This is a genomic window from Pseudarthrobacter sp. NCCP-2145, assembly GCF_023708005.1.
Lineage (GTDB): Bacteria > Actinomycetota > Actinomycetes > Actinomycetales > Micrococcaceae > Arthrobacter > Arthrobacter oxydans.
Window position 1 is genome coordinate 1 of sequence record NZ_BRCG01000021.1, and the last position, 55,695, is coordinate 55,695.

General features: G+C 66.8%; 54 protein-coding genes (1 of these 54 only partly in view). 12 read left to right on the forward strand and 42 right to left on the reverse strand.

The features are described 5' to 3' along the window. Positions 1 to 537: 537 nt before the first annotated feature. Genes tyrS through NFU08_RS16500 form a run of 3 tightly spaced genes read right to left on the reverse strand, consistent with a single transcriptional unit; the run spans position 538 to position 4,842 of the window. Positions 538 to 1,851 carry a tyrosine--tRNA ligase gene (gene tyrS / locus NFU08_RS16490; protein WP_251424709.1) on the reverse strand — a complete coding sequence of 438 codons (1,314 nt, stop codon included), beginning with the start codon at positions 1,849 to 1,851 and terminating at the stop codon, positions 538 to 540. 33 nt (positions 1,852 to 1,884) lie between these two features. Beyond that, positions 1,885 to 4,113, reverse strand: a complete 2,229-nt coding sequence (locus NFU08_RS16495; protein WP_174180313.1) for an AAA family ATPase — start codon at positions 4,111 to 4,113, stop codon at positions 1,885 to 1,887. A 51-nt stretch (positions 4,114 to 4,164) separates the two neighbouring features. Beyond that, complete coding sequence (locus NFU08_RS16500) at positions 4,165 to 4,842, reverse strand: DNA-3-methyladenine glycosylase (protein ID WP_251424711.1); 678 nt, start codon at positions 4,840 to 4,842, stop codon at positions 4,165 to 4,167. Between the two features lie 114 nt (positions 4,843 to 4,956). Between NFU08_RS16500 and NFU08_RS16505 the strand changes: the two genes are divergently transcribed. Together NFU08_RS16505 and NFU08_RS16510 are read left to right on the forward strand one after the other, a co-directional pair. Beyond that, complete coding sequence (locus NFU08_RS16505) at positions 4,957 to 6,471, forward strand: DNA-3-methyladenine glycosylase 2 family protein (RefSeq protein ID WP_174180315.1); 1,515 nt, start codon at positions 4,957 to 4,959, stop codon at positions 6,469 to 6,471. Then, complete coding sequence (locus NFU08_RS16510; protein WP_251424712.1) at positions 6,468 to 6,962, forward strand: methylated-DNA--[protein]-cysteine S-methyltransferase; 495 nt, start codon at positions 6,468 to 6,470, stop codon at positions 6,960 to 6,962. The genes NFU08_RS16505 and NFU08_RS16510 overlap by 4 nt, the downstream gene beginning before the upstream one ends. 8 nt (positions 6,963 to 6,970) lie before the next feature. On the opposite strand, the gene NFU08_RS16515 is transcribed toward NFU08_RS16510, so the two are convergent. From NFU08_RS16515 to argC, 10 genes are all read right to left on the reverse strand, one after another. Next, complete coding sequence (locus NFU08_RS16515) at positions 6,971 to 7,738, reverse strand: maleylpyruvate isomerase family mycothiol-dependent enzyme (protein WP_251424714.1); 768 nt, start codon at positions 7,736 to 7,738, stop codon at positions 6,971 to 6,973. A gap of 9 nt (positions 7,739 to 7,747) precedes the next feature. Continuing rightward, positions 7,748 to 8,284 (reverse strand): pyridoxal 5'-phosphate synthase, encoded by a 537-nt coding sequence (locus NFU08_RS16520; RefSeq protein ID WP_251424716.1) that lies wholly within the window; start codon positions 8,282 to 8,284, stop codon positions 7,748 to 7,750. A 148-nt stretch (positions 8,285 to 8,432) separates the two neighbouring features. After that, positions 8,433 to 9,848: an argininosuccinate lyase gene (gene argH, locus NFU08_RS16525; protein WP_251424718.1), complete on the reverse strand. Its 1,416-nt coding sequence runs from the start codon at positions 9,846 to 9,848 to the stop codon at positions 8,433 to 8,435. After that, positions 9,848 to 11,053, reverse strand: coding sequence for an argininosuccinate synthase (locus tag NFU08_RS16530; RefSeq protein WP_174180325.1), 1,206 nt, complete (start codon positions 11,051 to 11,053; stop codon positions 9,848 to 9,850). The genes argH and NFU08_RS16530 overlap by 1 nt, the downstream gene beginning before the upstream one ends. 46 nt (positions 11,054 to 11,099) lie before the next feature. Next, positions 11,100 to 11,630 carry an arginine repressor gene (locus tag NFU08_RS16535; protein WP_174180327.1) on the reverse strand — a complete coding sequence of 177 codons (531 nt, stop codon included), beginning with the start codon at positions 11,628 to 11,630 and terminating at the stop codon, positions 11,100 to 11,102. Further along, positions 11,630 to 12,640, reverse strand: coding sequence for an ornithine carbamoyltransferase (gene argF, locus NFU08_RS16540; protein ID WP_251424720.1), 1,011 nt, complete (start codon positions 12,638 to 12,640; stop codon positions 11,630 to 11,632). The genes NFU08_RS16535 and argF overlap by 1 nt, the downstream gene beginning before the upstream one ends. Next, positions 12,637 to 13,851, reverse strand: coding sequence for an acetylornithine transaminase (locus NFU08_RS16545; protein WP_251424779.1), 1,215 nt, complete (start codon positions 13,849 to 13,851; stop codon positions 12,637 to 12,639). Before NFU08_RS16545 ends, argF begins: the two co-directional genes overlap by 4 nt. Positions 13,852 to 13,904: 53 nt before the next feature. Continuing rightward, the gene (argB, locus tag NFU08_RS16550) at positions 13,905 to 14,858 is read right to left on the reverse strand and encodes an acetylglutamate kinase (RefSeq protein ID WP_174180333.1); all 954 of its coding nucleotides are present in this window, start codon (positions 14,856 to 14,858) and stop codon (positions 13,905 to 13,907) included. Positions 14,859 to 14,913: 55 nt separating this feature from the next. Then, a complete protein-coding gene (gene argJ / locus NFU08_RS16555) occupies positions 14,914 to 16,080 on the reverse strand; it encodes a bifunctional glutamate N-acetyltransferase/amino-acid acetyltransferase ArgJ (RefSeq protein ID WP_188732043.1) in 1,167 nt (388 codons plus the stop codon). Further along, positions 16,077 to 17,108 carry an N-acetyl-gamma-glutamyl-phosphate reductase gene (argC, locus tag NFU08_RS16560; protein WP_174180337.1) on the reverse strand — a complete coding sequence of 344 codons (1,032 nt, stop codon included), beginning with the start codon at positions 17,106 to 17,108 and terminating at the stop codon, positions 16,077 to 16,079. Before argC ends, argJ begins: the two co-directional genes overlap by 4 nt. 145 nt (positions 17,109 to 17,253) lie before the next feature. On the opposite strand from argC, the gene NFU08_RS16565 reads away from it, so the two are divergent. Continuing rightward, positions 17,254 to 18,219, forward strand: coding sequence for a quinone oxidoreductase (locus NFU08_RS16565; RefSeq protein WP_251424723.1), 966 nt, complete (start codon positions 17,254 to 17,256; stop codon positions 18,217 to 18,219). An 80-nt stretch (positions 18,220 to 18,299) separates the two neighbouring features. Here the strand turns inward: NFU08_RS16565 and pheT are convergent, their stop codons facing one another. Then, positions 18,300 to 20,843, reverse strand: a complete 2,544-nt coding sequence (pheT, locus tag NFU08_RS16570) for a phenylalanine--tRNA ligase subunit beta (RefSeq protein ID WP_251424725.1) — start codon at positions 20,841 to 20,843, stop codon at positions 18,300 to 18,302. Positions 20,844 to 20,845: 2 nt separating this feature from the next. Then, on the reverse strand, positions 20,846 to 21,907 hold the full coding sequence (pheS, locus tag NFU08_RS16575; RefSeq protein ID WP_174180341.1) for a phenylalanine--tRNA ligase subunit alpha: 1,062 nt from the start codon (positions 21,905 to 21,907) through the stop codon (positions 20,846 to 20,848). 212 nt (positions 21,908 to 22,119) lie between these two features. Here pheS and NFU08_RS16580 point away from each other — a divergent pair, with 212 nt between their 5' ends. The 3 genes from NFU08_RS16580 (at position 22,120) to NFU08_RS16590 (ending at position 24,479) form a co-directional block, all read left to right on the forward strand. Continuing rightward, a complete protein-coding gene (locus NFU08_RS16580) occupies positions 22,120 to 22,605 on the forward strand; it encodes a hypothetical protein (protein ID WP_251424727.1) in 486 nt (161 codons plus the stop codon). Between the two features lie 3 nt (positions 22,606 to 22,608). Then, positions 22,609 to 23,301: an SIMPL domain-containing protein gene (locus tag NFU08_RS16585; RefSeq protein ID WP_251424729.1), complete on the forward strand. Its 693-nt coding sequence runs from the start codon at positions 22,609 to 22,611 to the stop codon at positions 23,299 to 23,301. A 65-nt stretch (positions 23,302 to 23,366) separates the two neighbouring features. Then, positions 23,367 to 24,479: an Rv2578c family radical SAM protein gene (locus NFU08_RS16590; protein WP_251424781.1), complete on the forward strand. Its 1,113-nt coding sequence runs from the start codon at positions 23,367 to 23,369 to the stop codon at positions 24,477 to 24,479. Here the strand turns inward: NFU08_RS16590 and NFU08_RS16595 are convergent. Then, the gene (locus NFU08_RS16595) at positions 24,476 to 24,925 is read right to left on the reverse strand and encodes a (deoxy)nucleoside triphosphate pyrophosphohydrolase (RefSeq protein WP_251424730.1); all 450 of its coding nucleotides are present in this window, start codon (positions 24,923 to 24,925) and stop codon (positions 24,476 to 24,478) included. The two genes, NFU08_RS16590 and NFU08_RS16595, sit on opposite strands and share 4 nt — an antisense overlap. Positions 24,926 to 25,087: 162 nt before the next feature. Here NFU08_RS16595 and NFU08_RS16600 point away from each other — a divergent pair, with 162 nt between their 5' ends. Both NFU08_RS16600 and NFU08_RS16605 read left to right on the forward strand, forming a co-directional pair. Then, positions 25,088 to 26,296, forward strand: a complete 1,209-nt coding sequence (locus NFU08_RS16600) for an MFS transporter (RefSeq protein WP_251424732.1) — start codon at positions 25,088 to 25,090, stop codon at positions 26,294 to 26,296. A gap of 156 nt (positions 26,297 to 26,452) precedes the next feature. Continuing rightward, a complete protein-coding gene (locus NFU08_RS16605) occupies positions 26,453 to 26,728 on the forward strand; it encodes a GlsB/YeaQ/YmgE family stress response membrane protein (RefSeq protein WP_009358633.1) in 276 nt (91 codons plus the stop codon). Positions 26,729 to 26,852: 124 nt separating this feature from the next. On the opposite strand, the gene NFU08_RS16610 is transcribed toward NFU08_RS16605, so the two are convergent. The 4 genes from NFU08_RS16610 to infC form a co-directional block, all read right to left on the reverse strand. Continuing rightward, the gene (locus tag NFU08_RS16610) at positions 26,853 to 27,764 is read right to left on the reverse strand and encodes an RNA methyltransferase (protein ID WP_251424734.1); all 912 of its coding nucleotides are present in this window, start codon (positions 27,762 to 27,764) and stop codon (positions 26,853 to 26,855) included. Positions 27,765 to 27,828: 64 nt separating this feature from the next. Beyond that, the gene (rplT, locus tag NFU08_RS16615) at positions 27,829 to 28,215 is read right to left on the reverse strand and encodes a 50S ribosomal protein L20 (protein ID WP_013600575.1); all 387 of its coding nucleotides are present in this window, start codon (positions 28,213 to 28,215) and stop codon (positions 27,829 to 27,831) included. A gap of 119 nt (positions 28,216 to 28,334) precedes the next feature. Beyond that, positions 28,335 to 28,529, reverse strand: coding sequence for a 50S ribosomal protein L35 (rpmI, locus tag NFU08_RS16620; protein WP_009358635.1), 195 nt, complete (start codon positions 28,527 to 28,529; stop codon positions 28,335 to 28,337). Between the two features lie 115 nt (positions 28,530 to 28,644). After that, positions 28,645 to 29,646 (reverse strand): translation initiation factor IF-3, encoded by a 1,002-nt coding sequence (gene infC, locus NFU08_RS16625; RefSeq protein WP_251424736.1) that lies wholly within the window; start codon positions 29,644 to 29,646, stop codon positions 28,645 to 28,647. Between the two features lie 386 nt (positions 29,647 to 30,032). On the opposite strand from infC, the gene NFU08_RS16630 reads away from it, so the two are divergent. After that, positions 30,033 to 30,431, forward strand: a complete 399-nt coding sequence (locus NFU08_RS16630) for a DUF1844 domain-containing protein (RefSeq protein ID WP_174180349.1) — start codon at positions 30,033 to 30,035, stop codon at positions 30,429 to 30,431. Between the two features lie 139 nt (positions 30,432 to 30,570). Here NFU08_RS16630 and NFU08_RS16635 read toward each other — a convergent pair whose 3' ends face one another. From NFU08_RS16635 to NFU08_RS16670, 8 genes are all read right to left on the reverse strand, one after another. Then, positions 30,571 to 31,869, reverse strand: a complete 1,299-nt coding sequence (locus NFU08_RS16635; protein ID WP_174180350.1) for an MFS transporter — start codon at positions 31,867 to 31,869, stop codon at positions 30,571 to 30,573. A gap of 55 nt (positions 31,870 to 31,924) precedes the next feature. Next, positions 31,925 to 32,806 (reverse strand): SseB family protein, encoded by an 882-nt coding sequence (locus NFU08_RS16640; protein WP_251424738.1) that lies wholly within the window; start codon positions 32,804 to 32,806, stop codon positions 31,925 to 31,927. A 13-nt stretch (positions 32,807 to 32,819) separates the two neighbouring features. Then, positions 32,820 to 33,566, reverse strand: a complete 747-nt coding sequence (gene priA / locus NFU08_RS16645) for a bifunctional 1-(5-phosphoribosyl)-5-((5-phosphoribosylamino)methylideneamino)imidazole-4-carboxamide isomerase/phosphoribosylanthranilate isomerase PriA (RefSeq protein WP_251424740.1) — start codon at positions 33,564 to 33,566, stop codon at positions 32,820 to 32,822. A gap of 39 nt (positions 33,567 to 33,605) precedes the next feature. Beyond that, complete coding sequence (locus NFU08_RS16650) at positions 33,606 to 33,746, reverse strand: hypothetical protein (protein ID WP_174180311.1); 141 nt, start codon at positions 33,744 to 33,746, stop codon at positions 33,606 to 33,608. 18 nt (positions 33,747 to 33,764) lie between these two features. Then, a complete protein-coding gene (hisH, locus tag NFU08_RS16655) occupies positions 33,765 to 34,595 on the reverse strand; it encodes an imidazole glycerol phosphate synthase subunit HisH (RefSeq protein ID WP_251424742.1) in 831 nt (276 codons plus the stop codon). Next, a complete protein-coding gene (hisB, locus tag NFU08_RS16660) occupies positions 34,592 to 35,218 on the reverse strand; it encodes an imidazoleglycerol-phosphate dehydratase HisB (protein WP_066274905.1) in 627 nt (208 codons plus the stop codon). The genes hisH and hisB overlap by 4 nt, the downstream gene beginning before the upstream one ends. A 60-nt stretch (positions 35,219 to 35,278) precedes the next feature. Further along, on the reverse strand, positions 35,279 to 36,397 hold the full coding sequence (locus tag NFU08_RS16665; RefSeq protein WP_174180353.1) for a histidinol-phosphate transaminase: 1,119 nt from the start codon (positions 36,395 to 36,397) through the stop codon (positions 35,279 to 35,281). A gap of 73 nt (positions 36,398 to 36,470) precedes the next feature. After that, on the reverse strand, positions 36,471 to 36,887 hold the full coding sequence (locus tag NFU08_RS16670; RefSeq protein WP_174180354.1) for a LysM peptidoglycan-binding domain-containing protein: 417 nt from the start codon (positions 36,885 to 36,887) through the stop codon (positions 36,471 to 36,473). A gap of 323 nt (positions 36,888 to 37,210) precedes the next feature. On the opposite strand from NFU08_RS16670, the gene lexA reads away from it, so the two are divergent. Continuing rightward, positions 37,211 to 37,945, forward strand: a complete 735-nt coding sequence (gene lexA, locus NFU08_RS16675) for a transcriptional repressor LexA (protein WP_174180356.1) — start codon at positions 37,211 to 37,213, stop codon at positions 37,943 to 37,945. A gap of 149 nt (positions 37,946 to 38,094) precedes the next feature. On the opposite strand, the gene NFU08_RS16680 is transcribed toward lexA, so the two are convergent. After that, positions 38,095 to 40,152: an ATP-dependent DNA helicase gene (locus tag NFU08_RS16680; protein ID WP_251424744.1), complete on the reverse strand. Its 2,058-nt coding sequence runs from the start codon at positions 40,150 to 40,152 to the stop codon at positions 38,095 to 38,097. After that, positions 40,145 to 41,728, reverse strand: coding sequence for a GTPase HflX (gene hflX, locus NFU08_RS16685; protein WP_251424746.1), 1,584 nt, complete (start codon positions 41,726 to 41,728; stop codon positions 40,145 to 40,147). The genes NFU08_RS16680 and hflX overlap by 8 nt, the downstream gene beginning before the upstream one ends. Positions 41,729 to 42,173: 445 nt before the next feature. On the opposite strand from hflX, the gene NFU08_RS16690 reads away from it, so the two are divergent. Next, complete coding sequence (locus NFU08_RS16690; protein ID WP_251424748.1) at positions 42,174 to 42,797, forward strand: class I SAM-dependent methyltransferase; 624 nt, start codon at positions 42,174 to 42,176, stop codon at positions 42,795 to 42,797. Here the strand turns inward: NFU08_RS16690 and dapF are convergent. The 6 genes from dapF to NFU08_RS16720 all read right to left on the reverse strand — a co-directional run bounded on the left by dapF (position 42,769) and on the right by NFU08_RS16720 (position 48,324). Continuing rightward, entirely contained in the window at positions 42,769 to 43,713 is a 945-nt protein-coding gene (gene dapF, locus NFU08_RS16695) for a diaminopimelate epimerase (RefSeq protein ID WP_174180364.1), read from the reverse strand. The genes NFU08_RS16690 and dapF overlap by 29 nt on opposite strands. A gap of 32 nt (positions 43,714 to 43,745) precedes the next feature. After that, positions 43,746 to 44,645, reverse strand: a complete 900-nt coding sequence (gene miaA / locus NFU08_RS16700) for a tRNA (adenosine(37)-N6)-dimethylallyltransferase MiaA (protein WP_251424750.1) — start codon at positions 44,643 to 44,645, stop codon at positions 43,746 to 43,748. A gap of 3 nt (positions 44,646 to 44,648) precedes the next feature. Further along, a complete protein-coding gene (gene miaB, locus NFU08_RS16705) occupies positions 44,649 to 46,208 on the reverse strand; it encodes a tRNA (N6-isopentenyl adenosine(37)-C2)-methylthiotransferase MiaB (protein WP_251424752.1) in 1,560 nt (519 codons plus the stop codon). 18 nt (positions 46,209 to 46,226) lie between these two features. Next, a complete protein-coding gene (locus NFU08_RS16710) occupies positions 46,227 to 46,841 on the reverse strand; it encodes a regulatory protein RecX (RefSeq protein ID WP_397426055.1) in 615 nt (204 codons plus the stop codon). A gap of 12 nt (positions 46,842 to 46,853) precedes the next feature. Further along, positions 46,854 to 47,909 (reverse strand): recombinase RecA, encoded by a 1,056-nt coding sequence (recA, locus tag NFU08_RS16715; protein ID WP_066274884.1) that lies wholly within the window; start codon positions 47,907 to 47,909, stop codon positions 46,854 to 46,856. A gap of 190 nt (positions 47,910 to 48,099) precedes the next feature. Further along, positions 48,100 to 48,324, reverse strand: coding sequence for a DUF3046 domain-containing protein (locus tag NFU08_RS16720; protein ID WP_066274882.1), 225 nt, complete (start codon positions 48,322 to 48,324; stop codon positions 48,100 to 48,102). 41 nt (positions 48,325 to 48,365) lie between these two features. On the opposite strand from NFU08_RS16720, the gene NFU08_RS16725 reads away from it, so the two are divergent. Continuing rightward, complete coding sequence (locus NFU08_RS16725; RefSeq protein WP_251424755.1) at positions 48,366 to 48,896, forward strand: MarR family winged helix-turn-helix transcriptional regulator; 531 nt, start codon at positions 48,366 to 48,368, stop codon at positions 48,894 to 48,896. An 80-nt stretch (positions 48,897 to 48,976) separates the two neighbouring features. On the opposite strand, the gene NFU08_RS16730 is transcribed toward NFU08_RS16725, so the two are convergent. From NFU08_RS16730 to dapA, 6 genes are all read right to left on the reverse strand, one after another. After that, positions 48,977 to 49,429 (reverse strand): helix-turn-helix domain-containing protein, encoded by a 453-nt coding sequence (locus NFU08_RS16730; RefSeq protein WP_041652016.1) that lies wholly within the window; start codon positions 49,427 to 49,429, stop codon positions 48,977 to 48,979. 166 nt (positions 49,430 to 49,595) lie between these two features. Next, a complete protein-coding gene (locus tag NFU08_RS16735) occupies positions 49,596 to 50,075 on the reverse strand; it encodes a CinA family protein (RefSeq protein ID WP_251424757.1) in 480 nt (159 codons plus the stop codon). Continuing rightward, positions 50,072 to 50,716, reverse strand: coding sequence for a CDP-diacylglycerol--glycerol-3-phosphate 3-phosphatidyltransferase (gene pgsA, locus NFU08_RS16740; RefSeq protein ID WP_174180375.1), 645 nt, complete (start codon positions 50,714 to 50,716; stop codon positions 50,072 to 50,074). Before pgsA ends, NFU08_RS16735 begins: the two co-directional genes overlap by 4 nt. Before the next feature lie 23 nt (positions 50,717 to 50,739). After that, positions 50,740 to 53,646 carry a DNA translocase FtsK gene (locus NFU08_RS16745; protein WP_251424759.1) on the reverse strand — a complete coding sequence of 969 codons (2,907 nt, stop codon included), beginning with the start codon at positions 53,644 to 53,646 and terminating at the stop codon, positions 50,740 to 50,742. 136 nt (positions 53,647 to 53,782) lie between these two features. Beyond that, positions 53,783 to 55,474, reverse strand: coding sequence for a ribonuclease J (locus NFU08_RS16750; protein ID WP_174180380.1), 1,692 nt, complete (start codon positions 55,472 to 55,474; stop codon positions 53,783 to 53,785). A 41-nt stretch (positions 55,475 to 55,515) separates the two neighbouring features. Then, positions 55,516 to 55,695 carry the end of a 4-hydroxy-tetrahydrodipicolinate synthase gene (gene dapA, locus NFU08_RS16755; RefSeq protein WP_174180382.1) on the reverse strand. It continues 729 nt past the right edge of the window, so the window shows 180 of its 909 coding nt (coding positions 730-909); its start codon lies beyond the right edge, outside the window — the gene reads right to left on this strand; its stop codon occupies positions 55,516 to 55,518.

Here is a 55,695-nt window from a genome sequence, read left to right on the forward strand (position 1 = left end):
CAGGATCAAACTCTCCGTTGAAGTAAAACAGACACAACCCCCAGCCCCGGGAAAACGGGACAAAAAGGCTGCACAAAATTTGAAACCAGCTGTAAAAACCAGACCACCCACAGGGGCGGACGACCCGGTCAATTCAACCAATCACTAAAACAATTGGTATCAACAAACTTGGCACACTATTGAGTTCTCAAACAACAGACACATTCGAATATTTCCGAAACAATTCATTTTCATGAATTCTTATTTTCGTATTTCTTCGCTGCGATGTTTCAATCTTATTTCATTCATTTTCACTTTGCAAATCCGGTTGTTTTCCCGGAATTCACTCGGTGGAATGAATCCGCCCATCATAAAGTGAAGCATTTCTTCGTTCTGCGCTTCCGCACATGGAGAAGTTGCTTCACTTTTTTGGTGGGGGTTTGCCGCTATTTTTCCGCTTCAGCGGCGGCGACTCAGAAAACATTACACGCTCCCCCGCGGCCGTGCAAATCGGCTGCGGAGGAGCGTGCAGGGGGCTCTATGAAGCGGCGGAAGAGCCTAGGGAACCAGGACCTCCACGGTGGCCAGGTTCTTTTTTCCGCGGCGCAGGAGCAGGTACTGCCCATGCAGCAGTTCGGACTCCGGAATGACTGCCTCGGGGTCCGACACCTTCTCGTTGTTGACGTAGGCCCCGCCTTCGCCAACGGTGCGCCTGGCCGCCGACTTGCTGTCGGACAGCCCGGAGGCAACGAGCAGGTCCACAATGCCCATCTCGTCCACCTGCACAGTGGCGAAGGGAAGCTCGGAAGTTGCCGCCTGGAGCGTGGGCTTGTCCAGTGCGGTAAGGTCGCCGTTCCCGAAAAGTGCGGCTGATGCCGCAATGACCTTCTCCGTGGCTTCCACGCCGTGAACGAGGGACGTCACTTCATAGGCAAGCTTCCGCTGTCCTTCACGGGCGAACGGCCGTTCAGCCACAGCAACGGAAAGCTCCTCGATCTCCGCCTTGGTAAGGAAGGTGAAGACCTTGAGCCGGTCCACAACGTCGGCATCCGCCGTGTTGACCCAGAACTGGTAGAAGGCGTAGGGGCTGCACATGCCGGCATCCAGCCAGATGGCGTTGCCCTCGCTCTTCCCAAACTTGGTGCCGTCGGCGTTGGTGATCAACGGGGTCCCGAGGGCGTGGACGCTCTTGCCCTCCACCTTGCGGATCAGTTCCGTACCGCTGGTGAGGTTGCCCCACTGGTCCGAGCCGCCGGTCTGCAGCACGCAGCCATAATCACGGTAGAGCTGGAGGTAATCCATCCCCTGCAGAATCTGGTAGCTGAACTCGGTGTAGCTGATGCCCTCATCCGAGCTCAGCCGTGAAGCCACGGCGTCCTTGCGCAGCATGGTGCCCACACGGAAGTGCTTCCCAACGTCGCGCAGGAAATCGATGGCGCTCAGCGGCGCCGTCCAGTCAAGGTTGTTGACCATCTGCGCTGCGTTGTCGCCCTCGAAGCTGAGGAAACGGCGGACCTGCGCCTGGAGGTAGCCCACCCACTCGGCCACGGTGTCCTTGGTGTTCAGCGTGCGCTCGGCCGTGGGACGGGGGTCCCCGATCATACCGGTTGACCCACCCACCAGTCCGAGGGGCTTGTGGCCCGCCAGCTGCAGCCGCCGCATGACGAGCAGCTGGACCAGGTTACCCAGGTGCAGGCTCGGCGCGGTGGGATCGAACCCGCAATAGTACGTCACCGGTCCGCCGGCGAGGAGTTTTTCAAGCTCCGCCTCGTCGGTGGAGACGTGGACCAGGCCACGCCACTTCAGTTCCTGCCAAATGTTGGCAAAAGTGGGGTCGTTCTGCTGCGATTCGAGGCTGATGAGTTCTGGCACGCCTTCTAAGTTAGCAGTATGCGGCGCGCCTGATCAGCGCTTGATCCCTGCCGGCACCGGTTCCGAAGCAATCAGGCGGAGCCGCTGGGTGGCCCGGGTCATCGCGACGTACAGGTCCCCGACTTTGCCGTGCTCATGGTTGAGCATCATGGACGGCTCAAGCACCACGACGCCGTCGAACTCCAGCCCCTTGGCTTCGCGGGGGCTGATCACCACGATGTCCTGCTCGTAGCTGCCGGCACCCGTGCCCACCCGGCGTCCGTGGGCGGCGCGCAGGGCGGCGGTGGCTTCCGGCAGGAAGTGTCCGTCGGCAATGACGGCGAGCAGGCCGCCGTCGAGCGCGTCCAGTTCCTCCGGCAGGACCTCAACCAGGCGGCTGACCACCTGGCCTGGATCCACCTCGTCGATGACAGGCGACCAGCGTCCTTCACGGACGGCCTTGGGCGCAGACACCACCAGCCCGGCGGCGTTGGCCATCCGGACGGCGGCTTCGGCGATCTGGGACGGCGTGCGGTAGTTCACCGTCAGCTCCTCCAGCTGCCAGCGGTCCCCGAACATGGGTGCGAGTGCGCCCTGCCAGGAGTTGGCCCCGGCCACCGAGCTGGTCTGCGCGATGTCCCCCACGATGGTGAAGGACTTCAGGGGGCAGCGGCGGACCAGCAGGCGCCACTGCATGGGTGAAAGCTCCTGCGCCTCATCCACCACGATGTGGCCGAAGGCCCATGTGCGGTCGCTGGTGGCGCGCTCTGCGGCGGTTTGCCGCGTTTCCTGTTCCTGGTTCTGCTCGGCCAGTTCCTCTGCGGACATCAAGGGATCCACCCCTGCCGCCTGCATGTTCACGAGGGTCTGCTTGGCGTTGGCAAGGTCGCGGGCACGGTCGTGCTCCTGCTGGGCGAGCCCGCGTCCGGCGGCCGGGTCCAGTTCGCCGAGCAGTTCGGCGGCCTCGTCCAGCAGCGGCACATCGGACTCAGTCCAGGGGGCGTCGGCCGGGCGCTGCAGCAGCGCCCGTTCGGCCGGGGACATGGCGGGGGTACAGAATTCCAGTATGGCCGGCTTGCTGAAGAGCTCCGAGATCAGCTTCTCCGGCGTCATGGGCATCCAGCAGAGGTTGAGGGCAATCCGTACATCGCGTGCGGAACGGACGTCCTCCGCCAGGTAGGAACGGTCAGCGTTATTACCGATGTTCCCGGCTTCCACCAGTTCGGTCATCTGTTCAGTGAGTTCGCGCAGCAGGATCTTGACGAACGTCACGCGCGCCTCGTTGTGCGGCTTGCCGGTGGAGCGGGCACGCTCGCGGGCACGGCGCACCTGGCGCGGCGTCAGCACCAGCTTGCGGCCGTCCACCTCCAGGATCCGGTTTTCAGCGGGAATCCGTTGGCGGTTGGCCACGGCGTTGGCCACAACGGTGGCCATGTCCAGGCGGCCTTTGATGGCAGCGACGTCGGCGTCCGGTTCCGGCACGGCGTGGATGCCGGGCATCAGGCGGCCCACACTGGCCATCACCACGCCGGTCTCGCCCAGGGAGGGCAGCACCCTTTCGATGTACTTCATGAACGACGACGACGGGCCCACCAGCAGCACGCCTGCGGTCTTGAGGCGGTCACGGTGGGTATAGAGCAGGTAGGCAGCCCGGTGGAGGGCCACGGCGGTCTTGCCGGTGCCGGGTCCGCCCTGCACCACCAGCGCCCCGGAGATGGATGACCGGATGATGCGGTCCTGTTCGGACTGGATGGTGCTGACGATGTCGGACATCCGGCCGGTGCGCTTGGAGTTCAGGGCGGCGAGCAGGGCTCCTTCGCCCTGCAGCGATTCGTTGTCCGCCAGCATCCCGGCGTCAAGGACGTCATCCTCGATGGCCTTGACCTCACGGCCCTGCAGGATCAGGTGCCGGCGCCGGCGGACGCCCTGCCGGTCGAAGGCCGTGGCCTGGTAGAAGTGGCCGGCCTCGGGCGCGCGCCAGTCCACCATGAGCCGCTGCAGGTCCTCGGTGGTGAGGCCGATGCGTCCAATGTACTGGGCTTCGCCGGAGTCCAGGTCCAGCCGGCCGAAGACCAGCCGGTCGTCCACCGCGTCCAGCTGGGCCAGCCGGTCCTCGTAGAGGGCAGCGAACGCGTCCCGCTCGGAGACGTTCTGCATGGTGCCCACAGCCCCGGCCCGGCGGACCTGCGCCAGCTGGCGGCGCTTTTCCTCGCGCAGCTCTTCCAGCCGTGCGTACAGGCCGGCTACATAGTCGCGTTCGTGGGCCAAATCGGCGTCAAGCATTAACGTTCCCCTATCGCAAAAGACAGACCTACCATTCTACAACCATTTCCGTTAACGCCCGTGAAACGTTGCAGGATCCGGTTTGGCCCCCCTGGGCTTCGCCGCCTTGTACTGGGAGACCGTGGGGTCGCCGGTGATCCAAAAGCGCCATGAGTAGCGGTCCGTTCCACCTGCGCCGGAGACTCCAACCCTTGGCCCGGAGCTCACCGGCCCTGCCGGCCCGGACGGAAGGACCAGCCTGAACGGCGGAGCGAGCGCATCACGGCCGCTGTCCGCCGTCGTCAGGCCCAACGCCTTGGCCAGCCGGGCGGGCCCCCTTGCCAGGTCGGCGGGGCTTTTGGAGGTGGTCCGCCGGTGCCGGGCAAGTTCCACCCCGTCCACGATTTCCCCTGCCCTCAGCAGCAGGGCCGACGCCGTTCCTTCCGGCCCGCACACGATGTTCGTGCAGTGGTGCATCCCGTAGGTGAAGTAGACGTACAGGTGGCCGGCCGGGCCGAACATGGGTGCATTGCGGGGGGTGGGACCGCGGTAGGTGTGTGATCCGGGATCCGGGTGCAGGGAATCCTCGGGCCCCAGGTAGGCCTCCACCTCGGTGAGCCGCACCGACACCGCACCGTCCCTGGAGTCATGGGTCAGGACGGCGCCCAGCAGCAGGGGCGCCAGCTGGCGGGCGTCTCCGGAGAGGAACTCCCGCAGCGGCTGGCCGGCCGTCAGCGGATTTTTGCTCATGGCCAGACTCTATCCAACGCCGGCGCCGCCGCCCCTCCATTGACATGCTGGAGGAGCCACGGCCGTGTCCGATTTCCGCTAGCCGGGGCGTGGGAGGGCTGACAGGATGGAGGAATGGACTTCTGGCAGCGCTACCGGGCGATCGACGCCCGGGACACCCGGTTCGACGGGCAGTTCTACACTGCCGTCCGGACCACGGGCATCTACTGCCGCCCGTCCTGCCCCGCCAGGACCCCGAAGGCCTCCAACGTCACCTTTTATGAAACCTCCGCAGCAGCGCACGACGCCGGCTACCGGGCCTGCAAGCGCTGCCTTCCCGAGGCGGTTCCCGGCACACCCGCCTGGAACCTTCGCCAGGATATTGCCGGGCGCGCCATGCGGCTGATCAGTGACGGCGTGGTCACCAGGGACGGCGTCGATGGCCTTGCCGCCCGCCTGGGCTATTCCTCCCGCCAGCTCAACCGCATCCTCAGCCAGGAGCTCGGGGCGGGCCCCCTCTCGCTTGCACGGGCCGGCCGCGCGCAGACTGCCCGTACCCTGCTGGTCTCCACCTCCATGAAGCTCGCCGACGTCGCCTTTGCGGCCGGGTTCAGCAGCGTCCGCCAGTTCAACGAAACCATGGCGGAAGTTTTTGGCATGACCCCCACGGCGCTTCGCACCGCAAGGCATCCCAAGGCCCCCGCCGGCTCCACCGCCCTCACCCTCAACCTCCCCTACCGGGAACCTTTCGACCCCGGCGTCTTCACCTTCCTGGCTGTCCGCGCCATCCCCGGGATCGAAGCGGGAACGCCCGTGTCCTACGCCCGAACGCTGCGGCTGCCCCAGGGTGATGCGAGGTTCCGGGTGGATTACGACGCCGGCGCTCCGGGCCGGCCGCTGACCCTCACCATCGGCGCGGTGGACCTTAGGGACCTGCCGGCCCTGTTGAGCAGGGTACGGCGCCTCTTTGACCTCGATGCGGATCCAGTGGCGATCGACAGTGCGCTGGCAGGGGAAGCCAGGCTCGCTGCCGCGGTGGCGGGCACTCCGGGGATCAGGATGCCCGGTGCCCTGGATCCGGCGGAAATGCTGGTCCGGGCCATGGCCGGGCAGCAGATCACCGTTGCAGCTGCGCGGACCGCCCTCACCCGGCTGGCCGCCGTCGGACGGGCAAGCCAAAGCCCCGGCGAGGGCCTGGACCGGATGTTTCCCACCCCGGCCGAAATCGCCGGCGGCGGCTCCGCGGTCCTGCGTGGACCGCAGCGGCGGACCGCCGCCCTCCTTGCGGCAGCTGCCGCCATGGCGGACGGCGGACTCGATTTTGGCTATGGCGACAGCCCGGAAAGCCTGGCCGCCAAACTGCTGCCGCTGCCCGGCGTGGGACCATGGACCACGGGATACCTTGCCATGCGCATCCTCGGCGCCCCGGATATTTTCCTCGCCAACGACGCAGCCGTACGGAACGGGATCCGTGTCCTCGGGGAGGGAACCGCGGCCTCCACTCCGGACTTCAGGGAAGCCAGCCCCTGGCGCTCATACGCCACCATGCACCTGTGGCGGGCAGCAGCCCGGCCTGCGACCGGTACCCCCAGGCGCACAGCAGCACACTCAGACCACGGCACCAGACCAGCAGAGGAAGCGAACCGATGAAGGCCCAGCTGCTTCAGATGACCACCCCGGACGGTCCGTTCACCATCCTGGCCCAGGACGGCGTCGTGCTCTCCAGCGGATGGACAGACAACCCTGGTGAGCTGACCGGGCAGATCCATCCGTCCCTCCGGCCCGGCGTGCTCGAACCGGTCACCGGGCTGGGGGACATCTCGTCCGCCGTCGAAGCCTTCTATGCCGGTGACCCGGTGCCGGCGATGAACGTTCCCGTGCGGCAGGTGTCGGGACCTTTCCGGGTCCACGCCTGGGACGTCCTGCGGCTGGTGCAGCCGGGTCAGCCCGTCACGTACGCCCGGTACGCGGAGCTCGCCGGCAACCCCAGGGCCGTGCGGGCAGCCGCCAGCGCCTGCGCCTTCAACGCTGCCGCGCTGTTCGTGCCCTGCCACCGGGTGATCCGCACGGACGGCACGCTGGGCGGTTTCCGCTGGGGGCTTCCCGTCAAGCGGAGCCTGCTGGCGCGCGAAGCCGGTTAGCCCTTCGGTCAGCCCTGTGTGGCGGCGGGGGTTCCGGACGGCCACGGCAGCAGCCCGGGCAAATCCACGCCGTCGGCCGCGGCGGACGCCCTGAGGCTGCCAAGCGTCGGCTCGCGGCCGGCAAGCCAGGCTGCGATGTCGGTGATCATGCCGCTGATGACGGTGGACCGGGCGCCGCTGCCGATGGCCAGCGGCTGGAGCCCCAGTGGCTGCAGCACGAGCCTGTCGTCTGGCTGGACCCTGGCCGCCAGGAAATCGAAAAGGTGCTCGCAGAACGGCCGGCTCCAGGTTTCCGGGCCCCTTCCCGCCAGCAGGTCCGACGTGTGGATGACCAGTTCCCGCCACAGCGCCAGTCCGCCGTCCAGGACCACGCCCCCGCGATACGTGATGGGCGCGTACCAGCCGGTCCGGTTCGCGGCTGAATCCTTGACGCCGGGCAGGGCGTCGAAGGCCCTAAGTGCCCGGTCCAGCGCGGCGGTGAGGTCCGCGCGGTGGGTGGCGGCGTCGTGGCCCGCTGCCATGTCGATTGCTTTGTTCCGGCCTTCCATGCCGCCGTCGTAAAGCTCCACGGCCTCTCCGCGCGCAGCGTACTCAAGCTGCCGGGCCATGGCGTTGGAGATGCCTGTGAGGTGGGCCAGCACGTGCCCCCTCGTCCAGCCGGGCAGGGCGGAGGGCGCCTGCACCTCGGAGTCGCTGAACTTTGCAGCGTCGGCTGCCACGTCGGCTGCGGCCTTGTGGAGCGCCGGAAGCAGTTCGTCGGGTGCGGGAGCTGTCATGGCGACAGCCTAACCCAGGGGCGATCCGTCGGGGGCCACACGGTGCCGAACATGGTTGCCGTCGTGGCTGGCCTGCCAGAACTCGATCTCGGCGGGCCGGAGGGCGTAGAGCTGCCAGTGCGGGTTGGTGCTGCCGTCGGCACGGGGCCGCTCCGCCCAGTCCCGCGCGGATGCCTCGGCGGACAGTTCGACGACGGCACCGGCCACGCGGACCTGCCGGCCCTGGGACGGCCAGTAGAAGGTCATGGCGGCATGCGGGTTGGCGTTCAGTTCCCTGCCCTTGCGTGAGGTGCGGGACGTGGCGAAGTGCCAGCCGTCGTCGTCGATGTTCTTCAGGATCAGCATCCTGGACGACGGTTTGCCGTCTCCACCCGCAGTGGCCAGGCTGCACGCATGCGGCTGCCGCTCCCCCGCTGCCAGCGCCTCCCCCAGCCAGTGCCTGAACAGCTCGGCAGGATCCGTGGGGGCGCTCTCCGGGTCAAAGCCCGGCAGCGTGTCCGGGAAATCGGGAAGCGCGCGGAGTTGCCTGCGGAACGGTTCGCTCATGGCACCATGCTAGCGGGCAGCGTCCGGCGCCTAAGGCCCAACGCTCTCTCACTTGATGCGTGAAAATCGGTAACGCTCTCTCACTTTCTTGAAGAAAGTGAGAGAGCGTCGGCCAAAAACCGACATTAAGTGAGAGAGCGTCTGACGGTTAGTGCGCGTACTCCCGGACGCCGGCGAGTTCGGCTTCCAGCGCAACCAGCTGGCGTTCGACGGCGGCGGGCGCAGTTCCGCCCTGGGAGTTGCGGCTGTTCAGCGAGCCCTCCGTGGACAGGACCGTGCGGACCTCCGGCGTCAGGTGCTCCGAGATGGCCGCGTATTCCCCGTCCGTCAGATCCCACAGCTCCACGCCGCGGGATTCGGCCTGCTTCACGGCCGCGCCGGACAGCTCGTGCGCTTCCCGGAACGGAACACCCTGGCGGACGAGCCACTCAGCAATGTCAGTGGCCAGCGCGAAGCCCTGCGGTGCCAGCGACTCCATCCGTTCCGTGTTGAACTTCAGGGTGGCGATCATGCCGGAGACCGCCGGAAGCAGGAGCTCCAGGGTGTCTGCAGCGTCGAACACCGGCTCCTTGTCCTCCTGCAGGTCGCGGTTGTACGCCAAGGGAAGGCCCTTGAGCGTGGCCAGCAGCCCGGTCAGGTTGCCGATGAGCCGGCCTGCCTTGCCACGGGCCAGTTCCGCCACATCCGGGTTCTTCTTCTGCGGCATGATGGACGAACCCGTGGAGTAGGAGTCGTGCAGCGTGACGAAGGAGAACTCCTTGGTGGCCCAGAGGATGACTTCCTCCGACACCCGCGAGAGGTCCACGCCGATCATGGAACACACCCAGGCGAACTCGGCGAAGACGTCGCGCGAGGCCGTGCCGTCGATCGAGTTGTGCGAGGCGGAGAAGAAGCCCAGGTCCGCGGCCACCGCCTCCGGGTCCAGCCCCAGCGAGGAGCCGGCCAGGGCGCCCGAACCGTAGGGCGAGACGCCGGCGCGCTTGTCCCAGTCCTGGAGCCGCTGCACGTCGCGCAGCAGCGCCCAGGCGTGGGCCAGCAGGTGGTGGCTGAGCAGCACCGGCTGGGCGTGCTGCAGGTGGGTGCGGCCGGGCATGGCAACACCGTGGTGCGCCTTGGCCTGCTCCACCAGCGCATCCACCGTGGCCAGCACGCCGCGGGCGATGATCCGGGCGTGGTCCCGCAGGAACATGCGGCCCAGCGTGGCCACCTGGTCGTTGCGGGACCGGCCGGCGCGGAGCTTGCCGCCCAGCTGGGTTCCGGCGCGCTCGATCAGGCCCCGTTCCAGCGAGCCGTGCACGTCCTCGTCGGACTCCGCCGGCACATAGGCGCCGGAGGCCACGTCCTCATCCAGTTGCGTGAGGGCGGCCAGCATGCCTTCCAGTTCGGCGTCATCCAGCAGGCCGGCCTTGTGCAGCACGCGGGCGTGCGCCTTGGATCCGGCAATGTCGTAGCGGGCGAGCCGCCAGTCAAAGTGGGTGGACTTGCTCAGCGCCGCCAGTGCATCCGCGGGGCCGCCGGCAAACCGGCCGCCCCACAGTGCACCTTCGTTTGTTGCCGAGGCCATTACTGTCCTGCGACGCGGATGTCGCGGCCGGACGCAACCTTGGCGGACATGCCCCACAGCTCGATGAAGCCGCGCGCCATGGACTGGTCGAAGGTGTCACCGGTGTCGTAGGTGGCGAGGTTGAAGTCGTAGAGCGAGGTGTCGGACCGGCGGCCGTTGACGATGGCCTGGCCACCATGCAGGGTCATGCGGATATCGCCCGAGACGTACTTCTGGGTGTCCTCGATGAACGCGTCCAGGGAGCGCTTCAGCGGGGAGAACCACTGGCCGTCGTACACCAGCTCGGACCAGCGCTGGCCAACCGTGGCCTTGAAGCGGGCCTGCTCGCGCTCCACGGTGATGTCCTCAAGGTGCTTGTGGGCCGTGATGAGGGCCATGGCGCCGGGGGCCTCGTAGATCTCGCGGGACTTGATGCCCACCAGGCGGTCCTCGACGACGTCGATGCGGCCCACGCCCTGGGCGCCGGCACGGCGGTTGAGTTCCTTGATGGCCTGCAGGGGGGTGACCTTGACGCCGTCGATCGCCACCGGGATGCCGGCTTCGAAGGAAATGACGACCTCGTCCGGTGCCGGGGGGAACTCCGGGGTGGCGGTGTAGTCGTAGATGTCCTTGGTGGGGGCGTTCCAGATGTCCTCGAGGTAGCCGGTTTCCACGGCGCGGCCCCAGACATTCTGGTCAATGGAGTACGGGTTCTTCTTGGTGGTCTCGATCGGCAGGCCCTTCTCCTCGGCAAAGGCAATGGCCTTGTCGCGGGTGAGCGCCAGGTCGCGGACCGGGGCGATGCACTTCAGGTCCGGGCCGAGGGTCTGGATGCCCACTTCGAAGCGGACCTGGTCGTTGCCCTTGCCGGTGCAGCCGTGGGCCACGGTGGTGGCGCCGAATTCGCGGGCAGCCTTGACCAGGTGCTTGACGATGACCGGGCGGGAGATGGCGGACACCAGCGGGTAGTGGCCCTGGTAGAGGCCGTTGGCCTTCAGCGTGGGCATGCAGTATTCGTTGGCGAACTCGTCAGAGGCGTCGGCCACGTAGGCTTCGACGGCGCCGCAGCCGAGGGCACGCTGGCGGATGGTTTCCAGGGACTCGCCGCCCTGCCCGACGTCAACCGCCACGGCGATGACCTCGGCGCCGGTGGCTTCACCGATCCAGCCGATGGCTACTGAGGTGTCCAGGCCGCCCGAGTAGGCGAGCACAATGCGTTCAGTCACTTCGAATGCTCCTTGTGATTGGGGTTTGTTGATGTTGTCTTCAAGCTTATTGCCCGGCTTCTTCAGCCAGCTGCAGGAACCTGGCGGCGAGGTCCTGGCCGCCCTGCGGGTCCCGGGCCACCAGCAGCACGGTGTCGTCCCCGGCAATGGTGCCCAGGATGGACGGCATCACCGAGTGGTCGATGGCCAGTGCCAGGAAGTTCGCGGCCCCCGGCGGGGTGCGGAGCACGGCGATATTGGCCGAGGCCTCCGCGGTGACCAGCAGTTCGCTGCACAGCCGGGCCAGCCGGGCGTCCAGGATCTCCTGGCTCACGCCGCTCCGGGCAGCCCGTTCGCCGCCTTCGCCGGGTACGGCGTACACCAGCACGCCCTCCTTGCCGCGGACCCGGACCGCACCGAGTTCCACGAGGTCCCGCGACAGCGTTGCCTGGGTGACCTGCACGCCGTCGTCCGCCAGCAGTGCTGCCAGCTCCGCCTGGGAACGCACGGACTCCCCCGTCAGGATGGCGGTGATGCGCGCCTGGCGGGCTGTCTTGGTCGCAGGGCTGGAGCCCGGCGACGCCGGTTGGGCGGACACTAGAACGTGCTCTCCCCTGTGCCTTCAACGGGTGCGAGTCCGTCGACGAAGGCCAGGCCCGACCGGTGCATCAGCCAGGCCATCAGGGCCTTCTGTGCGTGCAGCCGGTTTTCGGCCTCGTCCCAGACGATGGACTGCGGTCCGTCGATGACGCCGGCAGAGATTTCGTAGCCGCGGTAGGCGGGCAGGCAGTGAAGTACGACGGCGTCTTCCGCAGCCTGTGCCATGGCGGCCTCGTCCACGGCGTACTCCCGGAACAGCTGCATCCGGGCTTCCTTTTCCGCTTCCTGCCCCATGGACACCCACGTGTCCGTGGCAACGACGTCGGCGCCTTTCAAGGCCTCCGCCGCGTCAGTGGTGATGAGCACCGAGCCGCCCGTCTCCGCAGCGCGTTCCTCTGCTGCGGCCACGATGTCTGCTGCCGGCAGGTAGCCCTCCGGCCCGGCGATCCGCACGTGCATCCCGGCCGTGACTCCGGCCAGCAGGTAGGAGTTGGCCATGTTGTTGGCGGCGTCCCCCAGGTAGCTCATGGTGAGGCCCTTGAGTTCGCCCTTGTGCTCTTTCACGGCCAGCAGGTCCGCCAGCAGCTGGCAGGGGTGGTAATCGTCGCACAGGGCGTTGATCACCGGAACCCTTGAGTTCTCCGCCATGGCCACCAAACCGGCGTGGGCGCCGGTCCGCCAGACGATGGTGGACACCATCCGCTCCAGGACCCTGGCGGTGTCCTCCACGGATTCCTTGTGCCCGATCTGTGCCTCTCCAGGGTTGATGATCAGGGCGTTGCCGCCCAGGTCCGCGATCCCTGTGGCGAACGAGACCCTGGTCCGGGTGGAGGTTTTGTCGAAGATCACGGCCACCGTCTTGCGGCCGCTGCCCTCGGCGGCGTACGGCTGGACGCTGTAGGGCGCCGCCTTCATCCGGGCTGCGAGGCCGAGGACCTCGGCCTGTTCGGCGGGGCTGAGGTCCGTGTCCTTGAGGAAGTGCCGGGTAGCGCTGGCTGCTGGTGTCACTGGGCGTCCTTAGCTGCTTGGAGGATTGCCGGGAAGGCGGCGAGGAAGGTGTCTGCCTGCGCCGTGGTCAGGACAAGCGGCGGCGCAAGGCGAATGGTGCGGGGGCCGGGACTGTTGACGATGAACCCGGCGTCAAGGCCGGCCTGCACCACGGCCGGGGCGACGTCCGCGTCCAGGTCGAAGCCGATGAGGAGGCCTTCGCCGCGGACTTCGGTGACGCCCGGCAGGCGTGACAGCCCGGCCCGCAGGTGCCCACCCACGGCTGCGGCGTTGGCCAGCACGTGCTGGCTTTCGATGGCGTGGAGGGTGGCGAGGGCGGCCGCCGTCGCCACCGGGTTCCCGCCGAACGTGGTGCCGTGCTGGCCCGCAGCCAACAACGACGACGTCTCCGGACCGTAGGTGATCAGGGCACCGATCGGGAAGCCGCCGCCCAGGCCCTTGGCCAGGGTAACGGCGTCCGGCATGATCCCTGCATCCTCGCTGGCAAGCCACTTCCCGGTACGGCCGATGCCGGTCTGCACCTCGTCGAGGATCAGCAGTGCTCCCACCCTGGCAGTCAGTTCGCGGGCGGCCCGAAGGTATCCGGACGGCAGGGGGCGCACGCCCGCCTCGCCCTGGATGGGCTCCAGGAAGACGGCGGCCACGGTCTCGTCAACGGCGTCCTTCAGCGCCTCCACGTCACCGAACGGGATGTGCACGACGCCGGCTGGCAGCGGCTCGAACGGCTCGCGGTAGGCCTCTTTGGCGGTCAGCGCAAGGGCGCCCATGGTCCGGCCGTGGAAGGCCCCTTCCAAGGCGATGATCTTGGTCCGCTTGGCACCGCTGCCGCCCGTATTGCGGCGGGCCAACTTGAAGGCGGCCTCGTTGGCCTCGGTGCCGGAGTTGGTGAAAAACACCTTGGAACCGGCAGGGGCGTCGGTGAGGGCCAGGAGCTTTTCGGCCAGCGCGATCTGCGTGGGGCTGGTGAAGAAGTTGGAGACATGGCCGAGGGTGGCCAGCTGGCTGGAGATCACCGACGTGACGAACGGGTTGGCATGGCCCAGCGCGTTGACGGCGATGCCTCCGAGCAGGTCCAGGTATTCCTTGCCGTCGGCGTCCCACACCAGGCAGCCGGCGCCGCGGACCAGGACGCGCTGCGGGGTGCCGAAGACGCCCATGAGGGAGCTGGAGTAGCGGGCAAGCCACTCTGAGCCGCTGCCGCTGCCGGTCATCACGGAGGCTTTGGCGTCCCGGTCGCTGACCGGACTCACGTCAACAGTTTCGTTCATGCGTTCGTCTCCTCGTCGGGGACCACCTGCGTGCCGATGCCCGCGGTGGTGAAGGTTTCCAGCAGCATGGAGTGGGCCAGGCGTCCGTCCACGATGTGCGCACGCTCCACGCCGCCGTCGATCGCCTTGAGGCAAGCCTCCATCTTGGGGATCATGCCGGATTCCAGCGAGGGCAGGAGCTCCCGCAGGTCCGATGCTTTCAGGGAGGAGATCAGCGAGCTCTTGTCCGGCCAGTTGGCATACAGGCCTTCGACGTCGGTGAGGATCACCAGTTTGGAGGCACCGAGGGCTTCGGCCAGGGCTGCCGCTGCGGTGTCCGCATTGACGTTGAGCACCTGTCCCGTGGTCTGGACGCTGCCGTCTGCTGCGAACCCCTCGACGTCGATCTCCGGGGCCACCGTGGAGATCACGGGGATGCGGCCGGCGGCGAGGATGTCCAGGATGCCTTCCGGGTTTACGCCCACCACTTCACCCACGAGCCCCAGGTCCACTTCCTCGCCGTCGATGACGGTGCCAGTGCGCACGGCGCGCAGCAGTCCGCCGTCTTCACCGGACATGCCCACGGCGTAGGGGCCGTGGGAGTTGATCAGGCCCACGAGTTCGCGGCCCACCTGGCCGGTGAGGACCATGCGGACCACGTCCATGGCTTCCGGAGTGGTGACCCGCAGGCCGCCCTTGAACTCGGACTCGATGCCCAGCCGGGCCAGCATGGAGTTGATCTGGGGCCCGCCCCCGTGCACCACCACAGGGTGGATGCCCACGTGGTGCAGGAACACGACGTCTTCGGCGAAGGCACGGCGCAGCTCGTCGTTGACCATGGCGTTGCCGCCATACTTGATCACCATGGTGGTGCCGGCAAAGCGCTGGATCCAGGGCAGCGCCTCGATCAGGGTGCCGGCCTTGCTTTGGGCGTCGAGCGTGGACGTGGTTTCGCGGGTGCGGGTGTTCATCAGGCAGTTTCTCCAAGGTTGCCGGGCGCCGGAAGGGGCCGGCTCAGGTGGTGCGTCAGCTTGAGTAGGCGCTGTTCTCGTGCACGTAGTCGTGGGTCAGGTCGTTCGTCCAGATGGTAGCCTCGGCGTCGCCGGCCTGGAGGTCGATTTCCACGAGGACCTCGCGCGGTTCCAGGTCCACCAGGCCGCGGTCGTCGCCAATGCTGCCGTTGCGGCAGATCTGGACACCGTTCATGGCCACGTTGAGCTGGTCGGGTTCGAAGACGGCGTCAGTGGTGCCGACGGCCGACAGTACCCGTCCCCAGTTGGGGTCCTTGCCGAAAATGGCGGCCTTGAAGAGGTTGGAGCGGGCCACGGAACGGCTGACGGTTTCGGCGTCCGCTTCGCTGGCAGCGTTGAAGGTGCGGATGGCGATGTCGTGGCTGGCACCCTCGGCGTCGGCGATGAGCTTCCGCGCGAGTTCGGCGCAGACCTGGGTCAGGCCGGCACCGAAGGCCTCTGCCGACGGCACGGCGCCGGAGGCACCTGAGGACAGCAGGACCACGGTGTCGTTGGTGGACATGCAGCCGTCCGAGTCTGCCCGGTCGAACGTGACCCGGGTGGCGTCGCGGAGGACGACGTCGAGCAGTTCCGCGTCCACGGCCGCATCAGTGGTGAGGACCACCAGCATGGTGGCCAGGCCCGGAGCCAGCATGCCCGCACCCTTGGCGATCCCGCCGATGGCGAATTCCTCGCCGTCCGCATCGGTGCCGATAAACAGCGCCGCCTTGGGAACGGAGTCGGTGGTCATGATGGCGGTCGCTGCCTCGGGGCCGCCATCGGCGCTCAGCGCGGCAGCAGCAGCCTCCACGCCGGGAAGGATTTTGTCCATGGGCAGCTGCTCGCCGATCAGGCCGGTGGAACACACGAACACGTCCGTGGCGGAAATGTCCAGGACCTTGGCCACCTTTTCGGCGGTGCTGTGCGTGTTCTGGAAGCCGGCCGGCCCGGTGCAGGCGTTCGCTCCGCCGGAGTTGAGAACCACCGCGTCCACGCGGCCGTCCGAGACCACCTGGCGGGACCAGTGCACGGGCGCTGCGGCGACGCGGTTGCTGGTGAAGACGGCAGCGGCGGCCTTGGACGGGCCGTCATTCACCACCAGGGCAAGGTCCGGTTTGCCGGAGGCCTTGAGTCCGGCGGTGACGCCGGCGGCCCGGAATCCACGGGGGGCGGTAACGGTCACGGGGCAACTCCCTGCAGGTCAAGGCCGGCGGTTTCCGCGAGGCCGAGGGCAATGTTCATGGACTGGACGGCGCCGCCGGCGGTCCCTTTGGTGAGGTTGTCGATGGCGCAGGTGACGATCACCCGGCCGGTGTGGGAATCGAATGCCAGTTGCATGGCGGCATGGTTCGACCCCTGCACGGACTTCGTGGCGGGCCACTGGCCTTCCGGGAGGACGTGCACGAACGGTTCGTCGTCATAGGCATCGGTCCAGGCCTGGCGGAGCTGCTCCCCCGTGGTGCCGGCTTTGACCTTCGCCGTCGCCGTCGTGAGGATGCCCCGGCTCATGGGCGCCAGGGTGGGCGTGAAGGACACGGTGACCTGTTCGCCCGCGGCGTTGGACAGGCCCTGTTCGATCTCGGGGGTGTGGCGGTGTCCGCCGCCAACGCCATAAGGGCTCATGGAACCCATGACCTCTGAACCGATGAGGTTCACTTTGGCGGCCTTGCCTGCACCCGAGGTGCCGGAGGCAGAAACGATAACGACGTCGTCGGGCTGGAGAAGCCCGGCGGCGAAGCCGGGCGCAAGGGCCAGCAGGGCCGACGTCGGGTAGCAGCCGGGCACGGCGATGCGGTTGGCGCCCTTGAGCGCTTCGCGCTGGCCCGGGAGCTCCGGCAGGCCATAGGGCCAGGTGCCGGCGTGGGCGGAACCGTAGAACTTTTCCCACGCCGCCGGGTCCTCCAGCCGGTGGTCTGCACCGGCGTCGATGACGACGGTCCCCGCCGGCAGCTGGGCTGCTATCTCCGCGGAGGCGCCGTGCGGCAGGGCCAGGAAGACGACGTCGTGGCCGGACAGGTTCTCCACCGAGGTGTCCTCGAGGATGCGGCTTGCGAGCCCGTGCAGGTGGGGCTGCAGTTCGCCGAGCCGGGATCCGGCATTGCTGTGGGCTGTGATGGCTCCAATGGTGACGCCAGGATGCCCGGCCAAGAGGCGCAGGACCTCTCCCCCGGCGTATCCGCTGGCGCCGGACACTGCAACAGAAATAGTCATGACCACCACCATACAGCAAAAGTATTCACTGATACCGATATTTATGCATGCAGCGGAAGGTGCCCGCTATGGGGCTTCCGCGGACTGTCCCTAGGATGGTGGCAGCAGCCGGAGCCGGAAACGCCGGGACCGGGAAAGGTGAGCAATGACCCACGCAATCGTCGCACGTCAGGCAGGCGGACCGGAAGTCCTTACCTACGAGGACGTCAAGCGCCCTGTCCCTGGGCCCGGCCAGCTTCTGGTGAAGGTGGGGGCTGCGGGCGTCAACTTCATTGACACGTACAAGCGCAGCGGCACCTACAAGGTCCCTTTCCCGTTCACCCCCGGGTCCGAAGCCGCCGGCACCGTTGAAGCGGTGGGCGATGGCGTCACGGGGTTCGTCCCCGGCGACCGGGTGGCCACGGCGGAGGGCATCAACTGCTACGCGGACTATGCGCTCGTTGATGAGGCCGCCGCCCTGCCGGTCCCGCGCGGCCTGGACGACCTGACGGCAGCTGCGCTTCCCCTGCAGGGCATCACCGCCCATTATTTGATGAACTCCACCTTCAAGGTGGAACCGGGCCACACCGTCCTGCTGCATGCGGGCGCGGGCGGCGTGGGCCTGCTGCTGATCCAGCTGCTCAAGGCCCGCGGTGCGGAAGTCATCACCACCGTATCCACGGACGCAAAGGAGCAGCTCGCACGCGGGGCCGGCGCCGACCACGTGCTGCGGTACGAAGGCTTCGCCGAGCGGGTCAGGGAGATCACCAGCGGCACCGGCGCCGACGTGGTGTACGACGGCGTTGGGAAGGACACGTTCGACGGCTCACTGGCCGCTTTGCGCGTCCGGGGCATGCTGGTGCTTTTCGGCGCCGCCTCCGGACCCGTTCCGCCCGTGGATCCCCAGCGCCTGAATGCCGGCGGCTCGCTGTTCCTGACCAGGCCCACTTTGGGGCATTACCTGAGGGACGCTGCGGAGCGGCGCTGGCGCTCCGGCGAAGTGTTCGCGGCGGCGGCGAACGGCAGCCTGAAGGTCCGGATCGGCGCCCGCTACCCACTGGTGCAGGCTGCCCAGGCACACCGCGACCTTGAGGGGCGGAAGACCACCGGAAAGGTCATCCTGGTTCCGTAGGACAGACAGCAACGGGAGACAGGGAAGGTCCCCGAGCCGTGCGGCTGCGGGGACCTTCCCTGTTGATGCGTGTTTTGCGGTCAGCGCTGGACGGCGCCGAAGCGCTCGGCCGCCAGGGCCACCGCGCCTTCCCGTGCGGCTGATGCCTCGTCCGCCGTGAGGGTCCGGTCGTTGGCACGGAACCGAAGCCCGAACGCGAGGGACTTCTTGCCTTCCTCGATGCCCTTGCCTGCGTAGACGTCGAAGAGCGCCACGTCCTCCAGCAGTTCACCGGCACCTTCGCGCAGGGCCGCCAGGACGTCGTCGGCGGGGACTTCGGCAGGAACCACCAGCGCCACATCCTGGGTGGCCACGGGGAACGTGGAGATGTGGCGCGCCACGATGACGTCCGGCGCGGCGTCGAACAGCGCGTCAGCATTGAGCTCCAGGGCCACCGAGCGTGCAGGCATATCCGATGCCGCCAGCAGCTTGGGGTGCAGCTCACCGGCGTAGCCCACCACATTCCCGTTGCGGAGCGACAGCCGGGCCGCACGGCCGGGGTGGAAAGCCTGGTGGCTGCCCTGGCTGGCCAGGACCTCCACGCCCAGGACGTCCCCGGCAATGCGGGCAAGATCCAGCGCGTCAGCCCAGTCCCAGGGCCGCGGCGTATGGCCGGCCGCTGCCGGGGAGTCGTGTCCCGTGAGCACTGCGGCGAGGTGGAATGGCTGGTCCGGGACGCCGTCGTACAGTCCGTCCAGCACCTCATCGGAAGGCTTGGCCCCCAGCGGCGGGATGGAGGCGGTGCCTACCGTGCCGCCGGGCAGGAACACCAGGCCTGACTCGAAGAGTGCCAGGTCACGGAAACCGCGCGAGTGGTTCCGCTTGGCCACCTCGATAAGCCCCGGCAGGATGGATGTGCGCAGGAAGCCCTGCTCTTCGCTGATCGGGTTCGCCAGCTTGACCGCGGTCCGGTTTGCGCCCTGTTCGGCCACGCCGAACGTGTCATTGGCCGCCTTGGACACGAAGGGGTAGGACAGGACCTCGGTGAGCCCTGCATCCGCCAGGGCCTGGATCAGGCGGCGGCGCTGCTGCTGCACCCGCGTCAGGCCGCGCCCGGGAGGCGCCACAGGAAGCGTGGCGGGAATCTTGTCGTAGCCCACCAGCCGGGCAATCTCTTCGGAGAGGTCCTCTTTGGTTTCCAGATCGTTCCGCCAGCTGGGGGCCGTAACGGTCCAGCCACCGTCGTTCCTTTCCACCGCGGCGCCGAGGTCCTCGAGGGACGTGACGATCTGCTCTTCGGTGAAGTCGATGCCAATGCGGGCGGCAGCGAAGGCCTCCGGAAGTTCGATGCTGACGGAGTCAGGGGCGGTCCCCACATCGGTTCCGGCCTGGTCCGCCGTTCCGCCGGCCAGCTCGACGAGCAGGTCAACCACGCGCTGGGCGGCGATGCCGGCCACGTGCCAGTCCACGCCGCGCTCAAACCGCTTGGACGCTTCAGACGGCAGCCTGTGGCGGCGCCGGGAACGGGCAATGGACACCTCGTCGAAGTGCGCGGCTTCCACCAGGACGGTCGACGTCGAATCGCCCACCTCTGTGGCGGCGCCGCCCATCACTCCGGCGATGCCGATCGGTCCGGAGGCGTCCGTGATCAGGAGGTCCTCGGCGTCGAGCGCGCGTTCCTTGCCATCGAGGGTGGTGATCTTCTCGCCGGCCAGGGCCCGGCGCACCACGATGTCCCCGGACAGCGTGTCCTGGTCGTAGCAGTGCGTGGGCTGGCCGAGTTCCAGCATCACGTAGTTGGAAATATCCACCGGCAGTGAGATGGAACGGATGCCGGCAAGGCGCAGCCGCGAAACCATCCACGGCGGGGTGGGCTTAGTGGCGTCCACGCCGCGGACAGTGCGGGCCACGAACCTGTCGCATCCGGGCTTGCCGTAGATGGGGGCATCGTCATTGATCTTGACGCCGTACCCGCCGGCCAGCTCCGCAGGAGCGGTGACGCGGGAAGCAGGGTCCGTGAAGGTAGTGCCGGTGGCGTGGGCATACTCGCGGGCAACCCCGCGGATGGAGAAGGCGTAGCCGCGGTCCGGCGTCACGTTGATTTCGGCAGCCTGGTCGTAGAGGCCCAGCAGCTCCATGGCGTCAGTGCCGATTTCGGGGTCCAGCCCGATCCGGGACAGCACCAGGATGCCGTCGTGGTCCTCGCCAATGCCGAGTTCGCGCACGGAGGCGATCATGCCCGCGGACAGGTGCCCGTAGGTCTTCCGGGCAGAGATGTGGAAGTTGCCCGGCAGCACGGCGCCCGGCAGGGTGACCACCACTTTGTCGCCCTCAACGAAGTTGTGCGCGCCGCAGATGATGCCCTGCACGCCGGAGGGGTCGATGCCGTCGCCGGTGAGGGTCTGTTCCTGGCCCTCAGGAACCACCCGAACCTGGCACCAGTTGATGGTCTTGCCGTTGGTTTGGGGTTCCTTGACCAGGCTCAGGACCTGGCCCACCACGATGGGCCCCTGCAGGGTGTCCGTGGGGCGGTGGACGTCCTCTTCTTCGAAACCGACCTTGACCAGTTCGGTCATGACGTCTTCTGCCGTTGCTCCGGCCGGTACCTCTGCGAATTCACGCAGCCAGGAAAGTGGGATACGCACTGTTAGATCTCCATCCCGAAGTGCTCGCTGAAACGTACATCGCCTTCGATCATGTCGCGCATGTCCCCCACTTCGTTGCGGAACATAAGGGTGCGCTCGATGCCCATGCCGAAGGCAAAACCTGAATAGACGTCCGGATCGATGCCGGCGGCGCGGAGCACGTTGGGGTTGACCATGCCACAGCCGCCCCACTCGATCCAGCGCGGACCGCCCTTGGCGCCGGGGTGCCAAATGTCCAGCTCCGCTGACGGCTCGGTGAACGGGAAGTAGTTGGGACGCAGCCGGATCTGGGCTTCGTCGCCGAACATCTGCCGCGCGAAGTGCTCCAGCGTGCCGCGGAGGTCCGCCATGCTCAAGTGCTTGTCGATGGCAAGGCCCTCGAACTGGTGGAACACCGGAGTGTGGGTGGCGTCCAGTTCATCGGTGCGGAACACCTTGCCCGGGCACAGCACATAGATGGGCAGCTCGCGTTCGAGCATGGAGCGGACCTGCACCGGCGAGGTGTGCGTGCGCATCAGCAGGTGCGCCTCGGGCGGTTCCACGAAGAAGGTGTCCTGCATTTCACGGGCAGGGTGGTCCGGCTTGAAGTTCAGGGCGTCGAAGTTGAACCATTCCGATTCGACTTCCGGCCCCTCGGCGATTTCCCAGCCCATGCCCACAAAAATGTCCGCCACGCGGTCCTGGAGCGTGGAGAGCGGGTGCCGTGCACCTGCACGACGGCGGCGGGGCGCGGCGGTGACGTCAACGGTCTCTTCCAGGAGGATGCGGGCGTCGTTTTCCGCTTCCAGCTCTGCCGTGCGGTCGGCGAGCGCCTTGTTGACCCGTCCGCGCGATGCGCCCATCAGCTTTCCGGCGAGGGCCTTCTGGTCCTTGGGCAGCTTGCCTATCTCACGGTTGGCGAGGCTGAGCGGGGACTTCTCGCCGGTATGGGCGAGCCGCACCGCCTTCAGCTCATCAAGGGTGCCCGCACCGGCAATGGCGGCGATGGCCTGGTCTACAGCGGCAGTGATGGCGGCTTCATCCGTGGGGTTCGGGATGGCGGCGCCCGGCAAAGTTTCAGTCATCTACTGTTCTTAGCTACGAGTCGTGGCTGCCGGTGAACGGGGCAGCCCTGCACGGTTTCCCGGGGGCGCGTCCGTCACTGGCAGGTCATGGATGAATGTCCCCAATGCCAACTGTGCATTCCGGTTCATTCAATGACCAGGTCAGGGCACACCGGTTGAGCCGGCGGCCACTGCCCTCCAGTCTAATTGAAGGCTCCGGCTACCATAGCCTCATGACAGTGCCGCGGCGCCCGGGAGCCCAGAAGCGCCTCACGGCTGCGCAGAGACTGCGGCAGGCGGCGAACATGGCCAACGGCAGCACTGCCCTTGGCCTGGCCGTCGCCTTTGCCGCGCGCACCCGGATCAGCAACGGCCCCCGCGGCCTGATCCTTGCCTCCGGGTACCGGCCGCGGCTGCCTTTCGCCGGAGCTTTTACCCTGGGCAACGTGGTGCTGTGCCGGTGCACCGCAGCCGAGATGTTGTCCCGCCCGGCCCTGCTGGGCCACGAGGAAAAGCACTGCACCCAGTACGCCTGGTGCCTGGGTGCGCCGTTCCTTCCCCTGTATTTCCTGGCCGCAGGCTGGTCGCTGGTGCGCTCCGGCAACCCGGGGACGGGCAACATCTTCGAGCGCCACGCCGGCCTTGAGGCCGGCGGATACCCGGCCCGCGGAACCCGGCGCCGCCCCTTACGCCGCCGCCCGTCTGAAGTGGAGGTTTGAGCCATGGCCACTGCGTACGACGCCGGTGAAGCGGGTGGGAGCCCCACCGGCGGCAACGCTTCTCCCGGCACGGTCCGCGTGTCGGGAGCGGGCTCGGCGGAAGCTGCGCCGGACCTTGCGGTGGTTTCGATCGGAGTGGAGTGCCGGGCCGATTCGGTGGGGCAGGCCTACGCGCGGGCCGGAACCGGTTCAGACGCCGTGACGGCGTCCTTCCGCAGGCACGGGGTGGCCGACTCCGACATCCGCACGTCGGGCCTTAACGTCCGCGCGGAGCTCGCCTGGCGGGAAGGCGAAGGACAGCGGGTCACCGGATACGTGGCAGCCAGCAGCCTCACCGTGAAGCTGCGGGACCCGGGTTCCGCTTCAGCCGCCATCTCGGAGGCAGTTGAGGCGGGCGGGAACGATGTCCGGCTGAACGGTGCGGAGCTCACTTTCAGCGATGACGCGGCTGTGCGGGTACGCGCCCGGGAGGCCGCCTGGCTGGACGCCCTCAGCACCGCCACGCAGTACGCGCAGCTTGCCTCTGCCCGGCTGGGACGGGTGCTTTCCATAGCCGAGGACGGACCGGGCCGGGGCCCGGTGCCGCTGCCCCGGATGCGGCGGGCAGCGGCCGTTGATTCCCTCAGCGTGGAGGCGGGCAATTCCGTGGTGGACGTGGCAGTCACCGTGGAATGGGAGCTCCTGGCCGGCGCCTAGACGTTCCCCGCACCACACACCGCCCATGCTTGACATTGGTTCGAACATAGATTCGAATGGACGGCATGAGATGGGACGCCCAAGCACTGATACCCCGGCCAGCGGAAACGGCTGCGCAAACCCCATCCCCCGCATTGCTTCCCCTGGCCGGGCTGGTCCGCTCCATCACAACCCCCGAGTTCGCTGGCATCACCTTCCATGAGGTCACCGCCAAATCGGTGCTCAACAAGGTGCCTGCCGGTTCACGGATGCCCTTCGAATGGACCATCAACCCGTACCGGGGCTGCAGCCACGCCTGCGTGTACTGCTTTGCCCGCAAGAGCCACACCTACCTTGATTTTGACGCCGGGCTGGACTTTGACAGCCAGGTGGTGGTGAAAGTCAACGCGGCCGAGGTTCTCCGGAAGGAACTGGCCAAGCCATCGTGGACGCGTCCGCAGGTTGCCCTGGGTACCAACACGGATCCCTACCAACGGGCTGAGGGCCGCTACCAGCTCATGCCCGGCATCATCACCGCACTTGCCGAGTCCGGCACTCCCCTGTCCATCCTTACCAAGGGGACCCTGCTTGCCCGCGACATTCCCCTGCTCAAGAGCGCGGCCGCCCAGGTGCCCGTGGGCATTGGCATCTCGCTGGCCATGACGGACGAAGCCCTGTCCGAGGCCATCGAGCCTGGAACGCCCGGGCCCCGGGCGCGCCTCACGCTCGTTTCCCGCCTCCGTGAAGCCGGCCTGCCCTGCGGTGTCATGGCCATGCCCATCCTGCCGTGGCTTTCGGACAGCGATGAGGCACTCGACGCGCTGTTCGCGTCCCTGGCGACGGCGGGCGCAACCGGCGTCACGGCCGGGGCCCTGTACCTCAAGCCCGGGACAAGGGAGTGGTTCATGAAGTGGATTGCTGCCAACCATCCCGGGCTGGCGGGCCGGTACCGGCGGCTCTACGGGACAGGTTCGTACGCGTCCAAGGAGTACCGCTCGTGGCTCGCGGGCAAAGTCCGGTACTTCAAAGCCCGCCACGGGTTTACCAACACGTCCGGCTTCAGCCACAGGGACCTCGAGGACGATCCCCGCGGCGAGGAAGCCGAATATCCCGCTGGCATCATCCCCCAGGCGGCAGCGCCCGGCCAGGCACTGTCCGGAAAAAAGGCAGCCTCCGAGGGGCAGGCAACGCTCTTCTAGGACCGTGCGCCTGCTGCCCTGACGGCGACGGCAGCGAGCAGGGCCCGGACTATCGGGAAGTCCGCGGGAATCCACGGCAGGCCCAGGACGCCGCTGTGGTCCTCCAGCGCCACCCACCGGAGTTCATCGTGGTCCTCAAGTGCTTTCGGCTCCCCGCGGGCAATTTCCGCGAACCACACCCGCATGCTGGCCCGGTGGTTCAGCGGCCAGCCGCCCGGAACCTGCGCCGGGAGCTCCGCGCCGAGCCGGACGCCGATCCCCAGCTCCTCAAGCAGTTCGCGGGCCAGCGCCGCCTCCGGCTCCTCGCCGGGCTCCACTTTTCCACCGGGGAACTCCCAGAGTCCTGCCAGCTGCTCCGGAGCGCTGCGCCGCGCCACCAGCAGCTTGGAGGGTTCCGCCAGGCTGTCCACGACGGCTCCGCCTACCACCTGTATCTGTCCGTTCACCGCCCCATTCTATGGGGGACAATGAATAGACCCGCTGCAAATTTCCTCCCACACCGGGAATACGGGTTCCCCTTTCCGGGTTGTTTGCAGGGTCCGGACTTCATCAGCCCCACTGCCGTGGCATTGGTCCACCACCACTTTCCTCCTTCGAAAAGCAGGCTTATGAGCAGCGTCCTCCAAACGTCCACGGCAGCCCCCGCCCGATCCACCAACCTGGCGATGGCCATCCTCGCCCTGGCCATGGGCGGGGTGGGCATCGGGGTTACCGAATTCACCATGATGGGCCTGCTGCCGGAGGTCGAACAGGGCCTTGGGGTTTCCACACCCGAAGCAGGCCACCTCATCTCCGCCTATGCCCTGGGGGTGGTGGTGGGAGCCCCGCTGCTGGCCGCGGTGGGCGCCAAGCTCCCCCGCAAGCACCTGGCGCTCGGACTGATGGTGTTCTTCACGGTGGCCAACCTGGCGTCCTTCCTCGCCCCGGATTACGGAACAATGCTGGTGTCGCGCTTCGCCGCCGGGCTGCCGCACGGCGCATTCTTCGGGGTCGCAGCAGTCATCGCGGCCTCCCTGGTTCCGCCCACGCGTCGGGGCTGGGCCATCTCAATGGTGATGGCCGGCCTGAGCATTTCCAACGTGGTGGGAGTTCCGTTTGCCACCTGGATGGGCCAGACCTACGGCTGGCGGCTGCTGTTTATCCTGGTGGGTCTGATCGGCCTGCTGACCATTGGCCTGGTATGGAAATTCGTCCCGTTCCACGAAGCCCACCCGGATGCAAGCATCCGGCGCGAACTGGGCGCGCTCAAACGCCTTCAGGTGTGGCTGGCCATTCTGATCGGCATTGTCGGTTTTGGCGGCTTCTTTGCCACCTACACCTACATCGCCCACACCATGACCATGGTGGCCGGCATCCCGTCCTCGCTGATTCCCCTGGTGGTGGCCCTGTATGGGCTGGGAATGGTGGCCGGCAACATCGTGGGCGGCCGGATTGCGGACAGGTCCGTGATGGGCACCCTCTACAAGGTGTTGCCCGGCATCGCCGTTGCCCTGGTGGTCTACGCCGTGGCCGTCCAGTGGCCGTGGTCCGCCTTTGTCATGGTGTTCGTGGTGGGCGCTTCCGGGTCCATGCTGATCCCCGCACTGCAGACCCGGCTCCTTGACGCGTCCCCCGATGCCCCCTCCCTGGCGTCATCGCTGAACCATGCTGCGCTGAACGTCGCCAACGCCCTCGGGGCATTCCTGGGCGGATTGGTGATCGCCCTGGGCTGGGGCTATACAGCCCCCGCCCTGGTAGGCGCCGTCCTCGCCCTGCTGGGGCTCGGCGTCGCGATCACCAGCGGACTGCTGGAGCGGAAGAGGCCGCTGGCGGCCTGATCCGTGGAGTGCTGATTCGTTCGCGGCCCGGCACCCGGCGGCCTTCCCGCAGACCTGACGGGCAAACTGCCTGCAGGCCTGCTGACTTTAGGGGACCCGTATGTTAGCTTGAGCCACATCGGGACCATGAGATCCCGGTCACTATAAGGAGGAGACATGGGTTTTCTTGCTTGGATTATTCTGGGCCTCATCGTAGGGGCCATTGTTAAGGCTGTTATGCCCGGACGGGTTGGCGGCGGCTGGGTAACCAGCCTGGTGCTGGGTGTCGTGGGCGCCATCGTCGGCGGCTGGATCGGAAGCCTCCTGTTCAACAGGGGCGATCTTGCCTTCTTCGACCTCGGCACCTGGATTCTCGCTATCGTCGGCGGCCTGGTTGTGGCCGGCATCTATGGAGCTATCACCGGTCGCGGCAAGGCCACCCGCGCACCCTGATCCGCTCCCGGGAAGAACATCAACAAGCAAGGGCTCCGGTGAACCGGAGCCCTTATTCGTTTAATCCCGCCTGCCTGCTGAGGTGCGCACTGCCTGATGCGCAGGCAGCCGCGGCGTCCAGATCCTAGGCGGTTACCGGGACCGGAAGGTGCTGGGAACGCGCGCTGGCATAGAGGCAGACCGTGGCGGCTGTCCCCAGGTTGAGGCTTTCCGCGGAACCATACACCGGCACGGCTACCCGGTGGTCCGCCAGCGCGAGCTCCTCCGGGGACAGGCCCTGGGCCTCGTTGCCGAACAGCCAGGCCGTGGGCCGCTCCAGAGCGTACTCGGATTCCGGCCCGTCTCCGGTCAACCGGCGCCGGGCGTTCTCGTCTTGGAGGGTGTCGAGGTTGAGGGTCCCATAGCCGTCCGCCGCCAGGACGCCGATCCCCCTGGCACGGCAGGCGGCCGCAAGTTCGTCGATGTCCGCTCCCAGCACCACCGGTAGGTGGAAAAGCGAACCGGCCGTGGACCTGACGGCCTTGGGGTTGTAGATGTCAACGCTGGACGCCGTGAGGACCACGGCGTCGGCTCCTGCTGAATCCGCCGCGCGGAGGACCGTTCCGGCGTTGCCGGGGTCCCGGACCTGGCAGAGCACGGCAACCAGGCGGGGGCCGGCGTCGAGCACTTCCTGCAGCGTTACGTCAAGGAAACGGGAGACGGCGATGATCCCCTGCGGGTTGACGGTGTCCGCCATGGCAGCCAGGACCTCGTCGGTGGCCAGGCGGGCATTGACTCCCTGGGACAGTTCCTCGAACTCCGGGTGCCGGTCCAGGCAGCTCTCACTGGCGAACACTTCGGTGACCACGCCTGGCTGGCCCGCGGCAAGGCGCTGCTGATGGAGCCTGAGCGCTTCCCGCACTGCCTGCGGCCCCTCGGCAAGGAATTGTCCACGCTTTAAACGGGCCGGGCGCCCGGCAAGCTTTGCCACATCCCTGACCCGATCAGCTCGGGGATTGGACAGTGGAAAATCTTGCGGGCGCCCGGTTTCGTTCATATAAGAACTTTAGTGGCTGCTGCCACCGGTTCTTGAACTGTCCCTGACGGGGAACAGCCGTTTGCTAGGCGACAGCCTTCTTGGCGGAGGTGTCGGCAGGCAGGGAATCCTTGGCAACCTTGACCAGCGCTGCGAAAGCGTTGGCGTCGGAAACGGCCAGCTCGGCCAGCATGCGGCGGTCAACCTCAACCTCAGCGGCCTTCAGGCCCTGGATCAGGCGGTTGTAGGTGAGTCCGTTGGCGCGGGACGCAGCGTTGATGCGCTGGATCCACAGGCGGCGGAAGTCGCCCTTCTTCTTCTTGCGGTCACCGTAGCTGTACACAAACGAGTGCAGCAGCTGCTCTTTGGCCTTGCGGTACAGGCGTGAACGCTGTCCACGGTAGCCCTTTGCGCGTTCAAGGATAACCCGGCGCTTCTTGTGGGCGTTGACCGCCCTCTTCACACGTGCCACGTGCGTACTCCTTCGAAAATTCTGCTCCCAAGCATCTACTGCCGGTATTCCCGGCGGCCTGAGAAGGCTTTTTGGTAGGTGACTTACACCAGGTGGTGGTCAGTCAAAGAACTTGGAAACTAGATGCCGAGCATCTTCCGGATGACCTTGGCGTCGCCCTTGAAGACGATCTTGTCGCCGGCGAGGCGGCGGGTCAGCCTGGAGGACTTGTGCTCGAGGTAGTGGCGGCGGTTGGCCTGCTGGCGGCGCAGCTTGCCGCTGCCGGTCAGCTTGAAGCGCTTCTTGGCACCACTGTGGGTCTTCATCTTCGGCATGGGAACCGATCTCCTTACGTTCCGCAGGCTGGGCCTGCAGCTCTATCGCGCAGCTGCCCCTCAGGGCGGCGTGCTGGTTGCTGACTGCCGGAGGGCGACCTCCGGCAGCTGTGGACTAAGTGGTCTTCTTGCCGGCCGGCTTTGGCGCTGCCTTGGGGGCGGGCCGTGCGGCAGGCTTCGGCGCAGCGGGCCTGGCCACCGGCTTCGGCGGAGCAGGCACTGCTGCCGGCTTCGGCGCGGCGGCCGGAGCAGCTGCAGCGGGCTTCTCCGCTGCGGCCTTCGGTGCCGGTGCCGCCTTGGGCTCTGCTGCCTTGGGAGCAGCGGCCGCCTTGGGAGCGGCAGCCTTCGGGGCCTCCTGCTTCGGGGCTTCAGCCTTGGGTGCTTCCTGCTTCGGCGCCTCGGCGGCCTTGGCGGGGGCTTCGGCTGCAGCGGGCTCGACGACGGCGGCCGGCTCCTGCGCAGGTGCCTCGGCTGTTGCCTCAGGTTCGGTCGAGACGGTGAATCCCTCAGGCAGCAGGTCGGCCAGTGACTGCGTCATGGGTGCCTGGTCGTCGCCGGAGGTGTCAACGCGGCCGGAAGCCTTGGCTTCGTTCTGCGCTTTTGCCTCGGCACGCTGCGTAGCGCGGCGGGCTTCGGCCTTGGCCTCTGCCTTGTTCTTCAGCGGACCAACCACCATGACCATGTTTCGGCCGTCGATGCGGGGGCTGGACTCAACAACGCCAACTTCCGCAACGTCGTCGGCGAAGCGCTGGAGCAGGCGGATGCCCATTTCCGGACGCTGCTGCTCGCGGCCACGGAACTGGATCATGGCCTTGACCTTGTCCCCGGCGCCGAGGAAGCGCAGTGCGTGCCCGCGCTTGGTCTCGTAGTCGTGGGTGTCGATCTTCAGGCGGAAGCGGATTTCCTTCAGAACGGTGTTCGTCTGGTTCTTCCGTGCTTCACGTGCCTTAACCGCGGCCTCGTACTTGTACTTGCCGAAGTCCATCAGCTTGCACACCGGAGGCTTCGCCTGAGGTGCAACTTCAACGAGATCAAGGTCGGACTCGGCAGCCAGACGCAGGGCATCCTCAATACGGACGATTCCTACCTGTTCACCTGCAGGGCCGACCAGCCGCACCTCGGGGACGCGGATACGCTCATTGATTCTTGGCTCGCTAATGTTAAAGCTCCTGTTTTTGTTGTGGAATCCGGCAAATAGAGAAGGCCCCCAATTGCCGGAGCAATCGAAGGCCTCTGAAAGATCGGATGCAGGTCCCGCGAAGGGACTGCGCACACAGGTCCGGCTCATGCCGGCTCCATGCCCAACCAGGTACCCGGCAACCTTGCGTTCCTGAATATAGGAACAGCGGCTGGCGCGGGTGGGAGAGAACTCCGCTTGCAAACTGCATGCCATCTTACAGAAAAAATTCCCGTCAACGCTGTGCAGCGCCGGTGGGAACCTTGATCGTTTGGGACAATCTCTGAAATAACGACATCCAGTCGGTCTGTGTCAAGCTTACCAGTATGAGCACCCCAGACAGTAATTCATACGTTTTCGAGCCTGCGGCGGATGAGGCAGGTGCCGCCGGCGACGTCTCGCAGCAGATCCGCGACATTTCCGAAGTGCCGGCGATCGAGGTCATCACCACAGCCGCCGTCCACCTGATGAGCGCAGCCGCGGTAAAGCTGGGGCTGGCGGCCGAGGACAACGCCGAGGAGCTGAAGGACCTGGACGAGGCCCGGAAACTGATCACCGCCCTGGCCGGCCTGGTGACTGCCGCCGCCCCGGAGATCGGATCCCAGCACGCCGGACCCTTGCGTGACGGACTGCGTTCGCTGCAGCTGGCATTCCGCGAAGAGTCTTTGATCCCCGATGCCCCGGGCAAGGGCCCGGGCGAGAAGTACACCGGGGCAGTGAACTAGGGATAAACCAGCCCAAGCAGTTGACGACGGCGGGACGGCCTTCACAGGTCGTCCCGCCGTCGCGCTTTTAATGGAGTTCTTGTCCAGCTATGCAGACTTCAGCGCCTCGGAAGCCTGCGTATCTGGACAAAAACCCGGCCTACTGGGCTGGGGATTTGCCCCGGCGGCGCTGCTGGAGGATAAGGCCTGCGAAGCAGAGTACGACGCCGGCAGCACCCACCGAGACGAAGCCTCCGGACGGCCCCGTCACGTCGATGAAGACACCCGCAAGCGGTGCACCCAAAGCCACGCCGCCGGTCAGTGCCGAGCCGTACCAGCCCATGGCCTCCCCGCGGCGTTCCTCGGCCACCAGGTCCGCAACTTTTTCCGACGCGGAGGACAATACGGGTGCGCAAAGAAGTCCCGGCAGGATCGCGGTGAACGCCAGCGACCACGTATCGTGCGCGAAACCCATTGGGATTGTCAGCGCAGCCATTCCGAGCAGCAGGAGGATCGGCGAGACCGGGCGGTGCATGGCCCCGTATACCAGGCCCCCCACCACGGACGCGGCGCACCAGAAGAGGAAGACGATGCCGATTTCTGCCTGGCGTCCCCCGGTTTCCAGGGCGGCGACGATGCCAACGTCGGTTCCGCTCAGCACCATGCCCGCTCCCGCCGCCACGGCGAAGACGGCCGCCACGGTGGCGGTGAACCAGGCGAAGTTGTGGGCCACCTTGCTGCGCAGGCCCGGTCCGCGGTGCGTTGCGCCCGCAGGCACCAGTTCTGCCGCCGCCTCCTGGAGGTGGGCAGGGGCGGCGGACACCACGGCGGCCTCGGCGGCGTGGCGTTCATCGGCACTGCATTCCTCATCCTGCGCAGGGCTCCGGGTGGGCGGGTTGAACCACATGAGGAACAGCCCGGCCAGCGAGGTGGAAACTCCCACGATGGTGAGGCCAAGCACCGTAAAGCCGCTGGTGGCAACGATGGCGCCTGCAGCGGGACCGATCATGAACACCACCTCAGTGGTGATCGCATCGAGGGCGAAGGCCGTGCGGCGCTGGTCGCCGTCGGCCAGCACACCCAGGGACTGGCGCACCACGCTGAAGATGGGAAGCGTGAGCAGGCCGCCCACAAACACCAGCGGAAGGAGCCACTGGTAGGACACGTGCGGGACAACCGACCAGATGACCGCTTCCGAGATGACGGAGGGGATGAGTGCTGTCCGGAGGCCCACGGTGTCAACCCGCCTCCCGCGCCATGGTGCGCCGACCGCAATGCCGATGGTCATGACGGCCGCGGCAGCGCCAGCGGCGGCGTACCCCTGGTCCAGGCTGAGGACGATGTGCAGGGTCAGCAGCACTCCGGCAGCGGAGTGGGGAATGCGGGCAACCATGCCCACCAGCAACAGCCGGCGGATAGGCCGTACGGCAAGCAACTCCCGGTAGAGAGCGAAATTCACGGAGTGATCCTTAAGTCCTGCCGCAGTGGCCGGGGATCACCCCGCTGGCTGCCGGCTAGTGGTCTGCACGCCTCAACTTGATGTCGATCGAGTCGACGCGCTCCCCAAACAATACATTCCGGGACCATTCGGCCTGGAGTCCGCCCACCAGCTCCTGGACCCCCGCGGCATCCAGCCCGTCCTCCAGGTAAAGCACCACCTGCAGTTCCGGCCCGGCGCCGCCGCCTGCCGCCACGGTCCCGTCGGCGGCACGGGCGGCCACTCCCCTGCCCTGCACCAGTTCGAGGTTCCGGACAGCGGGAAAAACGGCGGCCGCCCTGCCCATCTCGGCAGCGAGTTCCTGGTCCTTGTAGGACGGGGTCCACTGCTGCTGCTGGGCCAGCGCCCACACGGCAGGCCGCCGCACCACGAAGGTGAAGGCAGAGCCCGGATCAAGGACCAGCAGTTCTGCACCTTCGGCGACGGCCGAGAGCGCGGCGCGTGCGGCGTACACGGCAACGGGCCTGGCTTCGGGATGCCAGGCGGCCAGTGCCGCCGTGGACGTGAAGGCGGGCATGGCGGTCCTGCCGTCGGCGGCTTTGAGCGTGACCAGCGCCATGTCGGCCTGCTTGTCGGCCTGAAGGCCGTCCTGGCCTTCCGCTTCCTCCGCGAGCTGGGCAACGATCGGGATGAACACCCGTGCGGTGGCCAGCGAGGCGACGACGGCCGCCTCGTCCCCGGTTCCGCCCAGGAGTGCGGCTATGGCGGCGAGATAGGCACCGCTGGCCGTCCCGTCGTCGTTCTCGAAGTTGTGGATCCTGGCGTCGTCGCCGGCCAGGCTCCGGCCTGCCCAGGGCCGGCCCGCGGAGTCCGTGGCGCCGCCGGCACCTGCCAGCGCCGCAGCGATGTGCCCCGGCAGCTGGCGGGCTGACGGAGTCCCTGATTCATTGCTGGCCATGCCGGTGTGCGCCTTAGCGGCGGCCGGCGACGTCGAGGGCTTCGGGCAGCGTAAAGGCGCCCGCGTAGAGGGCCTTGCCCACGATGGCACCTTCAACGCCCAGGGGCACCAGGGAGCGGAGGACCTTGAGGTCGTCGAGGCTGGAGATGCCGCCGGAAGCCACTACGGGCTTGCCCGTTTTCTCCACCATCTGGCGGAGGAGTTCCACGTTGGGCCCCTGCAGGGTTCCGTCCTTCGTCACGTCCGTGACTACATAGCGGCTGCAGCCGGCTTCCTCAAGGCGGCCCAGGACCTCCCAGAGGTCTCCGCCTTCCTTCGTCCAGCCGCGGCCGGCCAGCGTGGTTCCGCGGACGTCGAGCCCGACGGCGATTTTGTCACCAAAGCGCTCGATGGCCCGGCGGGTCCATTCGGGGTTTTCCAGCGCGGCGGTTCCCAGGTTCACGCGGGCAACGCCGAGGTCCAGTGCCGCTTCGAGCGTTTCATCGTCACGCAGCCCGCCGGACAGTTCCACCTTGATGTCCAGCCTGCCCACCACTTCGCGGAGCAGCTCCGCGTTTGAGCCGCGGCCGAAGGCTGCATCCAGGTCCACCAGGTGGACCCATTCAGCTCCCTGCTGCTGCCAGTTCAGCGCCGCTTCGAGCGGCGTCCCGTAACTGGTCTCACTGCCCGCTTCCCCCTGCACCAGCCGGACGGCCTGGCCGTTGACGACGTCGACGGCGGGCAGCAGTTCGAGAACGGGAAGGTCAGTTGCAGTGGTCATGGTGAATCCTCAGGGTGGGGGCAGGATGGCCTGCCGCGGTCAGTTGCCCGGCAGCGTCAGCAGATAGGCGGCGAGCAGCGACATGCCCGCAAGAACATAAAACGAAATCTGGGTCCAGAGCGGCTTGTGCTGCTGCCTGAAGGACAGGGCACCGCCGACGAGCACGCCGGCAAGCCCCATCAGGAGAACGGACCACATCTAAGCGGTGCCGCTTTCCGGCGCCGGCGTCCCGCCGTTGGCCTGGTTGCTGCCGGACAGGGTGTCGGCGGCCGTGCTGGCTTCGGCGTGGTGGGTGTTGTCAGCGTGGCCGCCGGCAGCGGGCCTGCGTAGCGCTTCCACCCAGTTGTGGAGCAGGCGCGCGCCCGCATCACCGGATTTCTCCGGGTGGAACTGGGTGGCGCAGAGCGGGCCGTTCTCGACGGCGGCAATGAACGGGGCGCCATGCTCGGACCACGTCACCAGGGGCGCTGCCATCCGTGGCTGGATGACATCGAAGTTCCATTCCTGGACGCCATAGGAGTGCACGAAGTAGAACCGCTCGTTTTCGACGCCGGCAAACAGCTTCGAGCCTTCGGGCACCTTGACGGTGTTCCAGCCCATGTGCGGCACGACGTCGGCCGGCAGGAGTTCCACCTTGCCGGGCCATTCACCCATGCCTTCAGCTTCGGTGCCATGTTCAACTCCGGCCTCAAAGAGGACCTGGAGGCCGACGCAGATACCCAGGACCGGCCGCCCGCCGGCCACCCGCCTGCCGATGAGGCGGATGCCGTCCACGGCTTTGAGCTCACGCATCACGGTTTCGAACGCTCCGACTCCGGGGACCACCAGGCCATCGGCGTTCAGGACGTCCTCGGGCTTTGAGCTCAGGATGACTTCCGCACCGGCCCGTTCCAGCGCCCGCACGGCGGACCGGACGTTTCCGGAGCCATAATCCAGGACGGTGACGGTGGGCTTGCCCTCGGGCGAGGGCAGCTTCCGGGAGGCCGAGGGATCGACGATGGCACCGTCCCGCAGGACCTGGCCGCTCACAGCGCACCCTTGGTAGAGGGGATCCCCTCAACGCGGGGATCCGGTTCCACAGCAGCACGGAGCGCCCGCGCGAACGCCTTGAACTGGGCCTCGACGATGTGGTGCGGATCGCGGCCTGCGATGACGTTCATGTGCAGGCAGATGCCCGCGTGCAGGGTGATGGCCTCGAAGACGTGGCGGGTGAGGGATCCGGTGAAGTGGCCGCCGATCAGGTGGTATTCCTGGCCCGCGGGCTCGCCGCCGTGCACCAGGTAGGGGCGCCCGGAAACGTCGACGACTGCGTGGGCAAGCGCCTCGTCAAGGGGAACGGTGGCCTCTCCGAACCGGCGGATGCCGGCTTTGTTCCCCAGTGCGGTGCGCAGCACCTCTCCGAAGGTGATGGCGACGTCCTCCACGGTGTGGTGGACGTCGATGTGGATGTCGCCCGTGGCTTTGACGGTCATGTCGATCAGCGAGTGCTTGCACAACGCCGTGAGCATGTGGTCGTAGAACGGTACCGACGTGTCGATGTCCGAGGTGCCGGTGCCGTCCAGGTTGATTTCCACGAGCACGGACGACTCACTGGTGGCACGTTCCATGCGCGCAGTGCGGGCCGCAGCCACGTTCGATCCGGTGGTACTCATGCGTTGGGTCCTTTTGGGCAGAAGGGGCGGTTCAGGGCGTCCAGCGCCGCTGCTTCCAGTCTAGGCGGGAAGCGTGGCCTGGCTTGCAAGGATGCTTTCCAGGGAGGTGAGGAAGGCTGTGGTTTCGGTCTCAGTTCCGGCCGTGACGCGGAGATGGCCCGGGATCCCGACGTCCCGGATCAGCACCCCGGCCTCCAGCAGTTCCTGCCAGACCCGGTGCGGGTTCTCAAGTCCGCCGAAAAAGACGTAGTTGGAGTCGGACGCCGCCGGCTTGAGGCCCATGCGCGTCAGCTCCGACACGATGCGGTCCCGCTGCTTTTTGATGTCTTCCACATCCGCCATCAGCGCCTCGCGGTGCCGGAGGGCGGCCAGCGCGGTGGCCTGCGTGATGGCGGAGAGGTGGTACGGCAGCCGGACCAGGCGCAGCGCATCGGCGACTTCGGGTGCTGCAGCCATGTAGCCCAGGCGTGCCCCCGCCAGCGCGAAGGCCTTGCTCATGGTCCTGGACACGATCAACCGCTCCCGGCCGGGCAGCAACGTCAGCGCGCTGGGCGTCCCGTCGTGGGCGAACTCATGGTAGGCCTCATCCACAATGACGATGGTCTGGCTTGCTTCACCGGCCTCGTAGACGGCCTCCACGACGTCCAGCCCCAGCCCCGTCCCCGTGGGGTTGTTGGGGGAACAGAGGAAGACGATGTTGGGCTGCAGTTCCTTGACCTGCCGCGCTGCGGATTCAGCGCTGAGGCCGTAGCCTTCGGCGCGCTCACCGACGATGTATTCGGTGTCCGTTCCACTGGCCAGCAGCGGGTACATGGAGTACGTGGGCGGAAAGCCGAGCGCTGTGCGTCCGGGGCCGCCGAAGGCCTGGAGGATTTGCTGGAGCACCTCGTTGGAGCCGTTCGCGGCCCAGAGGTTGGTCTCGTCCAATCCGTGGCCGAGGTATTCCGCCAGCGCTTTCCGCAGTTCCGTGAACTCGCGGTCCGGGTAGCGGTTGAGCCCGGCGGCGGCCTCGGACACCGCCGCGCTGATGGCGGCCCGCACGTCCGCCGGAACACCATGGGTGTTCTCGTTGACGTTGAGAAGGATTGGGACGTCCAGCTGCGGCGCACCGTAAGGGGTAAGCCCGCGGAGGTTGCTGCGGAGGGGAAGCCGGTTCAGGCGTTCTAGCTGGTCATTCACCTGAACAGTTTAGTGCCCGTGCCGGGTGCCGGAAAATGTGACGGCATCCTGTTCGCCCTCGGCATGTGCCGGATCAGCCGGCGGGGACGAACAGCTGCTGCCCGGGGAAGACCGCACCTGCGGACAGGTTGTTCAGCTGCACGATGTCCGCCACAACATCGCGTGCGTCGCGCTCCGGCGCAACGGTGGCCGCGATGCCCCACAGTGACTGGCCGGGCTGGACCGTCACGGTGACCGCGGACGTTGTCTCAAGGTCCGCAGCAGAGTCGGAGGCTTTCGCCGGGGAGTTGAAGAAGCCTGCCAGTGAGAGCAGCAGGGCGGCCAGGAGCACCAGGGGAATCCCGATCAGCACGATGCGGCCGCGGCGGGTCAACCGCAGGGGCGGAAGGGCTGCCGGCCGTTCCGGCTGCCGCTCTTCAGGCCGGGAGAGAAGTTGCCGCACTGAGAGCAGCTGTGGACGTGAACCCCGCGAAACAGATGTAGCTGACATGAACTGAGCCCTCCTGGACCATACTGTGCTGCCCGGATGTTCTGCTCCGCGCCCCTCTGGGGGCTTCCCGGTGCCATCTTCGAATGGCCGGGGTTCGCAGTAGAACATATATTCGAACTTTGCTTTCTCTGTTTTAGCACCTACCAACGAACATTGTCGAGACTCGCTAGAACAAATGTTTGAAAAAGCAGTGTGGCTGGCCTAGTTTTGAACGAAAGAACAACCACCCGGACAGTCGATCAGCAGGGTCTGACATTATGGGGCGGGATCCTCCAGGGCCTGGCCGTGGAGGGGCCGGCGGACACCGAAAGGCATTGGCGAATATGGCAGCAGCAGCCGCCGGGGGCAGGGCAACCGCGCAACCGAAGAGGACCGCCAAGGGCCTGACGCCACGGCAGAAAAAAATCCTCGAAACCATCCAGCGCTCCGTCAATGAGAACGGTTACCCCCCGTCCATGCGGGAGATCGGTGACACGGTGGGGCTGGCCAGCCTTTCAAGTGTCACGCACCAGCTGGCCCAGCTGGAGAAACTCGGCTACCTCCGCCGTGACCCGAAGCGTCCGCGCGCCATGGAAGTCCTCATGCCCCTGACCCTGGACGGCGGTGCGGCCAAGCCAAGCAGCCAGCCATCAGCCGGACTTCCAGCCGGCGGTGCCACCGTCACGGAGCTGCCTACGGCCCTGGACACCGCGATGGTCCCGCTCGTTGGCCGCATCGCTGCTGGTGGTCCCATCCTTGCCGACCAGCAGGTGGAGGACGTTATGCCGCTCCCCCGGCAGCTGGTGGGCCAGGGCGAACTGTTCATGCTCAAGGTGGCCGGCGATTCGATGGTGGACGCAGCCATCTGTGATGGCGACTGGGTGGTGGTCCGCCGCCAGGCGGACGCGGCCAACGGGGACATCGTCGCTGCCCTCCTTGATGACGAGGCCACTGTGAAGACGTTCCGGCAGCGTGACGGCCACACCTGGCTGCTCCCCCAGAACACCCAGTACGAGCCCATCCTCGGGGACCACGCCACCATCATGGGCAAGGTCGTGTCTGTGCTCCGCTCGCTGTAGCCGCCCGCTCCTGGCCCCAGGCAGGGCCAGCCCACAACACAGTCAGTCCGAGGCACATTCGGCCGTGCGCTGCGCTGGCCGGATCCACCTAGGGCAGATCCGGCCCTGCGCAGTGCCGGCTTCCCGGAGCCCCGGCATGTGAAGGGACGTCAGGCGTTCTCCCCGGCCAGCCTCTCCAGTGCGGCGATTGCCGTCTTCCGGTCCGTTGTGGACCAGAACGGCGGCAGCGCTCCCCGGAGGAACCCGGCGTAGCGCTCGGTGGCGAGCCTGGAGTCAAGTACTGCCACCACCCCCTTGTCCCCGGTAGAGCGGATCAAGCGGCCTGCGCCCTGGGCGAGCCGGATGGCGGCATGGGTGGCCGAGACCGACATGAAGCCGTTTCCGCCGGCCTGCGCCACGGCGCGGGAGCGCGCCGTCATGAGGGGATCGTCCGGCCGCGGAAAGGGAATCCGGTCTATCACCACAAGCCGGCATGAACCGCCCGGAACATCCACGCCCTGCCACAGGGACATGGTTCCGAAAAGGCAGGTGTCTGGCTCGTCGGCAAACTGCTTCACCAGTGCGGTCATGGTGGAGTCGCCCTGGCAGAGAACCGTCATGTCCAGCTTTGGGCGCAGGGCCTCGGCGGCTTCCTCTGCGGCTCGCCGGGAAGAAAACAGGCACAGTGCGCCGCCGCCGGAAGCGCGGATCAGGGACTCGAGCTCGTCCAGCGCCTCCGGGGATGCGCCCCTGCCGGGCTTCGGCAGGTGCCCGGCCACATAGAGGATGCCCTGTTTGGGGTAGTCGAACGGCGAGCCCACGTCCACGCCCTTCCAGCGGGGAGCACCCTCACCCACCAGGCCCAGTCCGCCGGCGGCGGGTTCAAATGCTGAACCGATGGCCAGCGTGGCGGAGGTCAGCACAACGGTGTGTCCGGCGAACAGGCCTTCCCGCAGCCTCCCGGCCACCGAGAGGGGCGCAATGTTGATCAACGCCGGCGCTGTGTCATCCGGCGGGGAGAACCCCTGTGCGGGGTCAAAGGAGCTGGCGCGGGAAAACCACACGACTTCGCGGTTCTCCCGGGCTGCGAGGAGCCGTTCGCAAAGTTCCAGGATGAGCATCAGGCGGGACCGCGCAAGCTGCCGGCCGCCGTCGGGCGTTGTATTGCTGTCACCCTTCGAATCCGAGAGGGCGGCCCGGCAGGCGTCGCGCAACTGGTCCACGCAATCCAGCTGTTCGTCATTCAGTCCGTTGGGCAGCAGTCCGTTCGGTACGCCGGCAAGGGCGAGCTCCAGGTTGGCGGCCGCGGCGTTGAGGGCGTCAACGGTGATGGCGGTGTGCTTGCGGGCACCGGCGGCCGCGGCGTGCACCATGGCCACCGAGAGCTGGCCGGACACTGCACCGGTAACCCTGTCCTGGAGTTCGTGCGCCTCGTCCACCACCACCACGTCATACTCGGGCAGGACCGCCAGCCCCTCAAAGGCGCTGACTGCAAGCATGGCGTGGTTCGTGACCACAACGTCGGCCTCGGCAGCGTCCTGGCGGGCAAGTTCGCTGAAGCACTCTGCTGCCATGGGGCACTTTTGGGCGCCCAGGCATTCCATGGACGTCACGGATACCTGGCGCCAAGCCCGGTCCGTGACACCCGGCAGGAGCTCGTCCCGGTCACCCGTGGCGGTCTTCTCCGCCCACTCCCGCAGCCGCACCACTTCCTTGCCGAGCTGGGACGAGGGGCCGCCCACGGCTGCCGCGAAGTGCGGGACGCTGGTGTCCTCGCCCAGGCTGAACAGCTGGCCTTCCGACGGTTCCTCGCTCGGGAAGCCGCCTTCCAGCTTGTGCCTGCAAACATAGTTGGACCGCCCCTTGACCAGGGCCACTTTGACAGGCCGGTCCAGGGCAGGAGTTATGGCCTTGAGCAGCCGGGGCAGGTCCCGGCCCACGATCTGGGTCTGAAGAGCAAGCGTGGCCGTGGACACGAGCGCAGGCTTGTTGCTTTCCAGGGCGTGCGCAATGAGGGGTATCAGGTAGGCCAGTGACTTTCCGGTGCCCGTGCCTGCCTGGACCAGGAGGTGGTCCCCCGTTCCCAGCGCACGGGCCACCTGCCTGGCCATCTCATGCTGGCCCGCACGGCTTTGCCCGCCCATGCCGGCAACGGCCCGGTCGAGCAGTTCGATCACGAACTGCTCGCCGGCCGCTTCCGTGGCTTCCGGCGCCACGAGGTCAGTCATTGCTGACGAAGGGTTCCAGTTCGGCCGCAAAGCCTTCACGGACCATCACCACGGCCCGCGTGCCTTGCTCCACGTGGTCCACGCTGATGATCTCGGCGTCGGACTCGTGGAGTTTGCTGACCAGGTCTCCGCGGTCGTACGGGATGAGCAGCTCCAGCTTGACGCTTGGCCTGGGAATGGCGTCGCTGATGGCCTTCAGCAGCTCCGCGATGCCCTGCCCCGTGCGGGCGGACACCACCACATGCCGCGGCTCGCGCTGCCTGAGCCGTTCCACCACAAAGGGGTCAGCGGCGTCGGCCTTGTTGAGCACGATGATTTCGGGCACCTTGCGGGCATCCACTTCGCTGAAGACCTTGCGGACGGCAGCGATCTGACCCTCAGGGTCAGGGTGCGAAACGTCCACCACGTGGAGGATCAGGTCTGCGTCGGCAACTTCCTCCAGCGTGGAGCGGAACGCCTCCACCAGTTGCGTGGGCAGGGACCGGACGAAGCCCACGGTGTCCGCGAGCGTGTACCCCAGTCCGTCCGCGGTTTCCGCCTTCCGGACAGTCGGGTCCAGGGTGGCGAACAAAGCGTTCTCCACCAGGACTCCGGCGTCGGTCAGGCGGTTGAGCAGCGAGGACTTGCCCGCGTTGGTGTAGCCGGCGATCGCCACGGACGGCACGGCATTACGACGGCGGTTGGCCCGCTTGGTCTCGCGGGCCGGCTTCATTGCGGCGATCTCCCGCCGCAGCTTGGCCATCCGGGTGCGGATGCGACGGCGGTCCAGCTCGATCTTCGTTTCACCGGGACCGCGCGAGCCCATGCCGGCGGCGGCACCGCCCACCTGGCCGCCTGCCTGGCGGGACATCGACTCGCCCCAACCACGAAGGCGTGGCAGGAGGTATTCGAGCTGCGCCAGCTCCACCTGGGCTTTGCCCTCGCGGCTCTTGGCGTGCTGGGCGAAGATATCCAGGATCAGGGCTGTCCGGTCGATGACCTTGACCTTGACGATATCCTCCAGGCCTCGGCGCTGGGAGGGTGCAAGCTCGGCATCCACCACCACGGTGTCCGCGCCGGTGGACATCACGATGTCCCGAAGCTCAAGCGCCTTGCCCGAGCCCAGGAATGTCCCCGGGTCCGGCTTGTCCCGGCGCTGGACCAGTCCGTCAAGGACCTCGGAGCCGGCTGTTTCCGCAAGGGCGGCGAGTTCCCGGAGCGAGTTCTCGGCGTCGGCCAGGGTGCCTTCGGACCAGAGCCCTGCCAGGACCACCCGCTCAAGGCGCAGCTGGCGGTACTCGACCTCGGTGACGTCTTCCAGTTCGGTGGACAGTCCTGCGGTACGGCGCAAGGCGCGCCGTTCCTCAAGGTCCTGCTGGTCGCCGTCGTACGTTGAATGTTCTTCGTCCAGGCGGGAAATTGCCTGGGCTTTGCCGAACACTGCCTTTCCGTCGCTGCCCTTCCCGTCGCCGTTTTGCGTGCCGGGGTTCCTGGCAGGTACGTCCTTGGAGAGAATCCGGTCGATGACAGCCTGGATTTCCTCGGGACTCATGTCCTGGGCGGCTGGATCTGATCCGGTGTTGGGCTGGCTGGTCATGGTCTCCTTTGAAGATTCGGCAGTTCCAGAATAGTGCCGATTGCTGGTGGTGGGGGAAGTATTCGCGCTGGGCTGACTGCCTGCGGTCATCCACGCCTCCTGGCATGCTGGGCCGGTGCCGCGGAGGGCGGCGCCGGCAGACGTGCCACGTACGGATACGCGGCGGAAGGAAAGCAGCCGGAAACGGCGATAAGTTCAGCGGGAGGCTGACTTTCGAGTGTGGTCCGGCGACCGGAGCAAACGGGATCCGCTTGGTCCGGTGCACGCAGCGGAAGGGTCGAAAGACCGGCGTCGCTGGTGGGACGTGCTGCCGCTGGAGGGCAGGCTTCGGGACGGGCGTGGCCCGTGCCGGTTACTCGAAGATCAGGAACATGCCCTCCAGCGTAGCAGAGCGCCCTGCCCGCGGTTTCCCTTTACGCTGCAAGGGGAACTACTCTGGCCAGTTATGGAGTCCGCACATTATTTCAGCGCAACACCCGCCGGCCCTTTTACCCGCAAGCCCCTGACTGTTGAGCTGGCAGGGGAAACGCGCAGGCTGCAGACTTCCTCCGGCATCTTCAGCCCCGACGGGATCGATAAAGGCACGGCCATCCTGCTTACCGAGGTGCCCGCTCCGGCGCCGCAGGGAAACCTCCTGGACATCGGCTGCGGCTGGGGGCCGATTGCCCTGACCATGGCCCTTAGGGCACCGTCCGCCCGGGTCTACGCGGTGGACGTCAACGAGCGCTGCATCGCGCTGACAAACGAGAACGCCGCAGCCCTGGGGCTGGCCAACGTTACTGCCAGCACCCCTGACGCGGTAGACCCCGACTTGCGTTTCGACACGATCTGGTCCAATCCGCCCATCCGGATCGGCAAGGACGAACTGCACTCCCTGCTGAAACTATGGCTGCCCCGCCTGGCTCCGGGCGGAACCGCCTGGCTGGTGGTGCAGAAGAACCTGGGGGCGGACTCGCTGCAGCGGTGGCTTGCAGCTGAGCTGGACGAATCGTTCATCGTCAGCCGGGAAGCGACCTCGAAGTCGTTCCGGATCCTCAAGGTCAGGAAAGCGTCCCGGTTGCCACAATGACTGCCGGCCCGCTGAGCTCGACGTGTTCGTGGCCTGCGGGACCAGCGAAGAACTTCACTCCCACGATGCCCCCGGGGACGTGGACCCGCCAGGAGTCCGGGGCTTCCGCCCCAGCCCAGTGGCGGATGGCCACAGCGGCGGCGCAGGCACCCGTTCCGCAAGACTGGGTCTCCCCCACGCCGCGTTCATGCACCCGCATGGTCACGGATCCGACGCCGTCGTGCACCAGCGGCTCGGACGGGACCACGAATTCCACGTTGGTCCCGTTGGCGGGGACGGGGTCCACCACGGGAGCGGTGAACAGCCGCGTTCCGGCAAGTTCGGAAAGCTCGGCGAGGGCAACAACGGTGTGCGGGTTGCCCATGCTGACGGACAGGGCAGGGCGGGGAACTTCCAGGCCTTCGGCGGTCACCAGTGAATCCATGGCCTTGGCCGTAGCTTCCCCGGGGAAGATGAACTCCCACGGCCCCATGTCCACGGCGTAGTCGTCACCCGTGCGCACCACGGTCTTGATCCCGGCGCGGGTGCCGATGGCCAGGGCGCCGCCGTCGGGCAGTTCGATCAGGCCCTCGGTCCGGAGGAAATGGACAAACACGCGGACGCCGTTGCCGCACATTTCGGACAGCGAGCCATCGCCGTTGCGGTAGTCCATGAACCACTCAGCGTCAGGGTCGGCGGCCAGCAGCTCGCGGCCCTCCGGAAGCAAGCGCGACGGGACCGCCCGGATGAGGCCGTCCCCGCCGATCCCCCGGTGCCGGTCGCACAGGGCGGCCACGGCGTCGGCACTGATGGTGTGGACGCCCTCTGGATCAGCCACCAGGACGAAGTCATTGCCGGTGCCGTGCCCCTTGGAGAAGCGGAGCCCGCTCAGGGTGCGCAAGGCCGGCTCGGTGGTTTCTGCGAGGCTTGTGTCCATGGTTCCAAGGGTACCGGCCGGGCGGTGAAGCGCTAAAAACGGGAGAGCGCCGCCGCTCTGTCCACCAGGGCCGGATCCTGCCAGTCCAGCCAGTGGATGCGCGGATCGGCCCGGAACCAGGTGAGCTGGCGCCGGGCGAACTGCCGGGTGGCCACGATGGTGGCCTCCGCGGCCTCGGGAACGGTCCATTCGCCGTCGATAACCCGCAGGAACTGTGAGTATCCCAGGGCGCGGGGGGCGGTCTTTCCCTGCCGCAGCCCGCGGGCGTCCAGCCGTTGGACTTCGGCGGGCAGGCCGGCGTCAACCATGCGGTGGACGCGTCCGGCGAGCCGGTCCCGAAGCACCTCGCGGTCCACTGCCAGGCCGATCTGGACGGCAGGCTGGAAGTACTCGCGCTGCGGCATGAAGGAGCTGAACGGCCGCCCGGTGAGCTGATGGACTTCCAGGGCCCGGATGATCCGCCGGTCATCCGAGAGCCTGCCGGCGGACACAGGGTCCACCTTCCGCAGCCGTTTTAGCAGCACTGCGGTCCCCTGCGCAGCGAGTTCGGCTTCCAGCCGTTGCCGCACCAGCGGATCAGTCCCCGGGAACTCAAGGACGTCCAGCGCGGCCCGCACGTAGAGGCCGGACCCGCCGGCCAGGATGGCGCGCTTGCCGCGGCCGTGGATGTCCGAGATGAGTTCGCGGGCCTGCTGCTGGAACTGCGACACGCTGGCTTCCTGGGTTACCTCCAGGATGTCCAGCAGGTGGTGGGGAACTCCCCTGCGTTCAGCGTCCGTGATTTTTGCGGTGCCGATGTCCATGCCGCGGTAGAACTGCATGGCGTCGGCGTTGATGACTTCGCCGCCGAGTTCAAGGGCAAGGCTGACGGCGAGGTCTGACTTGCCGGACCCTGTGGGGCCAACGACGGCGATGACAGGCGGTGCGCCCACCGGTCAGCGCGTGCGGACAGGCAAGGAGGGCATGCCCAGCGAAACGCCCTTGCCGCCTGCCCCTGCCCCGGGCGTGGGTGCTCCGCAGGAATCTGCCTGCGACCTGTCCCAGGCGTCGCCCGCCCGGGAACGCCGGAGGCTGTAATCCTCCAGGGCCGGATCGGCGACGAGGTGGAATGCCGCGGCCTCGGTGATGGTCACCGTGACCAGGTCTCCCGGCCGGGGAGCGGGAGCACCCTCAGGGACCGAGAAGTGCACCAGCCGCTGGTCCTGCGAACGGCCGGACAGACGGTGCGTCTCGCCTGCCTTCCGTCCGGACTGCGCCGTCACCATAACCTCAACGCGGCGGCCGAGCTGGAGCCGGTTCTCCTCTGCCGCAATCCGGTCCTGGAGGGCAGTCAGGCGTTCGAACCGTTCCTGGACCACTGCCTTGGGAAGCTGGTCCGGCAGGTCAGCGGCAGGGGTTCCGGGGCGCTTGGAGTACTGGAACGTGAAGGCGGTGGCGAAGCGTGACTTCTCCACAACATCCAGCGTCGCCTGGAAGTCCTCTTCGGTTTCGCCGGGGAATCCCACAATGATGTCGGTGGAGATCGCCGCGTGCGGGATCTTTTCGCGCACTTTGTCCAGGATCCCCAGGAACTTGCTGGACCGGTAGGAACGCCGCATGTCCCGAAGAACCTTGTCCGACCCCGACTGCAGCGGCATGTGCAGCTGCGGCATCACATTGGGGGTCTCGGCCATGGCGTCAATGACGTCGTCGGTGAAAGCGGCTGGGTGTGGGCTTGTGAAGCGGACCCGCTCCAGGCCTTCGATGTCCCCGCAGGCCCGGAGGAGCTTGGAGAATGCCTGGCGGTCGCCGAACTCGACACCGTAGGAGTTGACGTTCTGGCCCAGGAGTGTGACCTCGATGGCGCCGTCTTCCACCAGGGCCTGGATCTCCGCCAGGATGTCTCCCGGCCTGCGGTCTTTCTCTTTTCCGCGGAGGGCGGGCACGATGCAGAAAGTGCAGGTGTTGTTGCAGCCGACGGAGATCGATACCCAGCCTGAGTAGACGGAGTCCCTCTTGGTGGGAAGCGTGGAGGGGAAGACGTCCAGCGACTCGAGGATTTCAAGCTGTGCCTCGTTGTTGTGCCGGGCGCGGTCCAGCAGGGCGGGCAGGGCGCCGACATTATGGGTGCCAAAAACGGCGTCCACCCACGGGGCCTTCTTCAGGATGGTTTCCCTGTCCTTCTGCGCGAGGCAGCCGCCCACAGCAATCTGCATGCCGGGGTTTGCTGCTTTCACCGGAGCCAGGATGCCAAGGTTGCCGTAGAGCTTGTTGTCAGCGTTCTCCCGGACCGCGCAAGTGTTGAACACCACGACGTCGGCCTGCTCACCGTCTGCCGGCACGTACCCTGCGTCCTCCAGCATCCCGGCCATCCGCTCCGAGTCGTGGACGTTCATCTGGCAGCCAAACGTCCGCACCTGGTAGGTGCGGGGCTTGGGAGCACCGGATTGCGGAGCACCGCCAGCTTCTGCAGAGGGGCTGGTACCGGGAAAAGGGGAAGGGATGGTCAAACTCACCTGTTAAGGGTACCGGTTTTACGGGTTGCCACGGTCGGCTCCGGCGCAGGAGTCCAGGACCTCGTTGACGATCCGGAACGCCTGCGAGGGCTGATAGCCCTTGCGCGCCAGCATGGAGGCCAGCCGCCGGGTTGCCTTGTCCCTTGCAGCCTGGTCCTGCAGATCCGTTCCCGGGCGGAGCTTCCGCTCCACGAGCTGCCGGGCGGCGGCTTCCTCATCCGCGTCTGTCAGCTGGTCCAAGGCTGCGGCGGCGGTTTCCTGGTCGATGCCCTTCTCCGCGAGTTCGCGGCGCAGCGCGCCTTTCGCAAGTTTGCGCGACTGGGAGCGGCTCCTCACCCACATGTCCGCGAATTCGGCGTCGTTGATCAGGCGTGCTTCCTGGAAGCGGTCCAGGACTGCCTCGGCGACGTCCTCCGGGATGTTCCGTTCGGCGAGTTTCCGGGCGAGCTGCAGCCTGCTTTTGGCCGACGCGGTCAGTTGCCGGTACACGATGTTCTGCGCAACGGACACCGGATCCGGCTCTGCGTCCCCGGCAACGGAAGAGCCGTGGTCCGGGCCGACCTGGAACGCGCCGTCATCTGAAACTCCGCGCCGCCCGCCGGCTGTCGCCCGGCGGGGACGCGGATTGTCGATACCGGTCAACGGCTAGAACCCGTCAACGGCCTTCAGCTTCGGGGAGTCTTTGGACTCCGGTTCCGCAGGCTTGACGCCCACGCCGAGCTTTTCCTTGATCAGGCGCTCGAGTTCGGCAGCAAGTTCAGGGTTGTCACGGAGGAACCTGCGGGAATTCTCCATGCCCTGGCCAAGCTGGTCGCCGTCGTAGGTGAACCAGGAGCCGGACTTCTTGATGATGCCGTGCTCGACGCCCATGTCGATGATGCCGCCCTCACGGGAAATGCCCTGGCCGTAGATGATGTCGAATTCGGCCACCTTGAAGGGCGGAGCCATCTTGTTCTTGACGATCTTCGCCTTGGTCCGGTTGCCAACGGAATCGGCACCTTCCTTCAGGGTCTGGATGCGCCGGACGTCGATACGGATGGAGGCGTAGAACTTCAGGGCCTTACCGCCGGTGGTGGTTTCCGGGGAGCCAAAGAAGACGCCGATCTTCTCGCGGAGCTGGTTGATGAAGATCGCAGTGGTCTTGGTCTGGCTGAGGCGGCCGGTGATCTTACGCAGGGCCTGGCTCATGAGGCGGGCCTGGAGGCCGACGTGGCTGTCACCCATGTCGCCCTCGATTTCGGCGCGGGGCACCAGCGCTGCGACGGAGTCGATCACAATGACGTCCAGGGAGCCCGAGCCCACCAGCATGTCCATGATTTCCAGCGCCTGCTCGCCGGTGTCCGGCTGGGAGACCAGGAGGGCGTCGGTGTCCACACCGAGCTTGGCGGCGTACTCGGGGTCAAGGGCGTGCTCGGCGTCGATGAAGGCGGCGATGCCGCCCAAGCGCTGGGCGTTGGCCACGGCGTGGAGCGCCACGGTGGTCTTACCGGACGATTCCGGCCCGTAGATTTCGACAACGCGGCCACGGGGAAGGCCGCCAATTCCCAAAGCAACATCCAGGGCAATGGATCCGGTGGGGATGACCTCGATCGGGGCCCGGACTTCGTCGCCGAGCCGCATGACCGAGCCTTTACCGAACTGTTTGTCGATCTGGGCCAGCGCTGCTTCGAGCGCTTTTGCACGATCCGGGGCTGCCGCCATGGTTCACACCTCTAATGCTTTCTCGCTTTGGAGTGGCCTCAGCGGCCGTTTATTGGTCATCTCTGACGCTACTGGGACCCACTGACATTCCGGCCGGGTGAGGGCGGCTATGTGGATAACCCGCTAGGAAAAGCATAGCTTTACCCGAACAGGTATTCGAACAACCTCACGGCGTGTCAGGAGAAACCGGCTAGTCGGTGCGGGGCTTGATATCCCGGCCCAGGCGGCGCTCGGCGGGAACATCCTGCACGTCGCAGACGGCCAGCCACACCCTGCGGGGCTCTATGCCGGCGGCAAGCGCCTGGTCCGCGGTGCGCCCGCCCACCCCTGCCAGGACAAGGCTGCTGCTGAGGACCCGCGAGTACCCGGCGCCGAATTCGTCGTCCATGAGTCGCCAATAATCGCTGATTCGCACCAGAAAAGTCTCTCACGATCCCGCGCACTAGAATTGTTGCCATGAGCAACTCCCCTGACGTCCCCTCCCCGCAAGGCCGCCATGATGAGGCGACCGTGGACGCCGCGGTACAAAACGTGGAACACCAGATCAGTCTCTTCTGGCGGCGCGCACGGTCGATCTCCAACCAGCTTTCCCGCGAGGTCCATCCGGACATGGAGCCGGCGGCGTACGGCCTCCTGACGGTGATCCGTCGTGAGGGACCGATCCGCCTCACCGACCTGGCGATGAACATCGGCGTCGGCAAGCCGTCCGTCAGCCGGCAAATTGCTTTCCTGGAGAGCCTGGGTCTTGTGTCCAAGGAGGCAGATCCCCTGGACGGACGGGCGCAGGCAATCCGGCTGACCCCCAAGGGCGAGGAAAAGATGCACCAGGTCCAGGACGCCCGGCGGCAGGTGTTCCGGGAACGCCTCGGCGAGTGGCCCGTGGAGGAACTCGAGGAACTGGCCCGCTGCATGGCCAAGCTTAACTCCACCTACGAACGGGACGGCTTCCCGAAGGATGGCCAGGCGCCCACGCTGGAAAATCAATAGCAGAAACGCACTGAAGCCCCCGGCCGCGGCCGGGGGCTTCAGTGTTTGCTACATTCCGGGAGCCGCCTTCCGGCGGAACCCTACCGGGCGCCGGAAAGGAGGCCCGTGGAAAGTTCGTCGTTAAGTTCAGTGTTGAGGTCGCGCTCAAGGTCGCGGCCATAACGCTGGGAGAATTCCTGGGGAACGGTGTCCGGAACGGCAACGCCTTCTGCAACCGCCACCCTGTCGCTCACCTCGCGAAGCATGCTGGACAACGGAACGTCCAGGGCCGAGCAGATCGAGGACAGCAGTTCGGATGATGCTTCCTTCTGGCCGCGCTCCACTTCACTGAGGTAACCCAGGGAGACACGGGCGCTGTGCGAAACTTCACGGAGCGTACGCCCCTGACGCTGGCGGACATCGCGCAGGACATCACCAATTTCGTGACGAAGTACAACCATCTTGCGCTCCTTCTGTTCGCTCTTGCCCTGATCGGCGAGGCCCACATCCTTCCAGCGGACAACGCCGTTTACGGATACGGGCTGCTTTACCATCTGTATCGCCTTGCTCCCTCATTGGTCAGGTCCGCCCTAAGGCGAACCGTCGTGGTCATTTCATCCTAGGCGCCTCCGCTCTCCGGAAGCGACACAATGTAATAACTAATCGGTACCGGCTTTTGTTCCCATCAACTTTACGCCCAGTAACTTCGGGGTACCGGGCCTACCCGGACAGGGCTTCGAGGAGCCTTTCAAGGGCCGCCCCGCACGCCTGTCCGCGGATCTCGGCCCGGCTTCCCGAAAAGGCGTACTCGAAGGCCGCCGTTCCGGCTGCGGTGGCTATGCCGACGTAGACGGTGCCCACGGGCTTTCCGTCGTGTGCCTCCGGCCCGGCAACGCCTGTGGTGGAGATGCCGATGTCAGCGTTGAGGACGGTCCGGGCTCCTGCCGCCATGGCCGCGGCAACGTCCGGGTCGACGGATCCGACGCGCGCCAGGAGCACGGACGGGACGTCCAGGACTTTTTCCTTGACGGAGTTCTGGTAGGCAACCACGCCGCCCTGCAGGACGCCGGAGGCGCCTGGGGTGTCCGCAAGGACTGCGGACACCATGCCGGCGGTCAGTGATTCGGCGGTGGCCACGGTCCGCCCTGCGTCGAGGGCTTTGCGGACCGCTTCAGCCGACAAGTGGTGGAGATTGGTCATGCGGGTTCCTGGCCTTTTTCGTTGCGCGCCTGCAGCTTTCCCTTGGCCCGGATCCGCAGTGCTTCCACCACGTATTCCACGCCGGTCCACACTGTGATCACCACAGCGGCCATCATCACTGCAAACGCCACCCACACGAGCCACGGGGCAAAAGAGCCCAGCGGCAGGAGGTACAGGAAGATCGCTGCGGTCTGGACCACGGTCTTGAGCTTGCCGCCGCGGGAAGCCGGGATAACGCCGTAGCGGATCACAAAGAAGCGCAGGGCCGTGACGCCCCATTCGCGGACGAGGATGAGTACGGTAACCCACCATGGCAGTTCGCTGAGCACCGAGAGCATCACCAGCGCCGAGCCGATGAGGAGCTTGTCCGCAATGGGGTCGGCGATCTTGCCGAAGTCGGTGACGAGGTTCCGGCTCCTGGCGATATCGCCGTCGAGCTTGTCCGTGTAGATGGCGACGGCGAACGCAAGGACCGCCGCCCAGCGCCACACGCCTGCTTCACTGCGCAGCCCGGGGGCGTCCGCGATGAGGAACCAGACAAAAAACGGCACCAGTGCGATGCGGATCATGGTCAGGATGTTGGGAAGGTTCCAGACCCCGGCACGGCCTGGGCCGGCGGCGGTTGCATCGGTGCTAGTCACGTTTCTAGGCTACAGTCCCCGGGCTAACGCCCGGTCAGGGACCAGGCGTCCTCGGAGCCGTCTTCGTCGTCATAGCCGCCGGGCGGGGAATCCGAGCCGTCGTAATATTCGACGTTCTGCTTCCGCTGGTCAAGGTCTGCGGCCACCAGGTCTTCGGCGTAGCCGCCCTGGGCGATGTTGGCGTTGGCGTTGTCGCTCAGCGCGGCGGTCTGCGAATCGGGTGCTGCCGGGGCTTCCTGCCCCTTCATGGCGGCAAGGACGGGTGCGAGGTCGTCCGGTTTCACCAGGACATCCCTGGCCTTGGAGCCTTCGGAGGGGCCAACGACCCCGCGTGATTCCAGCAGGTCCATCAGCCGGCCGGCCTTGGCGAAGCCGACCCGCAGCTTGCGCTGCAGCATCGACGTGGAGCCGAACTGCGTGGTGACCACAAGCTCGGTGGCCTGCAGCAGGACTTCGAGGTCGTCCCCGATGTCGTCGTCGATCTGCTTCTTGGGCGCTTCGGCTGCGACGTCGTCGCGGTAGGTGGCCTGGAGCTGTCCCTTGACGTGCTCAACCACCTTGTGGATTTCCGATTCGGTGACCCATGCGCCCTGGACGCGCATGGCCTTGGAGGCACCCATGGGCAGGAACAGGGCGTCACCCTGGCCGATAAGCTTTTCGGCCCCGGGCTGGTCCAGGACCACGCGCGAGTCGGTCACCGAGGACGTGGCAAACGCCATGCGTGAGGGCACGTTCGCCTTGATGAGGCCGGTCACCACGTCCACGGACGGCCGCTGGGTGGCCAGGACCAGGTGGATGCCGGCGGCGCGGGCGAGCTGGGTGATGCGGACAATCGAGTCTTCAACATCGCGGGGAGCCACCATCATCAGGTCGGCAAGCTCGTCCACGATCACCAGCAGGTACGGGTAGGGCCGGATGACGCGCTTGGAGTCCACCGGCGGCTGGACCTTGCCGGCGCGGACCGCCTTGTTGAAGTCGTCGATGTGCTTGAAGCCGTAGTTGGCGAGGTCGTCATACCGGGCGTCCATCTCGCGGACCACCCACTGGAGCGCCTCGGCCGCCTTCTTCGGGTTGGTGATGATGGGCGTGATGAGGTGCGGGACGCCTTCGTAGGCGGTGAGCTCCACGCGCTTGGGGTCCACCATGACCATGCGAACCTCATCGGGGGTGGCGCGCATCAGGATGGAGGTGATCATCGAGTTCACGAAGGATGATTTACCGGCACCGGTGGCACCGGCCACCAGGAGGTGGGGCATCTTGGCGAGGTTCGCCACCACGTAGCCGCCCTCCACGTCCTTGCCAACGCCCATCACCATCGGGTGGTCCGTGCGGCGGGCGTTCTGGCTGCGAAGGACGTCGCCCAGGGAGACGGTTTCGCGGTCGGTGTTGGGGATCTCGATGCCGATGGCGGACTTGCCCGGGATGGGGCTGAGGATGCGCACGTCACTGGACGCCACGGCGTAGGAGATGTTCTTGGACAGTGCGGTGACGCGCTCCACTTTGGTGCCCGGGGCCAGCTCGATCTCGTACCGGGTCACGGTGGGGCCGCGGCTGAAGCCGGTGACCGTGGCATCGACGTTGAACTGCTGGAGGGTGTCGGTCAGGGCAGCGACGACGGCGTCGTTCGCTTCCGTGCGCTCCTTCGGGATGGATCCGGGGGTCAGGTAGTCCGAGGCCGGGAGCGTGTAGGTGACGTCGCCGGCGAGGGACAGCTGCTCGGTGCGCTGCGGGATGGGAACCGGCGGTGGTGCGGGTGCCACCGGGTTGGACGGCACGGTGGGCGCGGCGGCCGGCTTTGCCGCTGGCGGGGCCATGCCGGGGGTGATCATAGGGATGGCTTCGGTGGCGTTCTCCCCCGCGGAGGGCGGGGCGCCGGCACCGAGTCCCTGGGCGGCCTTGATCTTTTCGACGGCGATCTCCGCCTGGGTGGGACGGCGGACGCCGGGGGCCGGCCGCGGCGGCTTCGGGTCGTCGTCGTCGATCACGGCGTGCTCGAACGCTTCGTCGCCCACATAGCCTTCCAGTCCGGCGTCGCCGTCCTCCTCATCCTTGCCGAAGAAGCGGCGCTTCTTCTTCCTGGCATTCTTGGGGGGTGCGGCGGCGGGGGTCCGTTCCAGGTAGCTGCGGTCGTGCTTGTCACGGTCCTGTTCATCCAGGAGGTCGATGCCCATGAGGTGGTCGTAGGCAGCGTGCAGCCTACGCGGGACTGCAGTGAACGGCGTGGCGGTGATGATCAGCAGTGAGACGAACGCCAGCAGGGAGTACAGCACCAACGGAACAGCGGAGTGGATGGCGGCCAGGGGCGATGCGGCAAGGAATCCGAGCATTCCGCCGGCCTGGCGGAGGCCGTCAAAGCCCTGGGCAACCGTGGGCTGCCCGCCCAGGACGTGTGCCAGCCCGCAGCCGGCAAAGGTCATGATCAGGAAGCCGATGCCCACCCTGTTGTTGCCCCGCCCGTCGGACGGCTGGCGGAAGAGCCGGAACGCGCAGACAAACAGCATGAGCGGAAGCAGGAGTGATATCCAGCCGAAGGTTCCGTTGACCACGGCATATACGGCGTCCGGGAACCAGCCGGTAAGGCCCCACCAGGCAAAGGTGGCGATGAAGATTCCGAGGGCGAGGTTGAACAGGGCGGCGCCGTCCCGGCGGTCCTCTGACGGGAGGTCGCTGACGTCATGGCCGATGCGCCGCACCCCTCCGCCTACCAGGTGGCCGAGGCCCAGCCATGCCCCGCCCACCACGCGCAGCAGCCACGGCTGGTGGTGCTCGACGGCGGGAAGCTGGCGGGTGCGTGCAGTGCTCGTGGAGCCGCCGGCACGTCCGGTTTTGGCGGCCGTTGAGCCAGCGCCGCGGCCGGAGGAGCTGCCGGGTTTGCTGCCGGCGCGGCCCCTGCTGGATCCATTGGGCGCGGAAGTAGTACGAGTGGCCATACTAGCCACGGTACCCGAGTTGGGCCGGATTTCCGGGGATTTGGGTGCCGCCGGTCCCCGGTTCGCGGCCCCTTAAACGCCTCCGGCCCGCGGTCCCGTGGGGCACGGGAACGCAGGCCGGCAGCGGCAGCGGATGTCAGGCCTCGAGCACCACGGGAATGATCATGGGCTTGCGGCGCAGCTTGCGGTTGACCCAGGTGCCCACCACCCGGCGGACCACCTGCTGGAGCTGGTGGCTGGTGTGGTCCGCATGGTTGAGCACGGCTTCCTCCAGCGCAGCGTTGATCTTGGGGATGATGTCGTCGAAGACGGAATCATCCTCTGCCACGCCGCGGGCGTGAATTTCCGGCCCGGACACCACCTTGCCGGTGGCGCGGTGGATGACGGTGATGATGGAGATGAAGCCTTCGTCGCCGAGGATCCGGCGGTCCTTGAGGTCGGCGTCGGTGATCTCGCCCACGCTGGAGCCGTCCACGTAGACGAAGCCGACTTCGACCTGTCCCACCACGTCAGCGCGGTGGTCCTTGAGGTCGATGACCGTGCCGTTGTCCGCGAGGATGACGCTTGCTTCCGGAACACCGGACTCGATGGCGATCTTGCCGTTGGCGATCAGGTGGCGGGTTTCACCGTGCACCGGCATGGCGTTCAACGGCTCGAGGATGTTGTAGCAGTACAGGAGCTCCCCGGCCGCGGCGTGGCCGGAGACGTGGACCTTGGCGTTGCCCTTGTGGATCACGTCGGCGCCCAGCTTCAGCAGCCCGTTGATGATCCGGAACACGGCGTTCTCGTTGCCGGGGATAAGGCTTGAGGCCAGGATGACGGTGTCGCCGTCGCCCACCACCACCCGGTGGTCGCCATTCGCCATCCGGGACAGTGCGGCCATGGGCTCGCCCTGGGATCCGGTGGACATCAGCACCACGCGGTTGTCCGGCAGGTTGTCGATGTTCTTGATGTCGACGATGAGGCCCGGGGGGACGTCCAGGTAGCCAAGTTTTTCGGCAATCGCCATATTGCGGACCATGGAGCGGCCAACGAAGGCCACCTTGCGGTTGTGCTTGGCGGCTGCGTCCAGGACCTGCTGCACGCGGTGTACGTGCGAGGAGAAGGACGCGACGATGATGCGCTTGGTGGCCTGGCCGAAAAGCCGTTCCAGCGTGGGGCCGATTTCCTTCTCGGCGGTAGTGAAGCCCGGGACATCGGCGTTGGTGGAGTCGGACATAAAGAGGTCCACGCCTTCTTCGCCGAGCTTGGCGAAGTGGCGGAGGTCCGTGATGCGCCCGTCCAGCGGCAGCTGGTCCATTTTGAAATCGCCGGTATGCAGCACTGTGCCGCCGGCCGTCCGGATGAACACGGCGAGGGCGTCGGGGATGGAGTGGTTGACGGCCACGAACTCACATTCGAAGGGACCGAACTTCTCCACCTGCCCTTCCTCAACAGTGAGCGTGTAAGGCCGGATGCGGTGCTCCTGCAGTTTCGCCTCAATCAGGGCGAGGGTGAGCTGGGAGCCCACCAGCGGGATGTCGTTGCGGCGCCGCAGCAGGTACGGAACGGCCCCGATGTGGTCTTCGTGGCCGTGGGTGAGGACAACGGCCACGATGTCGTCCAGCCGGTCCTCGATGTAGGAGAAATCGGGCAGGATCAGGTCAACGCCGGGCTGGGTTTCCTCGGGGAAGAGGACGCCGCAGTCCACGATCAGCAGCTTGCCGTCGATCTCGAACACGGCCATGTTCCGGCCGATCTCCCCCAGTCCGCCCAAAGGAACAATCCGGAGCGTTCCCTGCGGCAGGCGGGGAGGGGTGACAAGGCCGGTGAGGGCAGTTTGGGTCATATTGCACTACTTTCCAGGCGGAAGGGTGCTGGTCTTACTCCTCAGGAAAAGACCAGCCCCGCTTCCGCCAAATCCCCGCGGATGGTTTCGATCTCGGCTTCGTCCGGCTCCACGAGGGGCAAACGGACAATCGAGTTGGGCAGGACTCCCTGCCATTTAAGAATCTGCTTGGCCGCAACGGCGCCCTGGACCCGGGTCATGGTGGCACGCACCACGGGCTG

What these genes read in the sequence shown, in the direction of transcription:
- NFU08_RS16495 (WP_174180313.1), bottom strand. Translation starts at nt 4,113, where the DNA reads ATGCTTGACGCCGATTTGGCCCACGAACGCGACTATGTAGCCGGCCTG.
- NFU08_RS16500 (WP_251424711.1), bottom strand. Translation starts at nt 4,842, where the DNA reads ATGAGCAAAAATCCGCTGACGGCCGGCCAGCCGCTGCGGGAGTTCCTC.
- NFU08_RS16505 (WP_174180315.1), top strand. Translation starts at nt 4,957, where the DNA reads ATGGACTTCTGGCAGCGCTACCGGGCGATCGACGCCCGGGACACCCGG.
- NFU08_RS16510 (WP_251424712.1), top strand. Translation starts at nt 6,468, where the DNA reads ATGAAGGCCCAGCTGCTTCAGATGACCACCCCGGACGGTCCGTTCACC.
- NFU08_RS16515 (WP_251424714.1), bottom strand. Translation starts at nt 7,738, where the DNA reads ATGACAGCTCCCGCACCCGACGAACTGCTTCCGGCGCTCCACAAGGCC.
- NFU08_RS16520 (WP_251424716.1), bottom strand. Translation starts at nt 8,284, where the DNA reads ATGAGCGAACCGTTCCGCAGGCAACTCCGCGCGCTTCCCGATTTCCCG.
- argH (WP_251424718.1), bottom strand. Translation starts at nt 9,848, where the DNA reads ATGGCCTCGGCAACAAACGAAGGTGCACTGTGGGGCGGCCGGTTTGCC.
- NFU08_RS16545 (WP_251424779.1), bottom strand. Translation starts at nt 13,851, where the DNA reads ATGACCGGCAGCGGCAGCGGCTCAGAGTGGCTTGCCCGCTACTCCAGC.
- argB (WP_174180333.1), bottom strand. Translation starts at nt 14,858, where the DNA reads ATGAACACCCGCACCCGCGAAACCACGTCCACGCTCGACGCCCAAAGC.
- argC (WP_174180337.1), bottom strand. Translation starts at nt 17,108, where the DNA reads ATGACTATTTCTGTTGCAGTGTCCGGCGCCAGCGGATACGCCGGGGGA.
- NFU08_RS16565 (WP_251424723.1), top strand. Translation starts at nt 17,254, where the DNA reads ATGACCCACGCAATCGTCGCACGTCAGGCAGGCGGACCGGAAGTCCTT.
- pheS (WP_174180341.1), bottom strand. Translation starts at nt 21,907, where the DNA reads ATGACTGAAACTTTGCCGGGCGCCGCCATCCCGAACCCCACGGATGAA.
- NFU08_RS16580 (WP_251424727.1), top strand. Translation starts at nt 22,120, where the DNA reads ATGACAGTGCCGCGGCGCCCGGGAGCCCAGAAGCGCCTCACGGCTGCG.
- NFU08_RS16585 (WP_251424729.1), top strand. Translation starts at nt 22,609, where the DNA reads ATGGCCACTGCGTACGACGCCGGTGAAGCGGGTGGGAGCCCCACCGGC.
- NFU08_RS16590 (WP_251424781.1), top strand. Translation starts at nt 23,367, where the DNA reads ATGAGATGGGACGCCCAAGCACTGATACCCCGGCCAGCGGAAACGGCT.
- NFU08_RS16600 (WP_251424732.1), top strand. Translation starts at nt 25,088, where the DNA reads ATGAGCAGCGTCCTCCAAACGTCCACGGCAGCCCCCGCCCGATCCACC.
- NFU08_RS16605 (WP_009358633.1), top strand. Translation starts at nt 26,453, where the DNA reads ATGGGTTTTCTTGCTTGGATTATTCTGGGCCTCATCGTAGGGGCCATT.
- NFU08_RS16610 (WP_251424734.1), bottom strand. Translation starts at nt 27,764, where the DNA reads ATGAACGAAACCGGGCGCCCGCAAGATTTTCCACTGTCCAATCCCCGA.
- rpmI (WP_009358635.1), bottom strand. Translation starts at nt 28,529, where the DNA reads ATGCCGAAGATGAAGACCCACAGTGGTGCCAAGAAGCGCTTCAAGCTG.
- NFU08_RS16630 (WP_174180349.1), top strand. Translation starts at nt 30,033, where the DNA reads ATGAGCACCCCAGACAGTAATTCATACGTTTTCGAGCCTGCGGCGGAT.
- NFU08_RS16640 (WP_251424738.1), bottom strand. Translation starts at nt 32,806, where the DNA reads ATGGCCAGCAATGAATCAGGGACTCCGTCAGCCCGCCAGCTGCCGGGG.
- priA (WP_251424740.1), bottom strand. Translation starts at nt 33,566, where the DNA reads ATGACCACTGCAACTGACCTTCCCGTTCTCGAACTGCTGCCCGCCGTC.
- NFU08_RS16650 (WP_174180311.1), bottom strand. Translation starts at nt 33,746, where the DNA reads ATGGGGCTTGCCGGCGTGCTCGTCGGCGGTGCCCTGTCCTTCAGGCAG.
- hisB (WP_066274905.1), bottom strand. Translation starts at nt 35,218, where the DNA reads ATGAGTACCACCGGATCGAACGTGGCTGCGGCCCGCACTGCGCGCATG.
- NFU08_RS16670 (WP_174180354.1), bottom strand. Translation starts at nt 36,887, where the DNA reads ATGTCAGCTACATCTGTTTCGCGGGGTTCACGTCCACAGCTGCTCTCA.
- lexA (WP_174180356.1), top strand. Translation starts at nt 37,211, where the DNA reads ATGGCAGCAGCAGCCGCCGGGGGCAGGGCAACCGCGCAACCGAAGAGG.
- NFU08_RS16680 (WP_251424744.1), bottom strand. Translation starts at nt 40,152, where the DNA reads ATGACTGACCTCGTGGCGCCGGAAGCCACGGAAGCGGCCGGCGAGCAG.
- hflX (WP_251424746.1), bottom strand. Translation starts at nt 41,728, where the DNA reads ATGACCAGCCAGCCCAACACCGGATCAGATCCAGCCGCCCAGGACATG.
- NFU08_RS16690 (WP_251424748.1), top strand. Translation starts at nt 42,174, where the DNA reads ATGGAGTCCGCACATTATTTCAGCGCAACACCCGCCGGCCCTTTTACC.
- dapF (WP_174180364.1), bottom strand. Translation starts at nt 43,713, where the DNA reads ATGGACACAAGCCTCGCAGAAACCACCGAGCCGGCCTTGCGCACCCTG.
- recA (WP_066274884.1), bottom strand. Translation starts at nt 47,909, where the DNA reads ATGGCGGCAGCCCCGGATCGTGCAAAAGCGCTCGAAGCAGCGCTGGCC.
- NFU08_RS16725 (WP_251424755.1), top strand. Translation starts at nt 48,366, where the DNA reads ATGAGCAACTCCCCTGACGTCCCCTCCCCGCAAGGCCGCCATGATGAG.
- NFU08_RS16730 (WP_041652016.1), bottom strand. Translation starts at nt 49,429, where the DNA reads ATGGTAAAGCAGCCCGTATCCGTAAACGGCGTTGTCCGCTGGAAGGAT.
- NFU08_RS16735 (WP_251424757.1), bottom strand. Translation starts at nt 50,075, where the DNA reads ATGACCAATCTCCACCACTTGTCGGCTGAAGCGGTCCGCAAAGCCCTC.
- NFU08_RS16745 (WP_251424759.1), bottom strand. Translation starts at nt 53,646, where the DNA reads ATGGCCACTCGTACTACTTCCGCGCCCAATGGATCCAGCAGGGGCCGC.
- NFU08_RS16750 (WP_174180380.1), bottom strand. Translation starts at nt 55,474, where the DNA reads ATGACCCAAACTGCCCTCACCGGCCTTGTCACCCCTCCCCGCCTGCCG.